Source organism: Moorella naiadis (nom. illeg.) (assembly GCF_051020825.1).
Lineage (GTDB): Bacteria > Bacillota > DSM-521 > Neomoorellales > Neomoorellaceae > Neomoorella > Neomoorella naiadis.
Genome location: NZ_JAXGFQ010000005.1, coordinates 112,162 through 160,700, shown reverse-complemented (window position 1 = coordinate 160,700; position 48,539 = coordinate 112,162). Strand labels below are relative to the sequence as shown.

The 48,539-nt window shown below is 58.0% G+C and carries 51 protein-coding genes and 1 pseudogene; all 52 read right to left on the bottom strand.

Annotation, left to right across the window (positions count from 1 at the left end):
* Positions 1-197 (bottom strand): annotated as a pseudogene (locus SDD30_RS05205) (3-isopropylmalate dehydratase large subunit); the annotation flags it as partial.
* A gap of 29 nt (positions 198-226) precedes the next feature.
* Positions 227-1,108: an isocitrate lyase/PEP mutase family protein gene (locus SDD30_RS05200; protein ID WP_434073874.1), complete on the bottom strand. Its 882-nt coding sequence runs from the start codon at positions 1,106-1,108 to the stop codon at positions 227-229.
* Positions 1,109-1,124: 16 nt separating this feature from the next.
* Positions 1,125-2,558, bottom strand: a complete 1,434-nt coding sequence (locus SDD30_RS05195) for a glutamate mutase L (protein ID WP_434073863.1) — start codon at positions 2,556-2,558, stop codon at positions 1,125-1,127.
* Between the two features lie 12 nt (positions 2,559-2,570).
* On the bottom strand, positions 2,571-3,725 hold the full coding sequence (locus SDD30_RS05190; RefSeq protein WP_434073862.1) for a 2-methylaconitate cis-trans isomerase PrpF family protein: 1,155 nt from the start codon (positions 3,723-3,725) through the stop codon (positions 2,571-2,573).
* 90 nt (positions 3,726-3,815) lie between these two features.
* On the bottom strand, positions 3,816-5,669 hold the full coding sequence (locus tag SDD30_RS05185) for a cobalamin-dependent protein (RefSeq protein ID WP_434073861.1): 1,854 nt from the start codon (positions 5,667-5,669) through the stop codon (positions 3,816-3,818).
* A gap of 22 nt (positions 5,670-5,691) precedes the next feature.
* On the bottom strand, positions 5,692-7,128 hold the full coding sequence (locus tag SDD30_RS05180) for an L-serine ammonia-lyase, iron-sulfur-dependent, subunit alpha (protein ID WP_434073860.1): 1,437 nt from the start codon (positions 7,126-7,128) through the stop codon (positions 5,692-5,694).
* Positions 7,112-8,011: an NAD(P)-dependent oxidoreductase gene (locus SDD30_RS05175; RefSeq protein WP_434073859.1), complete on the bottom strand. Its 900-nt coding sequence runs from the start codon at positions 8,009-8,011 to the stop codon at positions 7,112-7,114. Before SDD30_RS05175 ends, SDD30_RS05180 begins: the two co-directional genes overlap by 17 nt.
* 158 nt (positions 8,012-8,169) lie before the next feature.
* Positions 8,170-8,748: an amino acid synthesis family protein gene (locus SDD30_RS05170; RefSeq protein ID WP_434073858.1), complete on the bottom strand. Its 579-nt coding sequence runs from the start codon at positions 8,746-8,748 to the stop codon at positions 8,170-8,172.
* Positions 8,749-8,771: 23 nt separating this feature from the next.
* On the bottom strand, positions 8,772-9,608 hold the full coding sequence (locus tag SDD30_RS05165) for a UPF0280 family protein (protein ID WP_434073857.1): 837 nt from the start codon (positions 9,606-9,608) through the stop codon (positions 8,772-8,774).
* On the bottom strand, positions 9,608-11,116 hold the full coding sequence (locus SDD30_RS05160; protein ID WP_434073856.1) for a DUF362 domain-containing protein: 1,509 nt from the start codon (positions 11,114-11,116) through the stop codon (positions 9,608-9,610). The genes SDD30_RS05165 and SDD30_RS05160 overlap by 1 nt, the downstream gene beginning before the upstream one ends.
* A 16-nt stretch (positions 11,117-11,132) precedes the next feature.
* Positions 11,133-12,296: an amidohydrolase family protein gene (locus SDD30_RS05155; RefSeq protein WP_434073855.1), complete on the bottom strand. Its 1,164-nt coding sequence runs from the start codon at positions 12,294-12,296 to the stop codon at positions 11,133-11,135.
* On the bottom strand, positions 12,293-13,294 hold the full coding sequence (locus tag SDD30_RS05150) for a xanthine dehydrogenase family protein molybdopterin-binding subunit (protein ID WP_434073854.1): 1,002 nt from the start codon (positions 13,292-13,294) through the stop codon (positions 12,293-12,295). Before SDD30_RS05150 ends, SDD30_RS05155 begins: the two co-directional genes overlap by 4 nt.
* Positions 13,291-14,565 carry a xanthine dehydrogenase family protein molybdopterin-binding subunit gene (locus SDD30_RS05145; protein WP_434073853.1) on the bottom strand — a complete coding sequence of 425 codons (1,275 nt, stop codon included), beginning with the start codon at positions 14,563-14,565 and terminating at the stop codon, positions 13,291-13,293. Before SDD30_RS05145 ends, SDD30_RS05150 begins: the two co-directional genes overlap by 4 nt.
* A complete protein-coding gene (locus SDD30_RS05140) occupies positions 14,558-15,052 on the bottom strand; it encodes a (2Fe-2S)-binding protein (protein ID WP_434073852.1) in 495 nt (164 codons plus the stop codon). The genes SDD30_RS05145 and SDD30_RS05140 overlap by 8 nt, the downstream gene beginning before the upstream one ends.
* Complete coding sequence (locus SDD30_RS05135; protein WP_434073851.1) at positions 15,052-15,933, bottom strand: FAD binding domain-containing protein; 882 nt, start codon at positions 15,931-15,933, stop codon at positions 15,052-15,054. The genes SDD30_RS05140 and SDD30_RS05135 overlap by 1 nt, the downstream gene beginning before the upstream one ends.
* An 82-nt stretch (positions 15,934-16,015) precedes the next feature.
* Positions 16,016-17,356 carry an MFS transporter gene (locus tag SDD30_RS05130; protein WP_434073850.1) on the bottom strand — a complete coding sequence of 447 codons (1,341 nt, stop codon included), beginning with the start codon at positions 17,354-17,356 and terminating at the stop codon, positions 16,016-16,018.
* 235 nt (positions 17,357-17,591) lie between these two features.
* Complete coding sequence (locus SDD30_RS05125) at positions 17,592-19,538, bottom strand: sigma 54-interacting transcriptional regulator (protein WP_434073849.1); 1,947 nt, start codon at positions 19,536-19,538, stop codon at positions 17,592-17,594.
* Between the two features lie 208 nt (positions 19,539-19,746).
* Entirely contained in the window at positions 19,747-20,046 is a 300-nt protein-coding gene (locus SDD30_RS05120; protein WP_434073848.1) for a (2Fe-2S)-binding protein, read from the bottom strand.
* Complete coding sequence (locus SDD30_RS05115) at positions 20,033-21,238, bottom strand: NAD(P)/FAD-dependent oxidoreductase (RefSeq protein ID WP_434073847.1); 1,206 nt, start codon at positions 21,236-21,238, stop codon at positions 20,033-20,035. The genes SDD30_RS05120 and SDD30_RS05115 overlap by 14 nt, the downstream gene beginning before the upstream one ends.
* A complete protein-coding gene (locus SDD30_RS05110; protein ID WP_434073846.1) occupies positions 21,231-22,751 on the bottom strand; it encodes an FAD-dependent oxidoreductase in 1,521 nt (506 codons plus the stop codon). The genes SDD30_RS05115 and SDD30_RS05110 overlap by 8 nt, the downstream gene beginning before the upstream one ends.
* Before the next feature lie 12 nt (positions 22,752-22,763).
* The gene (locus tag SDD30_RS05105) at positions 22,764-23,057 is read right to left on the bottom strand and encodes a (2Fe-2S)-binding protein (protein ID WP_434073845.1); all 294 of its coding nucleotides are present in this window, start codon (positions 23,055-23,057) and stop codon (positions 22,764-22,766) included.
* A 91-nt stretch (positions 23,058-23,148) separates the two neighbouring features.
* Positions 23,149-24,213: a BMP family protein gene (locus tag SDD30_RS05100; RefSeq protein WP_109206980.1), complete on the bottom strand. Its 1,065-nt coding sequence runs from the start codon at positions 24,211-24,213 to the stop codon at positions 23,149-23,151.
* A gap of 145 nt (positions 24,214-24,358) precedes the next feature.
* Positions 24,359-25,081: a GntR family transcriptional regulator gene (locus SDD30_RS05095; protein ID WP_434073844.1), complete on the bottom strand. Its 723-nt coding sequence runs from the start codon at positions 25,079-25,081 to the stop codon at positions 24,359-24,361.
* Positions 25,069-26,226, bottom strand: coding sequence for an NAD(P)/FAD-dependent oxidoreductase (locus tag SDD30_RS05090; protein WP_434073843.1), 1,158 nt, complete (start codon positions 26,224-26,226; stop codon positions 25,069-25,071). Before SDD30_RS05090 ends, SDD30_RS05095 begins: the two co-directional genes overlap by 13 nt.
* Before the next feature lie 219 nt (positions 26,227-26,445).
* Positions 26,446-27,756 (bottom strand): putative manganese-dependent inorganic diphosphatase, encoded by a 1,311-nt coding sequence (locus SDD30_RS05085; RefSeq protein ID WP_434073842.1) that lies wholly within the window; start codon positions 27,754-27,756, stop codon positions 26,446-26,448.
* 85 nt (positions 27,757-27,841) lie between these two features.
* Positions 27,842-29,479 (bottom strand): ABC1 kinase family protein, encoded by a 1,638-nt coding sequence (locus tag SDD30_RS05080; RefSeq protein ID WP_434073841.1) that lies wholly within the window; start codon positions 29,477-29,479, stop codon positions 27,842-27,844.
* A 71-nt stretch (positions 29,480-29,550) separates the two neighbouring features.
* The gene (rlmH, locus tag SDD30_RS05075; protein WP_434073840.1) at positions 29,551-30,033 is read right to left on the bottom strand and encodes a 23S rRNA (pseudouridine(1915)-N(3))-methyltransferase RlmH; all 483 of its coding nucleotides are present in this window, start codon (positions 30,031-30,033) and stop codon (positions 29,551-29,553) included.
* A gap of 53 nt (positions 30,034-30,086) precedes the next feature.
* Positions 30,087-31,223 carry a S1C family serine protease gene (locus SDD30_RS05070; RefSeq protein ID WP_434073839.1) on the bottom strand — a complete coding sequence of 379 codons (1,137 nt, stop codon included), beginning with the start codon at positions 31,221-31,223 and terminating at the stop codon, positions 30,087-30,089.
* A gap of 481 nt (positions 31,224-31,704) precedes the next feature.
* Positions 31,705-32,613, bottom strand: a complete 909-nt coding sequence (locus SDD30_RS05065; protein ID WP_434073838.1) for a peptidase MA family metallohydrolase — start codon at positions 32,611-32,613, stop codon at positions 31,705-31,707.
* A 77-nt stretch (positions 32,614-32,690) separates the two neighbouring features.
* Positions 32,691-32,897 carry a copper ion binding protein gene (locus SDD30_RS05060; RefSeq protein WP_434073837.1) on the bottom strand — a complete coding sequence of 69 codons (207 nt, stop codon included), beginning with the start codon at positions 32,895-32,897 and terminating at the stop codon, positions 32,691-32,693.
* A 101-nt stretch (positions 32,898-32,998) separates the two neighbouring features.
* Positions 32,999-33,916 carry a thioredoxin-disulfide reductase gene (gene trxB / locus SDD30_RS05055; RefSeq protein WP_434073836.1) on the bottom strand — a complete coding sequence of 306 codons (918 nt, stop codon included), beginning with the start codon at positions 33,914-33,916 and terminating at the stop codon, positions 32,999-33,001.
* A 286-nt stretch (positions 33,917-34,202) separates the two neighbouring features.
* Positions 34,203-35,630, bottom strand: coding sequence for a peptidoglycan DD-metalloendopeptidase family protein (locus SDD30_RS05050; protein ID WP_434073835.1), 1,428 nt, complete (start codon positions 35,628-35,630; stop codon positions 34,203-34,205).
* A 54-nt stretch (positions 35,631-35,684) separates the two neighbouring features.
* Positions 35,685-37,130 carry a thioether cross-link-forming SCIFF peptide maturase gene (gene scfB / locus SDD30_RS05045; protein ID WP_434073834.1) on the bottom strand — a complete coding sequence of 482 codons (1,446 nt, stop codon included), beginning with the start codon at positions 37,128-37,130 and terminating at the stop codon, positions 35,685-35,687.
* Positions 37,131-37,548: 418 nt separating this feature from the next.
* A complete protein-coding gene (scfA, locus tag SDD30_RS05040) occupies positions 37,549-37,695 on the bottom strand; it encodes a six-cysteine ranthipeptide SCIFF (RefSeq protein ID WP_434073833.1) in 147 nt (48 codons plus the stop codon).
* Between the two features lie 15 nt (positions 37,696-37,710).
* On the bottom strand, positions 37,711-38,103 hold the full coding sequence (gene rpsI / locus SDD30_RS05035; RefSeq protein WP_434073832.1) for a 30S ribosomal protein S9: 393 nt from the start codon (positions 38,101-38,103) through the stop codon (positions 37,711-37,713).
* An 18-nt stretch (positions 38,104-38,121) separates the two neighbouring features.
* Positions 38,122-38,556 carry a 50S ribosomal protein L13 gene (gene rplM, locus SDD30_RS05030; RefSeq protein ID WP_434073831.1) on the bottom strand — a complete coding sequence of 145 codons (435 nt, stop codon included), beginning with the start codon at positions 38,554-38,556 and terminating at the stop codon, positions 38,122-38,124.
* Positions 38,557-38,619: 63 nt separating this feature from the next.
* Positions 38,620-39,360 carry a tRNA pseudouridine(38-40) synthase TruA gene (truA, locus tag SDD30_RS05025; protein ID WP_434073830.1) on the bottom strand — a complete coding sequence of 247 codons (741 nt, stop codon included), beginning with the start codon at positions 39,358-39,360 and terminating at the stop codon, positions 38,620-38,622.
* A gap of 33 nt (positions 39,361-39,393) precedes the next feature.
* Positions 39,394-40,182 carry an energy-coupling factor transporter transmembrane component T family protein gene (locus tag SDD30_RS05020; RefSeq protein WP_434073829.1) on the bottom strand — a complete coding sequence of 263 codons (789 nt, stop codon included), beginning with the start codon at positions 40,180-40,182 and terminating at the stop codon, positions 39,394-39,396.
* Positions 40,183-40,303: 121 nt separating this feature from the next.
* Positions 40,304-41,155: an ATP-binding cassette domain-containing protein gene (locus SDD30_RS05015; RefSeq protein ID WP_434073828.1), complete on the bottom strand. Its 852-nt coding sequence runs from the start codon at positions 41,153-41,155 to the stop codon at positions 40,304-40,306.
* A complete protein-coding gene (locus SDD30_RS05010; RefSeq protein ID WP_434073827.1) occupies positions 41,131-41,961 on the bottom strand; it encodes an energy-coupling factor transporter ATPase in 831 nt (276 codons plus the stop codon). The genes SDD30_RS05015 and SDD30_RS05010 overlap by 25 nt, the downstream gene beginning before the upstream one ends.
* Before the next feature lie 3 nt (positions 41,962-41,964).
* Positions 41,965-42,303 (bottom strand): 50S ribosomal protein L17, encoded by a 339-nt coding sequence (gene rplQ, locus SDD30_RS05005; RefSeq protein ID WP_434073826.1) that lies wholly within the window; start codon positions 42,301-42,303, stop codon positions 41,965-41,967.
* Positions 42,304-42,322: 19 nt separating this feature from the next.
* Positions 42,323-43,264 (bottom strand): DNA-directed RNA polymerase subunit alpha, encoded by a 942-nt coding sequence (locus SDD30_RS05000; protein WP_434073825.1) that lies wholly within the window; start codon positions 43,262-43,264, stop codon positions 42,323-42,325.
* A gap of 38 nt (positions 43,265-43,302) precedes the next feature.
* Entirely contained in the window at positions 43,303-43,929 is a 627-nt protein-coding gene (rpsD, locus tag SDD30_RS04995) for a 30S ribosomal protein S4 (protein WP_434073824.1), read from the bottom strand.
* Positions 43,930-43,945: 16 nt separating this feature from the next.
* Positions 43,946-44,338 carry a 30S ribosomal protein S11 gene (gene rpsK / locus SDD30_RS04990; protein WP_109206957.1) on the bottom strand — a complete coding sequence of 131 codons (393 nt, stop codon included), beginning with the start codon at positions 44,336-44,338 and terminating at the stop codon, positions 43,946-43,948.
* Between the two features lie 12 nt (positions 44,339-44,350).
* The gene (gene rpsM, locus SDD30_RS04985; protein ID WP_434073823.1) at positions 44,351-44,722 is read right to left on the bottom strand and encodes a 30S ribosomal protein S13; all 372 of its coding nucleotides are present in this window, start codon (positions 44,720-44,722) and stop codon (positions 44,351-44,353) included.
* 17 nt (positions 44,723-44,739) lie between these two features.
* The gene (rpmJ, locus tag SDD30_RS04980) at positions 44,740-44,853 is read right to left on the bottom strand and encodes a 50S ribosomal protein L36 (protein WP_011393912.1); all 114 of its coding nucleotides are present in this window, start codon (positions 44,851-44,853) and stop codon (positions 44,740-44,742) included.
* Between the two features lie 16 nt (positions 44,854-44,869).
* Positions 44,870-45,088 carry a translation initiation factor IF-1 gene (gene infA / locus SDD30_RS04975; protein ID WP_109206955.1) on the bottom strand — a complete coding sequence of 73 codons (219 nt, stop codon included), beginning with the start codon at positions 45,086-45,088 and terminating at the stop codon, positions 44,870-44,872.
* 13 nt (positions 45,089-45,101) lie between these two features.
* Positions 45,102-45,389 carry a KOW domain-containing RNA-binding protein gene (locus SDD30_RS04970; protein ID WP_434073822.1) on the bottom strand — a complete coding sequence of 96 codons (288 nt, stop codon included), beginning with the start codon at positions 45,387-45,389 and terminating at the stop codon, positions 45,102-45,104.
* A gap of 23 nt (positions 45,390-45,412) precedes the next feature.
* Positions 45,413-46,159, bottom strand: a complete 747-nt coding sequence (gene map / locus SDD30_RS04965; protein ID WP_434073821.1) for a type I methionyl aminopeptidase — start codon at positions 46,157-46,159, stop codon at positions 45,413-45,415.
* On the bottom strand, positions 46,156-46,809 hold the full coding sequence (locus tag SDD30_RS04960) for an adenylate kinase (RefSeq protein WP_434073820.1): 654 nt from the start codon (positions 46,807-46,809) through the stop codon (positions 46,156-46,158). Before SDD30_RS04960 ends, map begins: the two co-directional genes overlap by 4 nt.
* Before the next feature lie 20 nt (positions 46,810-46,829).
* Positions 46,830-48,092: a preprotein translocase subunit SecY gene (gene secY, locus SDD30_RS04955; RefSeq protein WP_434073819.1), complete on the bottom strand. Its 1,263-nt coding sequence runs from the start codon at positions 48,090-48,092 to the stop codon at positions 46,830-46,832.
* Complete coding sequence (rplO, locus tag SDD30_RS04950; RefSeq protein ID WP_434073818.1) at positions 48,093-48,533, bottom strand: 50S ribosomal protein L15; 441 nt, start codon at positions 48,531-48,533, stop codon at positions 48,093-48,095. It lies immediately after the preceding gene.
* Positions 48,534-48,539 lie beyond the last annotated feature (6 nt).

Here is a 48,539-nt window from a genome sequence, read left to right as displayed (position 1 = left end):
TGGTCCGGCACCAGGACCACCCGCTCCGGGTCGAAGACCTTCTTGACGCCGAGTTTTTTAAACTCCTGGATGGCCAGGGGGGCGGTGATGTCGTTCCCCAGGGCCAGGTCCATCCGGGCGTTGATGAGCTGGCCGGGCTCCACCGCCTCTAACCCGGCGTGGGCGGCCAGGATCTTTTCCGTTATGGTCATGCCCATCTGGTGTTATCCCTTCTTCCTACTATCTACTATTTACCGCAGCAACCGTTAGTGGCATAGAGCTTTTCGAGCTCCTTGATCTTCGGCAAACCAATCAATTGATTAAAGTCACTGAAGGGGAGCATCTGGTTCATAAAGTCCCTGGTCGTACCCCTGGCCTTCAGAGTTGCCATTAGTTCTATCAACGCCCTGGCCGCCGTATAAACCGAGGCCGTGGGGAAAATAACCAGGCTGTAACCCAATTGCTCCAGCTCTTTAACCGTGAGCAAAGGGGTACGGCCACCTTCGACCATATTGGCCAGGACCGGCACTTTAAAAGAAGAACAGATCTGCTTCATTTCTTCCACCGTTTCCGGCGATTCGATGAAGAGGACGTCAGCGCCGGCAGCTTCGTAAGCCTTACCCCGGGCGATGGCCTCTGCCAGGCCCCTGCTGGTCCGGGCGTCCGTCCGGGCGATGATTACTAGGTCGGGGTCGCGCCGGGCCGCCACGGCAGCCTTAATTTTGTTGACCATTTCTTCTACCGGCACCACCTGGCGGTCGAGCATATGGCCACACTTTTTCGGTGAAACCTGATCCTCCAGCTGGACAGCCGCCGCCCCGGCTTTCTCATATTCCTGGACCGTCCGGATGGTATTAACGGCATTGCCAAAGCCGGTATCAGCGTCGGCGATGACTGGAATGGTGACGGCCGCCGCCGTGTTGTTGAGCCTGGTGGCCATTTCCGTCATGGTGAGCAGTCCCACATCGGGCTGGCCCAGGTGGCTGGCTGCCTGGCCGTAGCCGGTAAAATAGACGGCCTCAAAACCAGCCTGCTCAATGATTTTAGCCGTCAGGACATCATGGGCCCCCGGTGCCACTAGAATTTGTTGCTGGTTCAACAGCTGCCGTAGCCTGGTTGTAGGTCGCATCATTGCTTCCTCTCCCTCAATTTCCATGTTGTGATGTAAAGTACTGCCTGGCAAAATGCAGGGTCGCATACGGGTAATAGGGAGCCAGCAGCCCCAGGGAATACAAAAGATAATGACGGTCAATGATGATCTCCGGGTTCTCGGGTAAAAGGGAGATTCCCCGGTTGGCCAGGGCCTCCCGGACAATCCCCCTGGCTTCCTCTTCGGGCAAGGCCGTAAAAATACCGCCAACCGTAATGATATATTGAACCCCGCGCAGGTCCCGGCCCGTAGGCGTTCCCGGGGCAAGCCCCAAAACCGGGTCATACTCCTGGCTCAAGCACCCGGCATGGCGCTTCAGGGCCGTTTCTACGGCCGCTATGGCCAGGCCGCGATCAAAGTGGCGCTCCTCATCGTTACCGGCCAGGGTTTCCGTTTGCTCTTCGGCCCGGCTGCAGTAGGCTAGTAGTCTCTTTTCCTGCTCGTCATTAATCGCCAGCCCGGCCCGAAGCAAAACCTGACGCGGTCCCACTGTCTCCACAACCCCCCGGCAGCTGACCCGCAAGCCTAGATTTCCTTCCACTGTCCGGTAGGCTACCTGTTTTTCATTAGTTAAAATTAGGCCCCGCTCTTCCAGGGGTAGTCCCTCTAGTTCCGGGATAATTGAATGGACATCGGTAGTTGCTCCGCCCAGATCTACAACAACCAGGCTTCCCAGGCCTTTTTCTTCATAATGGCCCCGGGCCAGGAGTTCGGCGCCCATGAGGACGGCTCCGGGGGTGGGTATAATTTTCCCCCCGGGTATTAAGCCTTCCAGGTAACGCAGGCCTGGCGCCCGGGTAATCTGGCGGATAAACTCTCCATGGATGGCTTCCCGGGCCGGCTGGACCCTTAACTCATGGATAGTGGGCATGACATTGGCCACCCGCCGGCACCGGATGCCGGCGGCCGCCAAAATCGCGTCTACCTCAGCCTGGCTCTGGCTGTTACCGGCGATAATCACCACCGCCGGCAACTTTAAAGCGGCCAGCAGGCGCGCATTTTGAATAATAGCTTCGGTGTCGCCGCCGTCGGTGCCGCCGGTAAGAAGCACAATATCCGGCTTGATCTCCAGCAGGACCTCCCGGCGGTAGGCCGGGGTGTCTTCTTCGGACAGGACCTCCAGGACCCTGGCGCCGGCGTTCATGGCCACTTCCAGGGCGGCTTTGGCCGTCACCCGCGGCATATAGCCGATGGCTACCATCCGCAGGCCCCCGGCGGCGCTACTGGAGGCCAGGACCTGTTGGCCGGCCAAGTCAGCCAGCCGGGGGGAGCCAGGTAAATTGCTTAATGCCGCCTCCAGGCCAACGCGAATATCCTTGACCGTCGTCGGCGCCTGGGCCCGCGCCTGCCATACTAAACGGCCCTGCATGAGCCGGTAAGCATTTACCTTGGTAAAGGTGCTGCCAACATCAAAGGCTTTAATCTCCATCGCCAACAACCCTCATGGTCGCAATTTTTCCGGTACCACATAAACATAGCCATCCATAATCCGCCTAGCGGTGCGGCCCACGGCGGCCCTTTCCAGGGTGACCTCGCCATCCCTGGTACTGGCCGCCACCTCAATGGTAATAACTCCTGCCGGATGGCCGATGCGGATTAAACCCGCGTGGCGCTGGGAAAACGCATTAACAATGGTCCCGGGAATAGCGGCGGCCGCACCGGTGCAGGTGGTGCCCGTACCGGCGTAGGTCTTATGCATGACCTGCATGTACATCAACCGGGAAACAAAGTCGACCTCTTCTGCTTTAATCAATCTCTGGTTGGTAAAGCTATGGTAATCCCGGGGTGGGGCGACAAAGGCCAGCATGGGGAAGGCGGGGATACGCCGGCTGGCTTCCTCCGGCGTAGCCGCCAGGCCCATGGCGCAGGCCCCCAGGGCACGAATCTTCTCCAGGAGTCCCAGGAGTTCCGGGTTGCCATCCACTTCGGCTGGGGTTTCGGTACCTGTTAGGCCCAGGTCGGCCGCCCGGACAAAAACCATGGGGTTGGCCGCATCGACCAGGGATACCTCCAGACGGCCGTGGCCGGGAACATCTAGGACATCAACAGGTCGTCCCGTAGGTAGAAGTTTACCCGTAGCCGCCCCAGCTGTGCCGGCAAAATTGAGCATAATCTGCGCCCCTGTACCCGGCACCCCGTCAATTTGATAATCCCCCGTCACTGCGGCTTTGCCGTCCTTGACCGGCACCTCAGCAATAATTATCTTACCGGTGTTGGTATTGTGAATCCGGACCCTGGTCACGGGTTCTTCGGCCCGTACTAGACCCTCGTCAATGGCGAAGGGGCCTACGGCCGCCGAGATATTGCCGCAGTTGCCGGAGTAGTCGATTAGTGGTTCTTTGATGCTAACCTGGCCGAAGGTATAATCGACGTCGGCGTCAGGCCGGGACGGCGGCCCGATGATGGCCATTTTGCTGGTCAGGGGATCAGCCCCGCCCAGGCCGTCAATCTGCCGTACATCCGGGCTGCCGAAAATGGCTAATACGACCCGGTCCCGCAGGGCCGGATCCCGGGGCAAATCGTTTTCGTGCAGGAATATACCCTTGCTGGTCCCACCCCTGAGGATGGCACATTTGATCCGTAACATCTCACTCAATGATCTCGACCTCCTTAAATGGCGACCGGCGACTAATGTCCAAAGGAAGGCTCCCCCATCGGCTAGCGACGGATATTAGCCAATACGAGTTTATTTGCTACTTTCGCTCTCCTGCAGGTGCTCCCGGACCCAGGCTACCGGTTCCTGGGGATCGGTCCCCGGGCCAAAAAAGGCATCAACGCCGATAAAGCCCGGTCCCTCAGTTTTGATTTTCCCTTCCAGTTCGGCGTGTTCTTCCTCTTTTTCCGCAATGCGCCCGCCAGCTATAACCAGGACTTTATCCCGCAAGCCGAGCTCCTTTAAGCGCTGATCCAGGCGAGGGAAGAGGGTGACCCCCAGGCCGAGGAGATTACTTACCCCGACTACCTGGGCCTTGCTCTCGGCGACCACTTCCGCCACCGTCTCCGGCAGGTTCATTCCCCGCATGTAGATTACCTCAAAGCCGGCCTGCTGGAAGGCTTCGCGGATCTGGTTGATGCCCACGACATGGGCATCGGCCCCTACAGTGGCCAGGACAACTTTGGCCTTTTCCGTAACCGGGGGTACTGGTGGAACTGAAACTTCCTCCTGGCTGAAATCTAAATATCCAGGATCAATCATAGCCGGGCCGTAACCCGGTACATAACGGCGAATGCCGTCCCGGTCACGATGGGTTTTAACCGCCCGTTTCAAATCCCAACCGCCGGCCCGGGGTGCATCCAAAATCCCCTGTTTGCCGGCAGCTACAATCTTCTCGATTAACTCCTCTTGCTCAAAACGCCGCCAGAAATCAGCCGTTATATCTTCAGGTGCCGGCAGGGATTTTAAGCCCAAGGTAGCCGCCAGGACGGCCATGGCTTCAGTCAGGATAATTTCTTCCCGCCGGTCGATGGCCGGGTCATTAATGGTAATGGGGGCCATATTCTCAAAAATGTTCTGGGTGGCCCAAATAGCGTGGCCCATGGATTCGCCGGTGGGAATACCAACGGTTTCGGCCGCCTTGGGCCGGTAGAAATTGGTCCCGCCAAGCCTGGCCGCCATGGCCATGCGGGCGAAGTGCCCCTGCTCGGCGATTAAATCCGGCGGCGGGCTCTGAAAGGTTTCCGGCACTACGATGAGGGCTTCGCTCCACATTACCCGGCGGAAGGCGCGAATAGCGGCCAGGTCGGCCAGGAGGTTGATGCCGGCGATATTCATTTGCAGGGCGCCCAGCTCCGGCGGCAGGCCAGCCAGTACGGCCAGGCCTTCGGCCAGGAGGCAACCAGCCAGGCCGGAGCCGTCGGTGCCGCCGATATTGTTCAGGTGTTTATGGGACTCGATCTGGACGTAGATATTGTTCTCGGCGCAAATCTCCAAGGCCTTAAAGCCATTCTCAACCTTGGTTTTATAATCGTGAATGCCCCGACCGCCAAAGTGGACATGGATCACCGGGCCGATATCAGTCCCATCAAAGCCGGCGATAAAGGCATTAAGGATGGAAAGGTGGGGCGTATCGCCGGTGGCGTTGATGCGCAGGGGATGGACGGCACCCCCGCCCAGCTGCACAAATTCCCGCTCGCCCCGGGGAGTAATGCCGCCTTTACCCCGGGATTGTTCAATCAGCTCTGCCCCGTCCAAGGGGTCGATATGGCGGGTGGCCTCGGAATGGACAAAGTGAAACAGTTTAATACCCAATTGTTCGGCAATGGCGTACATATCCCGGGACTGCTTCATGGTCTCGGCCGCGGTGTTACGGCCCAGGATAGGGTTCTGAACCGGTATCCCGCTCCGGGCGGCCTGGCGCGCCAGTTCAGTCAAACGATGCCCATCCCGGACCACGCCGGCCACCTCCCGCGGGTAGGGCGCCGGCAACCCCTTAACCGAGCCGCCGGGTCCTATATCCGGCATGGTAACGTCAAAGATCTTGGCATAAGCCCGCACCCGGTCAATGTCTTCGTTAATAATCCTGTGCGTCTTTTCCTGCATAATCCTCGCTCCTATACTTTCGCTAAGGTACGACTACGATGCCTAACCTTTGCGCTGCTTCCCGGGCTGCCTGCAGGGAAGGAACGGCCTCTACCAGGGCCAGGCGACCGCCGCCGCGATTACGGGCGTCAACCATAACCCGGCCGGCGCTGGTCTCTATTGTCACCCGCTGTAACTGCGGTTCATTGGCTTTTTTAATCTCCACCTGGATGCCCAGCCGGGGCAATTCGTCCATGATCCGGTGATAGCTCTGGCTGTCGGCCGTGCTGGCGCCATAAACAGCACCCATGAGAATACCGGGGATATTGATGGCCCGCCGGGCAAAAAGCTCCGGGTAGAGTTCGATCAGCACCTTTTTAATCATTGCCCCGCCAGCCAGGGTGTGGGCGATCCGGGCGGTATTGGTAGGTGAACCTACGGCCTGGCTGCTACCGCCTACTACCACTTCACCAAAGGGCGCCGTCAGGGGATTGGTCAGTTCCGCCAGCCGGGCGACTTCGGCACGGGCCTGACCGGCTATTGCCCTTCGTCTCTGTTCTTCTTCATCTTTAACCTGAGCCTCAATATAACGGTCCACCCGGGGGTCGCTTTTGAAATAGGCTTCCATGTAGCGAATAACTTCCGGTACAATCGTACGCGCCGAAACCTGGTGGGCCTTGGCAGCCAGGGCCAGCATGACATCGATCGGAACGTTGACGGGGATATCTGTTTTGGTGGCGAGCCGGGCCGCCAGCTGGCCAAGCATCAGAGCCCCCCCTATATGAGTAGCACACAGGCCGGGAACCATGACCCTGGGGGTACAGGGGACGCCGATGGTCGGCGAGAGGGCGAGAACCACGGCCCGTTCTACCTCCCGAGGACCGCCCCCGGCCAGCTCCACCAGGGCGGCCGCCGTGCCGCTGGCCCCGGCTCCCAGGCCCTCCATATTGCAACCGGTCGTGGTCTTGCCGGCGCGGAAGAAGCTGCCTACCTTAAGGAGCACGGCTACAGCCGGCCAGACCTCTTCCGCCGGGTATCTCTCCAGCAGGGCTGCCGTCAGACCGCTAAAAACGCAGGCGTCACCGGTCCCGGCGCAGGGCGCCAGCCCCACCAGGTGGTTGCCCACCTGGGCGGCCAGGGTAAGGCTGACGGCCCGGTCCAGCAAGGAATCGTCCGTAATCTGACCGGGCTGGCTGGTTAACTCGTAGCCCACCTGCCCCAGAAGAAAACTGCTGCTGCCCCTGGTCATTCCCAATTGCACAGCCTGGAGGTTGTGGTCGAAGGCGGCCGCCACTCCGGCCAGCACTTCCTCCGGCGCGAGGTCCTGGCGCGCGCAGGCTTCGGCCAGGGCCGCCTCGCTGACCCGGGCCGTAAATTGCCCTGCTAATTTTAAGATGGCGCCCAGGGTTAAAGGCTGAGGTGAGCCGGTTTTCCCGGCCAGGTATTGGGTTATTGCCTGAACTTTATCCTTGCGGATCATGGCGTACCTCCACCCCGGCTGCTTCTTCCCAAACTTTTATAACTGCGGCTATATCCTGGCTCCCCAATCCGCGAGCCCGGGCCAGGGCGTATACCTGGCGCGCCAGACCACCAAGCATCAGGGGAACGTCATTCTCCCGGGCGGTCTGCAGGGCCAGATCCAGGTCCTTGGCCTGCAGATCGATGGCAAACCCGGGTTCAAAACGCCCCGGCAGGACAAAATTAGGTACTTTGGCTTGAAAGGCGTAGCTCTGGCCGGAACTGCTGCCGATGATTTCCCACATAACTTCCGGTTTGAGGCCGGCTTTCGCTCCCAGCACCAGGGCTTCGGCTACGGCAGCCATATTAATCCCCAGCAACAAATTATTCACTACTTTGACGGCATCCCCGGCGCCGCTTTCACCGACGTGATAAATCTTTGCACCCAGGCACTCCAGCACCGGTTTAACCTGATTAAAAACCTCTTCCGGGCCGCCGACCATGATGGTCAATTTACCGGCCCTGGCCCCGCTTACGCCCCCGGAAACCGGGGCGTCCAGGTAAGCAATCTGCTTTTGGGCGGCCAGGGTCGCCATTTTACGACTGTCGCCAGGGCCGACGCTGCTCATGTCGATAACTACCAAACCGGGCCGGGCACCGGCAAAAACACCCTTTTCCCCCGCCATGACCCCGGCGACAATGGCGGCGTTAGGTAGCATGGTGATTAAAACATCGACCTGACCGGCTACCACCGCCGGTGTCTCCCCGGCCCGGGCCCCTGCCTTTACCAGTTCCTCGACAGCCACTGGGATGACGTCATTAACTACCAGTTCGTGTCCATTTTTTATCAGATTCAGGGCCATGGGGCGGCCCATGTTCCCCAGGCCGATAAAACCAATCAGCATCCGCCGTTCCTCCTCACAATCCGCCATTTAACGGGGGTGACAGGGGTAGCCTGCCATCGCCTCCCCGTCAGGTCATATCCCCCCTTATGACTTTATTAGTTATTGCCCACCGCAATGGGTGTAGAGGGGCGGCAGGTTGCCCTGCCGCCTGCTCCCAACTACCGCAAACCGTCTTCGCACTTAGCCTCTTCTTTCTTTAAGCCACCAATCCGTGGCAAGGGCCGGCCCCCTTCGGTGACGACGGCGCAGACGACAATTTCGTCGGCTTTGGGTGCGTCGGGGACCCGTACTTCCATGGCATCATAGTGGCTGCGGACAAAACAGGCATTCTTATAATGCAGGGGTACATCAATGGCCGTCCCCATACCGCCCCGTTTCTTGGCCGAAGGGATAATGGCCTTGCCTTCGTACACGGCCGCGCGGAAGGGTTTACCCATTTTGGGGTGTAAGATGGCCGCCCCGTGCTCCAGTTCACCGTTTTCACCGATAATAGCGGCTTTGCCGTAGCTGTCTACCTCTTGAGGATCAATGCCCAGGGCGTCGACTGCCTTTTTGCCCAGCAATCCGCCCAGTTCTTCCCCGGCATCCATTAGCTCGGCAAGGTCCTCAACATACCGGCCGGCAAAGGGGTTCTTGATGACTGCCATGGCTGCTGCCTTACGTACCGGTTTGGCCAGGGTCTTTTCCCCTTCGATCAAGGTCTCTTCAACGATGGTGACGATTTTCCTGATTTCCATAATTCCTGCCTCCTAATAAAATTTTATAGAATTGGATGGACCAGGTAATCAGGATACTGGCGCATTTTACCGTTAAGAAATACTACTGCTCCTCTAAGCACACCCGCTTCTACCAGCTGGCGGCCTTTCGCTATCCCCCGTTCCAGGGCCGTATCCTGTAGTTCTGCCGCCAGGGGACCGACGGCGGTGGTTACCAGGAGGTCCGGGATATCGGTAGCCGGGTCAAGCTCCCGCGCCGGGCGGCGCTGGATCAACGGAGAATCAACATTCACGGCGTTCCCCAGGACGGTGGCGCAGGCATCGGCGACCGCCGCGGTAGAAGCAACAGCTACGGCCGCGTCGGCAATCCCCAAGGTAAAGCTGCGCCCGCCCCGGCCGCTGGTGGCTATACCGCCAAGATGGTCCCCTGCCTTAACCTCCAGGTAGTGGGAGGGGGCTACACCCAGGCGCGGGGCGATGCCGACCCGGGTCTTCTCCCCCCGGCCGAGGTGGATGGCGATATCACCGCCGTTATTGACCAGAACTTTGGTTGCTCCCTGCTCGACCAGGTAGTCGCCAACCAGTTCCGCTATGGTACCGGCGACGGCTGCCATGGGCGTAAGCTCCGGTGCGCCAGTGGTTTTAACGGCAAGATACATCCGCTGCAGAACTCGCGGCCAACCTTCAGAACCGGCAAGCAGGGGCCAGGGTTGGCGGGCCAGGGGTAGGTAGCGTTGTAAATCCCCCAGCCACCCGCTTACCAGTTCTTCCAGCCGGCGCCATTCCCGCCCCAGGGGCCGGCCCCGGCGCTCGGCCGTGACGCTCATCTGCACCGGGCCGATATCCAGCAGGGCGCGAAAGGGGTCCAGTAATTTAAACATTAATCATTGACCCCGGCGACAACTTCTTCCACGGGGCGCAGGCGGTGAAGGTGGCCGCCGATGCGCTCATAGGTGCTCTTCAGCATGGTATATTCCACCGGGGCTACTGTGGCCGGTGTCGGTACCCAGTAAAAGGCCGCCGGGGCCGCCACCTTTTCGACATCCACCATGAAATTGATGCCGCCGCCGGGCAGGAGCATGGCCGGTGCCCCCCCGATGGTCAGTTTTATTTCACCCCGGTGGACGGCCCGGGTAAGCTCTACCGGTAATGTAGTTACCCCGGCCCGGGCCGAACCGCCGGTGCCGCCGACATAAAGGGCCGAGACCCTGGCTTCTTCGCAGTTGGCGGCGATAAGGTCCACCACCTTCTTGACTTCCGGCGTCAAGGGTATCTCCCGGACGTCACCATCAGCCAGGATTTCGAAGAGGGCCGCTTTACGGGCTGTGGTCTCGGTGACCAGGATACGCATCCCCGGCCGGGCGATCTGCATATTAATGGCTTTGATGGCCAGGCGGGGATCGGTAATGGTGGTACCTCCCCAGCCATTACCGGGGTCGCCGAAATAACGACCGCGGGTGCTCTTACGCCCGGCCGGGACGACGCCGCTATAAGTCATGCCGACCTCCTGGCCGGCCAGATGTTCGGAGAAGAGGCCGACAATATGGTGGTCGAGGATAATGGCCTCATCCACCACCCCCTTCAGGTCGCGGGCAAAGAGACCGATGGTGGCGCTGCCACACCCCACCCGCATGGTGGTATCCTCCTGGCCGTCGATTACCGGGCGGTGCCCTACCTGGAGTTCCAACTTGCCGCCATTTTCCACCTTTAAGGTCACCCGCCGGCCGTTGGCCAGGTCGACAATCGTCCGGGCGGCCATAAAGCCAAACTTGCCGGTTAAAAGGTTAGCGCCGCCGATATAGAGCATCTTCGAGCCATATTCCTCGGTATCGACCATGCCCACTACCTGGCCGTCGCGGCGGACCCTGGCGCCTTCCTCACCCAGGTGCAGGTTGGTATCAATCTTTACTTTGATACCGCTGTAGCTTAAGGGTGCCTCCGTTACGACGGTCACGACCTCAATATCGCCCCGCTTACCCTGGACAATATAAGGAGCCGGCCGCGGGCAGGGATACTCGGTCCCGGCGCCGATGGCCGTAATCAAGGGCCATTCTATTTCCGGCGGTGGCATTACCGGCCTGGGGGCGCTGGTAACCAGGGGGCGGTTACGGATTAGCTTACCATGGATATTGGTATAACGGCGGCAAGCGCCGGTAAAACCCTCCTGGACCTGGCATTGGACCGGGCAGTGGCTGCAGGTGACACTCCCGGCATAGGCTTCTTCTATCTTTTGTGCCGCACCCCGGTTGCAGACCCGGGTGCAGATGCCGCAGGAAGAACACCCGGCCCCGATGCTGGCCTTCTTTGCGGCTATGATTATGCATTCCAGGGGGCAATTCCGGGCGCAAAGGCCGCAGCCGTTACATAGTTCCAGGTCAATCTTGACCATCAAACAGGCCTCCAGCTTATTTTTTAATGCTTACCTTTCTGGTGGCCGGCGGCGTGTTCCGGCTCTTTTCAGCCTTAATCTCCCCATCGACCAGGACCAGGGCTACGCCGGGCAGGTCGCCGGCAGCCAGGGCACCCAGGGCATCCTGGCCTACTGAGCCCATGGGGGTGTCCATAAGGACCAGGTCGGCTTCTTTACCCGGCGCGATAACACCGGTGTTGAGTCCGAAGACCTTGGCTGTATTTCCCGTAGCCGCCGCTATTGCCGCCGCAGCGGGAATCCCGGATACCGAGGCCAGGAAGGCGATATTCCGGAGGATGCCCAGGGGAATGATGCCGGTGCCGGATGGGGAATCATTACCCATGATCAGGCGGTGCAACTCGTTACGTTCCTGTAACCTTTGCGCCATCAGGTCGGCGATACGGAAATTGCCGCACTGGACCATTTCGACGGCAAAGTCAGTCTCGTCGATGATTTTGATGACCTCTTCCTCCGGGATGGCTGTGGGGCCGCCGTTGAGGTGAGAAACAACGTCCGGTTTGGTGGCTATCACCTGGGCCGCGGTGACCGTCGAGCTGCCGGGGATGGAAGTACCGCCGGTGTGCATGGCTACTTTAAAGCCGTATTTATGAGCCCACGTCACCATAGGAGCGGCCTGCTCCGCCGTCTTGACGCTCCCCAGGCCGATCTCGCCTACCAACCAAACACCGGCCGCCGCCAATTCGGCGAAGTCGGCTTCCGTCAGCCCGGTTTCCAGGATCAGGGCGCCGCCGTGGAGTTTTACCCCCCCAGGCCGGGCGTTGGCAAAGGATTTATGGGCTAAAACAGCCAGGGCTTTGGTACCAGCAGGGTCCTTGGGGCGCCCCGGGGTATGGCACTCCCCGGCGGAGATCATGGTAGTCACGCCGCCGTGCAGGGAGCCGGAAATATAGTCGGCGGCTTTCTGCCGCGGCGTGTAATCCCCCAAAACCGGGTGGACGTGGGAGTCAATCAGTCCCGGGGTGACGGTCATCCCGCCGGCGTCGATTTCGACCTCGGGGCTTACTCCCTGCAGGACATCCCCGTTGCCTACGGCGGCTATCTTGCCGTCCTTTATGAGGATGGTGTCACCCGCCAGCAGAGGCTGCTGGATGTCACCACTGACAATGGTACCGATGTTTTTAACAACTACGGTGCTCATTTGGTATCCTTCCTTTCCTCTCCGGCTTTTTTTATCCCGGCTACAACCCTTTCGGGTGTTAGCGGCAAATCATAAAAGCGGAATCCCAAGGCGTCGGCAACAGCGTTGGCGATGGCCGCCGCCGTAGGCACCAGGGCTGGTTCCCCTACCCCCTTGGCACCATAAGGCCCGCTGGGCTCGAGTTCTTCAACAATAATCGGTATTACCTCCGGTACATCCATGGCCGTTGGCATCAGGTAGGTGGAAAAGGCCGGGTTTTGAATCTTGCCCTCCTTAACTACAACTTCTTCCATCAGGGCGTAGCCAATACCCATACAGCAACCACCCTCAATTTGTCCCTCAACATTCGGCGGGTTGACGGCTTTCCCTACGTCATGGGCGGCTACTATTTTCTTGACTTCGACAATCCCTGTTTCCGTATCCACTTCCACCTCGGCTATCTGGGTGGCGAAGGCATAGGTGGCATAGGGTATCCCCTGGCCGGTAGCTGGGTCCAGCCTGGTCGTAGCCGGGTTGAACCAGCCATGGCCCAGGGTTAAAATCCCCTCACCCCGGCATTTGGCGATAACCTCTTTGATGCTGATGCCAGCCCGCTCTTCACCATGCCAGACCTGGCCGTTTCCCAGGCTGATCTCTTCCGGCGCCACCCCTAAGATAGCCGCCGCCCTGGCGATTACCTCTTGTCGGGCCTTCCGGGCTGCCTCCAGAACGGCATTGCCCGATATATAGGTCTGGCGGGAGGCCGAAGTCGCCCCGGCGTCGGGGGTTACGCCGGTGTCGGCGGCAACGACAATCACGTCTTCAAAGGGAACCCCCAGGGTCTCAGCAGCGATTTGGGCCAGGGCAGTACTGGATCCCTGGCCGATGTCGGCACAGCCGGTCAGGACGATAACCGTGCCATCGTCGAGGAAATCGACGAAAGCGCCGGCCGGATTGGGGAGTCCGGTATTGCCAATGCCGTACCACATGCAGCCAATACCAAAACCTTGCTTTTTCACCTGCCGTCACCTCCCAAGCCGGGCATGACTTCCAGGGCCCTGGCCCAGGCTGCTTCCAGGGTTTTCCCGATGCCGACGCTATTAACTAATTGCTGGCCGGTGGCGGTAACCGAACCGGCCCGCAAAACATTTCGCCGACGGATCTCCAAGGAGCTTATTTGCAGCTCTTTGGCCAGTAAATCCATCTGGCTTTCATGGATAAAGGCTATCTGGGGCACCCCAAAACCTCTCATGGCGCCACTGAAAGGGTTATTGGTGTAAACGCACAAGGCCTCGAGATCAACGTTAGCTACCTCGTAGGGGCCGGTGGCATGCACCGCCGCCCGGGTCAAGGTCGCCGGGCCATAAGAAGCATAGGCTCCCGTATCGCCGATAATCCTGGCCTTAACCGCCAGAAGTTTACCGTCCCCGGCTGCGGCACTGGTACAATCGACGATGAAGGGATGCCTTTTAGCAGTGGCCACAAAGGATTCCTCGCGGTCATAAACCATCTTCACCGGCCGGCCCAGTTTCAAGGCAGCAAGGCCCAGGAAACACTGGACGGAGATATCCAGTTTGCCGCCAAAACCGCCACCGGTCGCCGTCTGGATGACCCGAATTTTGTTTAGCGGCAGCCCCAGGACACGGGCTACATCTTTACGGTCATAGTGGGGGTTCTGGGTGGCCACTTTGATGATCAGCGTATCATTATCTAGGTAGGCTACTCCAGCCTCGGTTTCAATATAGCCGTGCTCCACCCTTTGGGTGGTATACCGCCTGCTGACTACCACTGTTGCCTGCCCCAGGGCCGCTTCGACGTTACCCCTTTTGATTTTCGTTACCGTGAGGATATTACCACTATCATGAATGGCCGGGGCTCCTGCGGCCATGGCAGCCTGGACGTCATACAGGGGCGGCAATTCCTCGACTTCTACCTCAATGGCATCCAAAGCTGCCAGAGCGCTGGCTTCGTCCTCTGCGGCCACCAAAGCTACGGCGTCCCCTTTGAAACGGATCTTGGCGGTAAGGACCGGTTGATCTTTGACGATAATACCGTAACTATTGGTACCGGGAATATCGGCATGGGTAAATACAGCTATTACACCGGGTATCTTTAAGGCCCGGGAGGCGTCTATCTTCTTTACCAGGCCATGGGCCACTTTACTCCGCAGGACCTTCAGGTGCAGGGCACCCGGTATATCCAGGTCGCCAGCATACCTGGTCGCGCCCGTTACTTTCCCGAAACCGTCCACCCTTGGTACCGGCCGACCGACGATATTTTTTTCAAGCACCGGCAGCACCTGCTTCCGTTTTTAATTTAGATGCCGCCATCTCCACAGCTTTGATAATCTTGGCGTAGCCGGTACAACGGCAAAGGTTGCCGGAAATCGCCCGGGTTATTTCCTGGCGGCCGGGGTTAGGGTTACGATCCAGGAGCACCTTGGCCGCCAGGATCATTCCCGGGGTACAAAAGCCGCACTGGACGGCACCGGCCTCTATAAAGGCTTCCTGCAAAGGATGGAGCTTGCTTTCGGCAGCAACACCCTCAATGGTTACTACTTCTTTACCTTGAGCCTGGGGCGCCAGTACCAGGCAGGAATCCACCAATTCGCCATCAAGGATAACCGTGCAAGCACCGCACTCGCCCTCGCCGCACCCTTCTTTTGTTCCTGTAAGGTGTAAAACCTCACGTAAAACATCCAGTAAACGCATCCCGGGATCGATATCTACTGCCACCAGTTCACCGTTAACCTTCATTTCCAGATGAAACGCGGCCATTATGCCACCACCTGACCGTTAACAAAGAACAACCTGGTTAATAAATCGCGGGCTATACCCTTAATCGCTTCCCGTTTATAGGGTGCTGAAGGCCGCGGACCCAGCATCCTCGCTACTTCCCGCTCCGCTTCGCTGACAAAATTCTCGAGTAGCGAGGATGAAGGTCTTTGCCCTGCGAGGACTCCTTCCAGGGTTAGATTGCGGGAAGGATTAGGGCCTACCGCTCCCAGGGCTACCCTGGCCCTGGTGATAAAGTCGCCATCCAGGGTGATAATTACGGCCATATTCATCCTGGCTATAGCCAGGGCTTTGCGCCGGCCCAGTTTGATAAAACCGCTTCTATTTCCCGGGGGCAGGGCTGTAAAGAATACCTCCTGGATAATCTCCGACGGTTGAATACTGGTCTTTCCCACACCACATAGTAATTTAGCGACAGGTACTATCCTCGTCCCCTGGCTGGAAACCAGCCTGGCCTTTGCCTCCAGTGCTACCAGGGCCGTCACCGTATCGGCTGCCGGCGAGGCATTGGCGATATTACCACCGATAGTCCCCTGGTTTCTTATCTGCGGCGAGCCCACTGTAGAAGCTGCTTCAGCCAGCAGGGGCACCTGATTCTGGACTAACGGCGAAAATTCCAGCTGGCTAAAGGTTGTCAGGCTACCCAGATGGATCTCCCGGCCGTCATCCTTAATCCCCTTTAATTCCTCCAACCGGGAGAGATCTAGGAAACCCTTTATTCTTAATTCGCCCTGGCGAACAGCAGGTACAAGATCAGTACCTCCCGCCAGGGGACGTAATTGGCCCCCGGAATCCGCTAATATAGTGAGGGCTGCCTGCAGATTGTCCGGTTGATAAAAATCATTAAGCTTGAGCAAGGCCATCTCTTCCCTTATCCTTTTTGTACGGGCGCGGGCGGCCGTCCGGGCTACCCGCACCCGGCCTGATGCACATACCAGGCAGCCATCACATCCTGGCCAGTTCCTCCAGGGTCTTGCCTTTCGTCTCAATGCCCAGCAGCAGCATGCCCAGGGCCGTGGCGACGAAAACAGCCGTAAAGAGGATGAAAATCAGGGGGTAGGCCGCTGCCTGGCCCATGACCACAATCATCTGGCCGACAATCATCGGCGCCAGGATGGCGCCAATACGGCCGCAGAAGGAGGCCCACCCGGATCCCGTCGCCCGGATGGCCGTCGGGTACATCTCCGGGGTGTAGGCGTAGAGGACGCCCCAGGCCCCCAGATTGAAGAAGTAAACGGCCAGGCCCCACCAGATGATCTGGCTGGTGGTGACGCTTAAAGAGAACATGTAGGCCGCTACCCCGCTTAAAACAAGGTAGGACACCAGGGTGGCCTTGCGGCCGATCTTCTCCACCAGGTAGGCGGCGCTGAAGTAGCCCGGTACCTGGCCCAGGGTCATGATGAGGACGTATTCAAAACTCTTGATAATGGCGAAACCTTTACCCACCATCAGGGAGGGCAGCCAGGTAACAATGCCGTAATAGGAAAAATTAATGCCAAACCACAGGATCCACAGGCAGAGGGTGCGCCGGAAGTAGCGGGAGGACCAGAGGTCGGCAAAGGTGGCTTTGACGGCTGTTTCGCCCGTGGCCGCTACCGGGCTGGCCGTTACCTTGCTCGGGTCGACGCCGCAACTCCTCTCAATCCTTTCAACTATTTCCCGGGCTTCTTCTTCTTTCCCGGTCTTCTCCAGATAACGGGGCGATTCGGGTAAAGCCCGCCGCAGGACGGCGGCGTAGAGGGCCGGCAGGGCGCCGATAAAGAAGGCCAGGCGCCAGCCCCAGTGAGGTACGGCCAGGTAACCGATGAGGGCGGAGGCGATCCAGCCGAAGGCCCAGAAGCTCTCCAGCAATACCGACATTCTACCCCGGTACTGGGCGGGGGAAAACTCGCTGGCCAGGGTGAAGGCTACCGGCACCTCGGCTCCCAGGCCCAGGCCCACCAGGAAGCGCAGGGTCATGAGCATGGTGTAATTGACGGATAAACCCGCCAGGAAGGTGGCGATGCCGTAGAAGATCAGGGTGTAATTAAAGACCCGCTTCCGGCCCCAGAGGTCGCTCAAACTGCCACCGAAGACGGCGCCTAAACCCATCCCCAGCAGGCCGATGCTCCCCAGGGCTCCCATCTGGGTGGCCGTCAGGCTCCATTCCTTACCTACCGCCGGCAGGACAAAGGCTACCAACCCCACGTCCATGGCGTCGAAGAGCCAGCCGATGCCGCAGATAAAGAGCATCTTGTAATGAAAACTACTCAATGGCAGGCGTTCCAACCGCTCGGCAATACTCAAATACTTTACCTCCTCCTGTTGTGAAAATAATTTTCGCCCGCGGCATAAAACCTCATATTAGGCCTTTTTGGTAACCACCTCCCGCAAGTCCTACTAAAGAACCATCTGAAGAACCATTATTGCAAAAAGCATGCCAGGCGCCGGGCGTGCATTTGCTGATATTAGACAATTATAAACGTTTAATCCTCGTATCATAAATAAAACGTTTTCCGTTGCTGAAACAAGATGCGACACCTTAGGAAATATCCTCCCTCAACTTTCGCCACAGGGTGGAGCGACTCACCCCCAGTAATGCCGCCGCGCGAGTTTTATTCCCCCGGGTCTGGCGCAGGGCTTCCAGGATAACCTCCTTCTCCAGGTTGCCAATCTCCTTTTTCAGATCGTCTTTACGTTCGCCCGCCCGGAGACTTAAATCCCCGGCTTTAATCTTAACCGTCTCTTCATAAGCTCCTTGCTGAAGAACCATACCTATCAGTTCTTGCACCTGGTGCTCGCTCAAATTAGCCGTCAGGGCCAGGGCCATAATCCTTTCGGCAATGTTTTGTAGCTCCCGCACGTTACCGGGCCAGGAGTAGGCGGGCAGGTGCAATAATATCTCCCGGGCAATCACCGGCGCATAACGGGCCAGGGCCCGGTTGGCTTTAAAAAGCATGTCCCTTAAGAGAACCGGGATATCTTCTTTACGTTCCCGCAGGGGTGGCAAATGGAGGGGTAAGACATTCAAACGGTAATAGAGGTCAGCACGGAAGGTTCCCTCCCGGACTGCCGCCAGTAAATCGCGGTTGGTGGCGGCGATTACCCGGACATCCACAGGGATAGTGTACTGGCCGCCCACCCGCATAATCTCCTTTTGCTGGAGAAATCGCAGGAGTTTAATCTGGATAGCCTGGGAAATATCGCCAATTTCATCCAGGAACATGGTCCCCCCATGGGCCAGTTCAAAAAGCCCCAATTTACCGCTCTTCCTGGCCCCGGTGAAAGCCCCCTCCTCATAACCAAAAAGCTCACTCTCCAGGAGGTTCTCCGGCACAGCGGCGCAGTTGATGGCGACAAAAGGCTGGCCCTGTCTCTGGCTGGCGTTATGAATGGCCTGGGCAAAAAGCTCTTTGCCAGTGCCGGTTTCGCCCATAATGAGGATCGTGGCTTCGGAACGAGCGTACTGCCTGGCCTGGGCAATCGTCTGCTGGATGATCTGGGATTCACCGACGATCTCCGCAAAGGTCGTCTTGGCTTCCAGCCCCTCCCGGCGGGCCTTGAGGCGAATCTGGTGCTCGGCCTTCTGAATGGTGACGATATCATGCAAGGTAGCCACCGCACCCCGGGGCTCGCCGCGGACGATAACCGGCACTTTATTAACCATGACCTCTTTATCTTTGATTCGTTCCAGTTGGTTAAATAGACCACGGTCGCTGCTAATCACCGCTTCCAGCTTTAACGACGGTACGACCTCCCCCACCGGGCGGCCGGTAGCCCCCTGGGAACTGATGCCGGTAATCATCTCGGCAGCCGGGTTGAAGGCGGTAATAATTCCCTGCTGGTCGCAGGCGATTATGCCATCGCAGGCAAAATCAAGGATGGCCTGGACGCGCTGGGTCTTTTCCATCTCCTGGCGTCGCACCCGGGCCAGTTCCACTGCCCGCTCTAGGGCTTCCAGGACGGCTTTGGGCGTATATACATAAACCGCCTTCAGACCGTGGCGCCGGGCCAGGTCCCAGGCCAGGCTGGCGCCCACAATCACCACTGGTTGCTCCTGACGGCTGAGTTCATTAAAAAAAGCCTCTCCTTCAGCCGGGGTCTTCAGGGCCACTTGATTGACCGGGAAGGGGAGAACCTCCTTCAAGTCATTGAGTTCATGAATTATTTCACTAAAGTGGACAAAATAGACCGTTTCATCACCGGTACGGCTTTGCAGGATTGTCTTCAACATGTCATAACCGGAGACGGTAACCGCTACTACCGGGGTTTGTAAATTATGCCGGAGCATGCGGGCATTGCCGCCACCGCTGACAAAAACGTCCACCTGGCCGCTGGCTTCAATCTGGCGGGCCATCTCCAGGGTCGTCTGCTGGTCAAACAGTCCTTCTACCAGCTCGATTTGCGCCTCCCCGCTAAGCTGAGACTGCACTTCCCGAACAACGTTCGTTAATTGACCCCAGCTTACTACCACCACTTTTAGGGACATACCTGGTCTCCCTCCCGGGTGTCATGCCCTCTGTTGGACATATCTAATGTGTTCAGCTTTATCATTGATTTATTCGCCAGGGAAACGTTTTTTCCTGTATAAGCTGAAAGCAAGCTAAAAAGCCCCCGGTACCGCTACGGACCCAGGGGCTATTTTACCCTCAAACGCTGAATCGTTGTAAAGTAAGCCTTAAAATAAGAAGTAGCAGTCAACAGTCTCCTCGATTAATGGAAGAATCTATCTCAAGTGGCTTCAGTCTCTCCAGACTCAACACCCTGATGGGAGGTCGAGCGCGCGGGGGCTCAATTTCCCCGGCGTCGTCCTCCTCTTCCCTCAAAACCTGGCGGAGGAGTAAGGTGCAAGTCCGGCCCTGGCATAGACCCATACCCGCCCGGGTGTACCGTCGGATGGCCGCCAGAGAGTTGCATCCGGCCCGAACGGCTTCCCGTACCTCTCCGGCAGTAACCTCCTCACAGCGGCAAATAATAATGTCATCAGGAATCGGCAACTTGAAAACCCCCCCAGCGTTCAAGATAATAAGGTTCTAACGACGGTGACGTAGCTCCATCCACAATCAATTCGGCCAGGAGGCGGGTGATAATAGGAGTTACTACCAGCGTACTTTTAAAGCCGGAAGCTAGATAGAGATTGTCGATGGCCGGCACAGGCCCTACAAAGGGTTCATGATCGTAGGTGAAGGGCACCGGGGCAATCCAAGAACGCAGGCACGTCAAGCGGTTTAAAGCGGGCAGGTAGCCTTGGACACCTTTGATTATGAGCTGGATGCTGCCGGCATTCACTGTTTGGCGAAAGGCCGGATCAACAGTGCTGACCTGCCCTAAAATCAAATTACCCCGGGCCGTAGGATTCACAGCCGTCTCGACGGCCTTTAAGCCGTCTATTTTGTCCCATCCCCCGCCACCCAGGGCCCTCCGGGTGGCTTCCTCTTCCAAAGACGCCCTCTCTGAATGGACGGTTATAATAGTATGGCGTAAAAAGCCGGGCACCGGAGCTGTAACCAGGGCTTCGCCGTGGATATAAAACTGCGGTATGTCTAGGGAGAGCAACAGCCCTAAGGAGCGCGTCCATGCCCCTGCCGCCAAAACCACCATTCCGGGCTGGAACACGCCGTGATCCGTTTCCACCTCTGTAACTCGCCCCGCGGTAACTTTAAACCCGAGCACCTCATAGTCCATGCCAAGATTGGCCCCTTGTTCAGCCGCCCGGCGGCAATAACCGGCAACCAGTTGCAATGGGTTTACCCGCCCCTGCTCCATATACAGGGCGCCCTGTATCTTCGCGACATCTAAAGAGGGCGCCTGTTCCTTTACTTCCGCCGGCGTCAGGAGCGCTACGGGAAAATTGACCCTCTGCAGGTTGCCGAGGATTTCCCCGGCTTCTTGGCATTCAGCCTGGTTGCGAATCAGGGCTAATACCGGACAATTTTCGTATTCTAAATCCCATCCCAATTCTTCGTCTAAATGCCCAAATTCACGAAAACCGGCCAACGCCAACTCGAAACTAAAGCCCGGCTTGCAATCCGCCAGCAGCACCATTCCCAAGTTGGCACCCGAGGCGCCCCCCGCCAGCCCGTGTTTGCTCAACATCACCACCCTCAGGCCCCGCCGCGCCAGCTGCCAAGTCAGGGCCGCCCCTATCATCCCCCCGCCGATGACCAGGACATCCGGTTTTTTAACCAACCTCCACCACCTTTCTCTGCCGCGCTAACCTGCGGGCTGATGGTGCCATTTCCCTGGGCACTGCCACCGTAACCACGGCCGTACGGTCGTTTACCGAAGGATTGGTTACCCGCAATACGCGCCCGGTACAAACTTCGCGCCCTTCTCGATCAACCATCTTAACTATTTGGCCTTGCTCCGGCCAAGGTAACATTTCCCACGGCAATGATACCGTGGCCGTATCTTCGGCGTAGTTCAGGTTCACAACAAAACAGGCCTGGCCGGGACATGCTGCCACGCAACGCCCGCAGCCGTTACATTTATCCAAATCGACCGCCGGGATATTGGTAATCGGCCGGCCAACTTTAATGGCTCCCCGCGGGCAGGCCGTTTCACAAGGGTTGCAGGGTATGCCTTCCAGGCACTCAACAATGACTTTAGGGCCCCTCCCCCCTATTTTTTGCCATACTTGATCATTTTTCTCATGATTTATGCTAAAATTCCGCCCCCGCAACTCTGCCAGCCCGGCGGCAATAGCCTCAATTCTGCCGGCGGCGGCTGCCGGCGCTATAAGGCCCAGATACTTTGCCGCCGCCACAGCAGCCAGTTTGCCCTCTTCCATGGCGGTGGAGGCCTCCTCGACGCCGGAAGCATCCCCGGCCACAAAAACGCCCGGCACACCGGTCGCCAGGGTGGCGTCATACTCGGGGACCCACCCGCCGGCTTCCCGGCTGAAATGCAGCCGGCATCCGGCCATAGCAGCCAGCTCGTAAGCCGGCGTCAACCCTACCGCCAGGCAAATGGTATCCACCTCAAGCATCTTTTCACTGCCGGGCACCGGCAGGCCGGAGGATAAGGCCGCTATTACCGCCCCTTCGACGCTTTCACGCCCGACAGCCTTTAAAATTGTATGGCTGGTCAGTACCGGCACACCTAAACTTTTAATTTTAGTCGCATGGACCTCATAGCCCCCGATGTGGGGCTGGGCTTCGACTACGGCAACAACCTCGGCCCCCCCCTGGAGGAGTTGATAGCTGACAATTAAGCCGACATTGCCGGCTCCTACCATTAAAATCCTTTTGCCCGGCAAAACCCGGTGAATGTTGGCCAAGGTCTGGGCGGCGCCGGCCGTCATCACGCCGGGCAGCGTCCAACCGGGAAAGGCCAGGGCTTTTTCGTTGGCGCCGGTAGCCAAAATAATAGCCTTCGCCGCCACTGAAACTGAACCCTTGGGGGTAGCAATCCCCAAGACCTTGTCGGGGAAAATTCCATATGCTACTGCATCGGTCATTACTTGTATCCCGGCGGCCTGCACGGCCTCAACAAGGCGGGCGGCTATTTTATATCCGCGCACCCCCGCCCAATGCCCCCGCGAACCAAAAAATTTATGAATCTGTTTGGTCAGCTGGCCACCGAGGGCTTGGTTTTCATCAATCAGCAGGACCCCGGCGCCGAAGTCAGCCGCCTTAGCGGCGGCAACTAAACCGGCGGGGCCTCCCCCGACTACGGCAATGTCAACGATGCCTGGAAGCAACGCCCAGACCCCCTACCCTTGACTCTTGATCTCCATGCCTTCCCGGACCAAAGTAATACACGAGCGCACATTCTGCTCCCCGTCAACTGAGACGAGGCAGTCGGAGCAGCGGCCGATACAGCAAAAAATTCCCCGCGGCTCTCCCTTTTTATCGGTAAGACGCAGGGCCTTGACGCCGTTCGCCAGCAGGGCGACGGCGATGGGCTCCCCTTCGTACGCTTCAACAGGCCGGCCATTATAATAGATAGTCACCGTGCGTGGCTGGGGAGCTGGTCCCAGGACGGGATGCTCGTTAATACGCAGCACCGCAATCGCCTCCCATCAACATGCTGCCGGCGCAAAAAAGGATTGCCGGCCTGCTGGCGACCTCACCGGCCGGCAATCCCCCCAGCACCACTTATTTATTCTTACTCTTGGCGATTAGTTCATCGACATTGATCTTGCCGGCCTTTAAATCGGCCATAATCGCTTCGATTTTTTGCTTGGCCTCGGGTTTGACCACCTTGGAGGCCAGCTGCTCGTTCCAGTACAGGCCGGTGGCGCCTTCCTTTATGCCCACCAAGTAAGCCTTGGCCTGAAATTGCCCGTGGGCAATCAGATCCGTAATATAGGCGATCCCCACCGGCACGCTCTGTTTGCTGCTGACCACGACATTTTCCGGGGCCAGGTTGGACTGGTCCTTCCCATAGCCGATTACCAGAACTTTTTTGTCCTTGCCGGCCTGGATGACCCCCAGGCCCGCCTGGTCCGCATCCTGCATAACTATATCGGCGCCCTGGTTGATGAGGGCCACAGCCATCTCCCTGGCCTTGGCTGCATCGTCAAAGTTGCCGGTGAGGGAATCTAAAACCGTTACGCCGGGGTTGGCGTATTTAGCCCCCGCTATAAAACCGTCGCGGCAATTTATTATGGAAGGTATCGACATGCCGCCGACAAAGCCGACTTTATTGCTCTTGGTGATTAGGCCAGCCGCCACCCCGCCGAGGAAACCTACTTCTTTGTTGGCTATATCCAGCGAAGCGACATTGGGTTCCTGGGAAATGTCGCTACTAGTGACGACAAATTTCGTCTTCGGGAAGTCTTTAGCCACTTTCTTCGCGGCATCACCAAATTCAAAACCGTGGGCAAAGATGACATTGTAGCCCGAGGAGGCGTAGGCCCGGAAGGCCTCCTCCTGGTCGGACTGGCTGACGTTCTCCCGGTAGGCCACCTCAGCCCCCTCTTTTTCCTTAGCCAGCATCAGGCCTTCATAGGCCGAGGCATTCCAGCCGTTGTCGTTAATTGTTCCCGGCAGGAGCATGGCAATCTTTAGTTTCTTGGTTTCCGCCTGCTGGCCGGCGCCGGTTTCCTGCTTAGTCCCTTCTTTAGGCGGATTGGCAGCCTTGTTGCCGCAACCACCCAGGAAGGCTGCCGTAAAAACTGCCAGCGCCAGGATTATCCCCCAAATGTAAACCTTCCGCATTTTGTCTTTCCTCCTTTTTTCTAATAAATTCGCCTTCAACATTAACTCTGGCCCTTTGGCCTAAAACTACTTCAGCTCCGGCCCGCTTATTTCATTGTTATAGCCTCCTTTCCCGTTAAAAAACCGCTTTTATTAGCACTTTTATTTAGAGGTTGACAACCATGGCTAATTCAACCAGACCCGGCTTAAAATACACGTTAACATAGCAGGCCGGGTTGTCTTCCAGGGTGTACCATACCTCCTCCCACCAGGTTAAAGGGGCTGAAAAATCTTTTTGAAATATCCCGGCCGCTCTGCTATAGGTCCTTGATTTCATCCAGATAACCATCTTGGCCAATTCGCTTGCGCAATGCAGCTCATAATACTCTTTTAGGGTGCGGCTGGGCTTTTGCTGCCAGGCAGGGCTCAAAAAATATTTATGGGGAACTTCTATTTCGGCCAAAATCGCCGGCTGTTCGTTTTTGTAATATAACCAGTCGAAACTCCACACCTCATCTTCAGGTCCCAGGTGAAGCTTTGCCCTCGCGCCTGCAGAAGCCGCTGTTTTCACCGGTTGACTTTGTTCTACCCGTACTACTCCTCCTTGGCTTTCCAAGATTTCAATAAAATCAGTGGTGAGGTCCAGGCGCCCGCTCAGGGCGGCAATGTCGCGATGATAAAAGTTCCCTCTTCCCTGCTTTTTAGTTATAACACCTGTATTAACCAGGGAATGCAATGCCTCCCGGAGCGTGCCCCGGCTGATGCCCATCATCCCTGCCAGCTCTTCTTCGGAAGGCAAGCGGTTATCAATAAAGTATCCCTCTTTAATCATGCCCAGCAAAGCCTCAATAGCCTGGTTATGCAAGGTATTACGTTTCAGTTTAAACATTTGCTTCTTTCCCCTTGGAACTCGCTTAGATCAAGATTATATTTTCCTCGCGCTGCCAGCTCCGCGATAATTTCGCCGGCGATAGGCGTCATAATAGCCGAGCTTTTAAAACCGGCGGCAAGAATCATGTTTTCCGGACCCCAAAAGCCTAAGTAAGGTCTGTGGTTCCTGGTGCAGGCCACAGGCACCCTCCAGCTGCGTATAACCTTCAGGTGACTTAAGCCTGGAAAAAAGCGAGCTAACTCTCGCGCCAAAAACGGCAGATTTTCTTTCCGCGACAAATAACCCTTATTATCGGTCAGTTGATAAATGCTTCCCGGCATCATGGTTTCCCCTATAAGTAAATTGCCGGCATTGGTGCAGGTGCAACAGAGGGAAACGCATGGTTCAGTTTTGTTTAAATGTTCACTTTCGAAAAAGGAGGCCAATGAAAAATAGTTCTTCAGCAGCGGACCTACTTTTTCCGTTACCAAAGCCTCTCCCCAAACGAAATCCACGGGGATATCCAGCCCTATCTCCCTGCCCAACATTTTTGTCCAGGCACCAGTTGTGACGACGACTATATCAGTGGAAATTTTACCCCTAGAGGTAATGACTTCCTTTATTTTACCGTTGACAACCTGAAATCCTGTCACCGGCGTGTTTTCAAGTACTTTACATTCCAAAACAGAAGCTTTATGGAGAAAGGCGTAGATTAGTTTAAAAGGGTTTAACTGTCCTTCCAAGCAATAGCTTGCTCCCTTAATAAGCTCCGTGTTCAGATGAGGTTCTATTTCCTTAACTTCTTGTTTCTCAAGTAGTTTAATTTCTAGCCCCGCCCCCATTTTTCTTTGTTGAAATTCCTGCAATTCTTCCCATTCTTGAGGGTTGGTGGCGACTATTAACGCGCCCGATCGTCGAAATTCTATATCCATATCTAATTCTTTCTGCAAACTTAATATGCGCTGCCAACTTAACAAACTCAGATCAAGGCTTAAACCTAATTCTGCATCCTGTAACTGCACGCGACCAAAATTGCCGCCTGAGGCTCCACTGGCAACTTCTCTGCGATCCACGAGGATGATTTTAAAACCCCTTAAGGCCAGGTGGTATGCTGCTGATGCGCCAAAATAACCTCCTCCGATAATCACAATGTCAGCTAACATTATTTATCACCACCTTTAGACCTAATACGTATATACGTTGTACATCACATCGGTTTAATATATTCGACAAGGCTTTTGTTTTTCCTTCTTCATTTTTTAAAAAATTTTTTCTGGGAAAGTGTTGCCCAACCCTCTACTTTTCCGGTATTTAATCCAGAAACTAAAAATAATGGTAACTACTCAACCAGCCTGGCCGTTCCCTTGGGGCTACGACAGAACCTATTCCTGCAGCATCCGCCGCAGGGGTGGGACGACCTGCTTTTTCCGGGACATGACCCCGGGCAGGAAGACCCGCCCCGCCCCCGGGGTAACGTTAAAGGCCAGCTCTACCGCCCGGCCCTGGGGACCGGCGTAGAGCAATTCCGTACCGTTACGCAACAAATCGGTGACCATCAGGACCACCAGGTCGTAATGCTTTTCCGCCTGGAGTTGCGCCAGTTCTTCCTGGAGTTCTTCCCGCCCGACGGGCAGGGTGTCCGGGTCGATGATTTCTATCTGGCCGATACCCACCGCCGTGCTGCCGAAGTGGAAGTTTTTAAAGTCCTCAAGGATAATTTCCCGGCCGGTCCGGCCGGCCAGGGAAGAGCCGGCACGGAACATCTCGCGGCCAAAATTGGTAACATCTATGCCGGCGGTTTGAGCCAGCCAGGTAGCCATCTCTCTATCGACCGGGGTGGTTGTCGGCGATTTAAAAAGCAGGGTATCCGAAAGGACGGCCGCGCACAGGACGCCAGCCACAGCCGGAGCCGGTTGGACGCCCCGTTCTTTATACATCCTGGTGATAATGGTGGCCGTGCTCCCCACCGGTTCATTACGGACCATGATAGGTTCGGCCGTCTCAATATCGGCTACCCGGTGGTGGTCGATTATCTCGATGGTCTCGGCTTCTTCAATGCCGGGTACGGCCTGGCTTTTTTCATTATGATCTACCAGGATTATCCTTTTACCCCGCATGGCCAGCAGGTGGTACCTGGCAATGAGCCCGACCAGGCAGTGGTTGTCATCAACCACCGGGTAGTTGCGGTAACGGGTTTCCAGCATGGTACGGCGCACCTCGGTAATCAGGTCGTCCTGGTTAAAAACGACCAGGTTATCCCGTTGCATGAACTTGCCCAGGGGCTCATCCATGGGCACGTTGCCTGTATCCCAGGCCTCCAGGAGCAGCCGGGCGAGATCGCCGACGGTAAAAAGTCCCAGGAGGTGCCGCTCCGCGTCAACCACCGCCATGGTCTTTACCCCGTGCTGGCGCATAAAGATCCCCGCCTGGCGCACAGTGGCCTCCGGCTGGATAAAGAGCAGCCCCCCATCCAGGACATCCTTCACACGGGCACGGACGTCCTTTACCAGGGGCGGTACAGGTATATCAAAATGAGAGAGGATGAATTCCGTCTCCCCGTTGATCTTGCCACACCGGGCCGCCTGGAAGCCGCCCCCATCCGTCTCGTTGCGCAGGGCGGCGTAGCCGATGGCCGCGGCGATGGAATCCGTATCGGGCCGCTGGTGACCGATGACCAGAATCTCTTTACCCATGATCTATTCCCTCTCCCGTCAGTAGCGATAATATAATTCTATGGTCAGCGGCGGCAAAAGGCAAGGGTCCCGACTGAAGGAGGCCCTAGCCCTTCTGGCCGACCCTCAGGAGCAGGGCCCAGAGCCCCCACAGGATCAAGGAGCCAAAGAGAACCCCCAGTCCCAGGAGGGACAGGCCTCTAACCCGGGGACCGGCTCCCGCGTGGATAATTAAAGCCCCGGCGCCGATGAGGGCGGCCGTGATCAGGGCGGCGCCCAGCCGGGCCGAGACCAGATCCAGCTTTAAGTAAAGGTTCTCCAGCCCCCGGTGGACGAAGATGGTGGTTAATTGGCCCCGGGCGAGCTTATCTAGGCTGCGGGAGATATCTTGCGGTAAATCCAGCAGTTCCTGGAGGGTGGAGGCCGCCCGGTGGTAGGTCCGCCCGGGAGTGAGGTTGGGCCGCAGGCGGCTGCGCAGGTAGCCGGCAGCCAGGGGGCCAGTCACCTTTACCAAATCCAGGGATGGGTCCAGGCGCCGGGCCAGGCTTTCTCCCTCCATGATCGTTCGCCCGAGGACAAAAAAGGTCCCCGGCATGTGGATGTTATGCCGGCGGGCGAGTTCCACCATCCCTTGAAGCAGGCCGGCCAGGTTAAGCTCCCCTTTGCCCGTGCCTGTCGCCCGGTCCACCAGTTCCGCCGTGTCTTCGTAAAGGGCCTGGTAGTCCACCGCCGCTTGGGGCCGGCCGAGTTTCAGGGTGACCTCGATCACGGCCTGCAAGTCGCGTTCCTGGAGGCCCAAAATCAGCCTGGCGGCCTGGTAACGAAATTCCTCATCCAGGCGGCCGATAATGCCGAAATCAATCAATCCCAGGCAGTCATCAGGCAGGAAGAGAATATTGCCCGGGTGGGGGTCGCCATGAAAGATACCCTCCTGGAAAAAGGGCATCAAAAGGGCTTTAATGAGCAGGGTCGCCCGCTGGCCGTCCACCCCTTTCCCGGCCCACTCAGCCAGCCGTTTCCCGGCCAGGTAATCCATGGTCAGGATACCCCTGGTGGTAAAGTCCCAGTAAACCTGGGGGACGATCACCTGGGGTAGTTCGCGATACAGGCGGCGGAAATTCTCCATTGCCAGGGCTTCGGTGGTGAAGTCGAGCTCGCGTTCAATCTGGCGGCGAAAGGTGGCCAGGATCTCCTCCAGGGCGCAGATACGGCCGATGGCTGTTCCCTTGATCTTGCGGCCCAGGTTCTCCAGGACGGCCAGGTCGGTAGCCACCACCCCCTCGAGGTGGGGACGCTGGACCTTAACGGCCACTACCTGGCCCCCCGACAGCCGGGCTTGATGGACCTGGGCAATAGAGGCTGCCGCCAAGGGCTGGTAATCAAAGTGGGCAAAGACCTCTTCCGGGGCTGCCCCCAGTTCCCGGAAGACCTGCTGGCGAATGACCCCTGCCGGCAGGGAGCGGACCCGGTCCTGGAGGTAGCTGAATTCCGCCGCCATTGCCGCCGGTACCAGGTCCGGCCTGGTGCTGAGGAGCTGGCCCAGTTTAATAAATACCGGCCCCAGTTCCTCAAAGGCCAGGCGCAGGTGCCGGTAGGCGGGCACGCCGGACCCCCGGCCGGCAACCAGGGGCCGGCGGGCCGGATAACGGTAGGAACCGGCCTCACGGTAAGCCTGCCAGCCGTGGCGCGCCAGGACGGCGGCTACTTCGATATAGCGCTTTAGATAATGGTACTGTCTGGGCAAAGAGTCCCCCACCTCCCTGGTAATGATACCCAGAGAGTATTATGACCAGAAAAGCCGCTGGCATGTACAGTTTACCGGTGATAGGTCTCTCCGCGCTGGATTTTGAAGGCGCGGTACAACTGCTCCAGGAGGAGCAGGCGCATGAGCTGGTGGGGAAAGGTCAAGCGGGAGAAGGAGAGGCGCAGGTCGGATTGCCGCAGGATAAAGGGCGCCAGGCCCAGGGTACCGCCGATAATCAAAGTTATTTCATTCCTGCCGGCCAGGGCGAGCTCTCCCAGCTGGCCGGCCAGTTCCTCGGAAGATAGCATGGCCCCCTCCCGGTCCAGGGCAATGATAAAGCTGTTCCGGGGCAGCAGCCTGGCGATTCCCCGGCCTTCCAAATCCAAGATATGTTCGGCCCCGGCGGGCGAAGTTTTAGCGGGTATCTTTTCCTCAGGGGCCTCCAGGATGCATACCCGGGCATAGGGCTGCAAGCGCTTCAGGTATTCCCCCACACCGGCGGTCAGGTAGCGCTCCCGCAACCTGCCGACGACAATGATCGTAATGTGAAGCATGGTTTCCTCCGGAAATTCCCCCGTAATTAGCTTCGGCAAAATTGCCCTTGGTCCTAGGCGGGTAATTCGCCCAGGGTGATGGTATGGTTAACCGGCTGCGGCGATTTGAGGCGGACGATGGTTACCACCACCTGCTCGCCAGGGGATTTCTTGTTGATCAGGCGCTGGATCTCATCGTAGGTGCTTACCTTCTGGTTATCCACGGCGGTAATGACATCCCCTTCCCGCAGGCCAGCTTTAGCCGCCGGGCCATCTTTAAAGACGCCGCCGATATATACTCCCACCGGAATATTATACCACTGGCTCATCTCCGGCGTAATCTCCTGCAGGTTATAAACCCCCAGGAAGGGATGGGTGACATGGCCGCGGGTAATTATCTGGTCAATGATGGGCCGCACGTCGTTAATGGGGATGGCGAAACCCATGCCCTCGACGCCACTGGCAGCTATCTTAACGCTGTTGATGCCGATGATCTCACCCCGCAAGTTGACCAGGGCGCCGCCGCTATTACCCGGATTGATGGGGGCATCAGTCTGCAGGACCCGCAGGGTGATTTCCACTCCCCTGGGTCCGGGAACAGTTACCTCCCGGTTTAAAGCACTAACCACCCCCACCGTCACTGAGCGGGCAAACTCCCGTCCCAGGGGGTTGCCGATGGCCACTACCGTTTCCCCCACCTGCAAAGCGCTGGAATCCCCCAGGCGGGCCTGGGGGAGGTTAGGAACCTGGACCCGCAGGACCGCCAGATCGCTCCGTTCATCAGCGCCCACCAGGGTAGCCGGGTAGGTCTGGGATCGATCCAGGCTGACGGTTATGCGCCCAGCACCGGCAATAACGTGATTATTGGTGACAATATAGCCATTGGTCGTATCAAAGATTACCCCCGAACCCTGCTTTACCACGCCGTTACCGGTAAAACTGGTACCGGACATAGCTTGCACCCCAACTACACTGGGGCCTACCTGCCGGGCAATGGCGACTACCGGCGAATCAGCCGTAAATTGCGCCGGTATCCCCACTGGCGGGGCGACCTGACCCGCCGGAGAGGGTGCCGGCGGTAGGGGTCGCAGCAGTAATTGGGGGGCAAAATAAAGGGCGACGCCAGCACCCAGGATCGCACTCAAGAAAACCATGGCAATTAATAAGGCCAGACGATAACGCTTAAAGCCACCGGATAGAAAATAGCGCAAGCAAGCAACCCCCTTACCTTTTAAGGGGGGCGGCAGCCAGTGCGGCCCACGCCCCGCCTGATGGTTTCCTTTACTACTAGTTCTAATATTGCCTGACGTTACCTTCTTTATAAGAGATTATAAGAGATTATAAGAGAACAGCTAAAAATCCGGCCAGACAGGGCGAAATTGAGAGCCTGCATCTGCTACAGGGCCCGCCAACAAAAAACTTCCGGGGGTCTCCCGGAAGTTTTTGAAAATACGAATTGCCTGCCTCCCTTATGGAGGCTGTCGTCTCCACCACCAAACCACAAAAATGCTGGCTGAAAGGCTGACAGGTACAGGCGGAAGGCGACCTGGTCCGAGGCGTAGGGCAAACTAAACGGGGCCGCAGCGCGGCAACGGTGAACAGGATGGGGAGCGGTTGAGCGCCGCGTTTGCTTGCCGAGAACCATCAGAGCCTGGAGCCTGCACTGCTAGCCCACACTAGGTTTTGTAAAGGTTATAGCTCCAGATATAGCCCGGCCGGCCCCCTGGCAGGTAAGGCGGCCCGGGACCACTCCAGGGGCACCGCCCGCTGGAAGCCGGCAGCAAAGCCGGCTAAATCCGTCCCCAGCACCTGCTGGAAGGCCTGGTCCAGGGTGGCCCCCTGCCCCAGGCAGTCCAGAATCTGCTGCAGGCCTGCCAGGCCCCGCTTCTGAAGCAAATAATCAACCATCAGCAGAGATTGGCGATAGGCCAGGGACTGGTCAGGCAAATTGTCAAAGCCCCGGTCCATATCCGCCAGGGAATACCAGGACGTCGCCCGTTCCGACCCCGGCATAGTAAAGCCCGTCAGCCGGCGTTCAACCTCCTGGGCGATGCCTTCTGTCAGCCAGCGGGGGTAATTGCCCCGGGCCTTCATATCCACCAGAAGGTGGGTAAACTCGTGGGCCATGGGTCCGGAGGCCGTGAAAACAGCGGCTACCTCCCCGGGGTCCCGGCTGTCAACCCAGTCGTAGGGTGAGAGGACACGAATAACGCCGCCCCAGTAGACCCCCATGGCGCTCTCACTGGCCGGCCAACCAAACTGCCGCGCCAGGCTGGCGCGATCCGGGTACAGGAGGATTAAGCTCTTGCCCCCGGGCCGGCAGGCCAAAAGCCTGGCGGCCGGCTGGTAGGCCGCTTCAGCAGTCTTTAAGACCAGGGGGGCCATAGCGGCATCCCCCGGCTGGTAACGCACAATGAAATGATCACCGCTAAGGACCAGCCAATCCCTGGTCTGCCAGGCAGTCAAGCCGGCGACCAGCTGGCGTACCAGGTCATAGGTCCAGATGCGCGGTAATGCTGTAAGCTGAAAATATAAACTACCGGTAATAAGCAAAAAAACAAGGCAGATAACAAGAAAAAACTGCCACCAGCCTTGGAACATGTTTCTCCCCTCCCTGGGAGCTCTCCCGTTCCGATTATACTACAGGCTGGTGACAGTAGCACTGGTAATGGTTGGATCTATTTCACTTCATAACCGGCGTCGCTGACGGCCTTTCTCATGGCTTCGATATCTACCTTACCGGCATCATAAGTAACCCGGGCCGTTTTCGCCCCCAGGTCGACGGTGGCGCCGGTGACACCGGCCAGGTTCTTCAGGGCCTTTTCGACACTCATTTTGCAGTGGTTACAGGACATGCCTTCTACATGCAGGGTTACCTCAGCCATTTCCCTTACCTCCATCTACCCCCGAAGGGTATATTTGCCTTCATTATATTCCCTGGGGCTATCCCGGTCAAGCTGGTCGTGCCTTCGCCGGGCGGCCAGGGCTAATCCAGGCCGGCCAGGTAACGCTCCGCGGCCATGGCCGCTACGGCGCCATCGCCCACGGCCGTACTTACCTGGCGGAAGTTTTTAGCGCGGACATCGCCGGCGGCAAAGACGCCGGGAACGGAGGTGGCCAGGTCTTCCCGGGTGACGATATACCCCCCCTGGTCCAGGGCCAGGGCGTTACCCAGGAAACCGGTGTTGGCTTCCAGCCCGATAAAGATAAAAACCCCCTCGAAGGGTTCCTCCCGGGTGGCCCCGCTCTTAACATCCTTCAGTTCCAGGCTAGTAACCTTGTCTTTACCCCGGACAGCGGTCACCACAGTATTCCAGGCAAAAGAAATCTTCGGGTTATCCCGGGCCCGGTCCTGGATCACCCTGGCAGCCCGTAGGGCGTCGCGGCGGTGGATAATAGTGACCTGGCTGGCAAAACGGGTTAAGAACATAGCCTCCTCGACCGCCGAGTCGCCACCGCCGACTACGGCCACTTTTTTATCGCGGAAAAAGGCACCGTCGCAGGTGGCGCAGTAAGAAACGCCGCGGCCGCGCAATTCAGCCTCCCCCGGCACCCCCAGGGGCCGGGGATGGGCCCCGCTGGCGATAATGACCGCCCGGGCTGCATACTCGCCGTTACTGGTAATGGCTTTTTTCTCCTTACCGGAAAAATCAACCCCTCGGACGGCGGTCATCTCTACCCGGGCGCCGAAACGCTGGGCCTGCTCGGCGAACTTCATGGCCAGGTCGATGCCGGAAATCCCCTCAGGAAACCCCGGATAGTTTTCAATCCTGTCGGTCTGGCCGGCCTGCCCGCCAGGGGCCCCCATTTCCAGCAGGATTGTGTTCAAACCACCCCGAGCACCGTACAGGGCTGCCGTCAGCCCGGCCGGCCCGCCGCCGATAATCATAAGATCGTAGACCAAAGGTATAGCCCTCCTTCAAAAAATGTTTTAGACAAAAAACACTTCCATCGCTTGGCGCTTGCTATATTATGTGCGTATGCGCGACGGCAATTCTTAAGGCGGTTCATTTTTTATATACTATTGTTAGTATACGCCTGCACTTTAGATAATGCAAGAAAAATCCCCATGGATTACTCATAGGGATTAGTTGCTCTGCCTTGAAAGGGCTATGCCGCCTGCTTGTTTGTCTTCCAGTGCCTGTCCTCAATGGGTCTAAACTACCACGTACCAGACCATGGAAACCCGTTCAGCGGAGATAGTTACGCGGATTCTGAAAGCTACCGTCGATTAAGACCTCAAAATGCAAGTGGGGCCCGGTGGTGTTCCCAGTCAGGCCGACATAGCCGATGGTCTGGCCCCGTTCTACCTGCTGGCCCGGCCGCACATTATAGCCGGATAAATGAGCGTACCTGGTCACTAAGCCACCGCCGTGGTCAATAACAATCATCTTACCATAGCCGCCGTCGTAGCCGGTACTGATAACTACCCCGGCTTCAGCAGCACCTACCGGTTCGCCTATGTTCCCGGAGATGTCTATGCCGGTATGAAATCCCCGCCCCCGGTACCCGAAGGGCGAAGTTATAGCTCCACTAATCGGCCAGGCCAGGCGGCCGGAGCCCCCGCTCCGGGAAGCTAGGGCCAGCCGCGTCCCGCGCTCAACGACCCTGGTGACGGGTTCTTTAAGAACCTGCTGCTGCAGTACCTTCTTATCTACCACTGCCCCGTTCTGCATAACTACCTGGTAGGTGACCAGTTGCTCGCCTGCAGAGCCCTCTTGGGCTACTTTTTCCTGTCCCCGTAATAGACCAGTCGTTTCCTCTACTTTAGTAGCAAAGGGTATGGGTTCTTTGACCTCCTGGTTATAAACTACCCTTACCTGAAGTAATGGTTTCTCTACGGCCAGTTTTAACTGCTGGCCGATATCCAGGCGTTCCCCCTGGAGGTCCGGGTTGGCCTTTTGAATATCGGCAACCAGCAGGTTATGTTCCCGGGCAATGCTCCAGAGGGAGTCGCCCTCCTTGACGGTATAGTTGCTGCTGGCAGTTGCCGTTCCTTGCAACGCGGCCAGGGCCGCCTCCGGGCTTAAAATCTCCGCCGGGCTGGCCGGGCGATGATCGTAGGCTACCTGCTCCAGGAAGGCGACTTCCTGGACCTGCCCTGTGCCTGCTGGCGGCAGATAAGCCTGTTTAAAAGCGGCCAGGACGGCATCAGCGGTAGTATCGTCTTTCACAAGCAGCCGCGGTTGACCATCGATGGTAATGACCGTGGCTGCCGCTACCAGGTGCAGCCGCCCGGACAGGAGGTTCTTTAATTCCTCACCCGTTATAATCTCCCGCGGGTCGACGCGCACTTCCCGGTAATCTACCTTATCGCTAATGCGAACCCCCTGGTAACTGCCGGGGCTGCCTTCCCTGATAATCTCCTGGAGGGTGTGATCAATCTCCGCCCGGCTGGCAACTACAGCCACCTGCTGGCCGTTGACCATTAACGCCCAGGCATTCGGGGCGGTAAACTGGTGCCAGCCCGCCAGGAGCAGGCCACCCGCTAGAATCCCGCTTATTAACAATGTTTGTTTTTTCTTGCTAGTCTTTATCTCTGCCCACCATACGGGCACCTTCTGCAGGAAGCGCCCGACGCTGGTCGCTACCGCCGGTAGCTTAATTGACGGTGGCATTGCATTCCTCCTTTCCCCCAAATTACATATTCTATCTTCCGGCCAAGAATCCTGCTATCTCAGCAAACTTTTCCCTTTTTCTTTTGTTTCTTTTGTTTCTTTTACCTGGACATAGAGGGCGGCTTCCAAACGCATTTTTTGTAAAGCGCAGGCTATGGGTGCCGGTTGACGCAAATCGCCGGTAGCAGCCAGGTTGGCGGCGTGGCAGCCGCCACTGCAGTAAAAACGCGCCCAGCAACGGCGGCAGTTCGGCTGGTTATAAACATAGGCCTGGCGGAAAGCCTCGCGCAGGTCCGGCCGCAGCAGGCCCTGCCGGACGTTACCCAGACAATAATCCCGGCGGCCGACCAGCTGGTGGCAAGGGTAGAGTTCGCCGGAGGGGGTTACGGCCAAATAGCTGGTGCCGGCGCCGCAACCAGTAAGCCGTTTAACCAGGCAGGGCCCGGCGGCCGCGTCAATATTGAAATGGAAAAAGGAGAAGCCTTGTCCCGCAGCGGCTTTTTCCAGGTAGGCCCGGGCCAGGCGCCGGTACTCGGTGGCCAACCGAGGTAGATCTTCCTCCTTAATAGCATATTCGGCCGCGGGTGCGGCTACCACCGGTTCCAGGGACAGGTAACGAAATCCTAACTCTACCATATGCAGGATGTCCCTGGTAAAATCGAGGTTCTGGTGGGTATAGGTACCCCGCACCCAGTAGTCCCGGTGATCCTGGCGGGCAACGAAGTGTTGCTCCCGCTCGACGACACGATCGTAGGTGCCCCGGCCGGCTGCGTCGGGCCGGTTAAAGTCATGGACCTCCCGGCGGCCATCGAGGCTTAAAATGACGCTTAAGCCCTCGGCGATTAAATACTTCTCTACCTCCTCCGTCAGGCCCAAGCCGTTGGTCGTCAGGGTGAAACTGATTCTCTTACCGCTGGCGGCCGCCTTTTGTCGGCCGTAGGCCACCAGGTCCTGGACCACCCCGAAGTTTAACAGGGGCTCACCGCCGAAAAAGTCTACCTCCACCCGGGGGCGGCTACCGGCTTCCTGGAAAAGGAGGTCCAGGGCGGCATAGCCGGTCTCCCGGTCCATCAAGCCGCGCTCGCCGCCGAAGGGACCGCCGTCGGCAAAACAGTAGCGGCAGCGCATGTTACAGTCATGGGCAACATGCAGGCAGAGGGCCTGGAGGGTAGGCCGGGGCGGCCGATAGTTGCGGCCGGCCTCGTCCTGGGTAAAAAGGGTGCCGGCGGCCTGCTTAGCCGCCATTTCCCGGCAAACCGCCGTAATAGTTTCTTCCCCCCAGGTCCTCGTTGACCGGGGCAGGGCCGCCAGCCAGTTGGCCGGCGTCAGGAGCCCCCGTTCCTCCCGCTCCTTGAGTTCTTCCAGGACGTCCCGGGCCGGGGCGTCCAGCAGGTGGACGGCGCCGCTGTTGACGTCCAATAGGAGAATGAGATCCTCATAGGGAAACCAGTGCAGGTCCCCCTGCCAGTCAACGTCTGTCAAATCTAAGCTTGTAGCCAAAGGAATCCCCCCGAAGATAATCTACTACCAAAAGTAGTTATGGCTTACAGCTCTGCTGGGCTGGCGGTACAGGCTGCAGGCTCCGGTGGTTCTCGGCTAGCAAACTTGGCGCTCAGCCTTGCTCGGCGGCGGGGGTGGCTGGACTATAACTTTTTGATCAATGATAACGGGGTGTGCTACTTCACATTTCTGAAACTACGCTACGATCCCCATCCCGTTCACCGCCGCCTCGCTACGGCTTCGCTTAGTTTGCTTTCGCCGCGAACCAAGTCGCCTTCCGCCTGTAACCGCCAGCACCTATCCCTGCCCGCATTTTTATATTTCATGGTGAAGGGGCTTAGCCCCCTATGGAGTGATCCTCCAAAACACGCCCCTCCAAGTAAAGTAAAGGCCCGACAGTCGGCGTCGGGCCCGGGGGTTATTTCTTTGCTTTACGCTCGCAGGGCTGGTTACTGACGGTAATGGAAGTTTTACAGGCCGACTGGCAGGAGACGTGGCAGTTACCGCAGCCGCCCTGCTTGACGCTGTCCTGGAGGCGGGGAGTAAAGACCGTCTGGATGTGCATAATAAAAACCTCCCTTTAGCGCTTCGAGAATTGCGGTGCTTTACGGGCTTTCTTCAAACCGTACTTTCTTCTCTCTTTCATCCGCGGGTCGCGGGTGAGGAAACCGCTGCGCTTTAAAACCGGCCGCAACTCACCGTCGGCCTGTAAAAGGGCGCGGGCAATCCCCATGCGGATGGCTCCGGCCTGGCCGGCAATGCCACCACCCTCAACTTTCGCCAGAACATCAAAACGCCCTGCCATCTCGGTTGCTTCCAGGGGCTGGCGGACCAGCATTTCCAGGATCTTTTGACCAAAATAGGTATCCAGGGGACGATCATTCACCAGGACTCGCCCCTCACCGGGTACCAGGCGCACCCGGGCAATGGCGTTCTTCCGCCGCCCGGTACCGTAGAACTGTACTTGGGCCAAAGGGGTCGCCTCCTTCCGTCAGTCTTTAATCTCCCATACTTCCGGCTTCTGAGCCGTGTGGGGATGGTTATTACCCCGGTAGACCTTCAGCTTTTTAACCATTTTCCGGCCCAGGCTGTTGTGGGGGATCATGCCCTTGACAGCCTTTTCAATGGCCCGCTCGGGGAAGGTCTTTAACAGGGTGGCATAATTCATGACTTTTAAACCGCCGGGATAACCCGTGTAGCGGATATACTGTTTCTTTTGGAGTTTGTTGCCCGTAAGGCGGATTTTCTCGGCATTGATAATGATCACGTGGTCGCCGGTGTCCACGTGGGGGGTAAAGGTTGGTTTATGTTTACCCCGCAGGAGGCGGGCGGCTTCCGTGGCAACCCGGCCCAGGGTTTTACCGTCCGCGTTGATCACGTACCACTTGCGCTCAACCTCTTGGGGTTTGGCCATAAAGGTGGACATTTTTTCCCTCCTGTTCCTATGAACAGTCCTATTTTAAGCAATAACCCTATATAAGTCAAGAAATTAGTAGCCCACACGTTCCAAACAAAGCCCCTGGGCCGGGGCCGTCGGTCCGGCCTGCTCCCGGGAGTGGGCCGCCAGGATAACCGGGATCGCCTCCGGAGCCAGACGCCCGCGGCCACACTCGACCAGGGTGCCGACCATAATCCGGACCATATGGTAAAGAAAACCGTTGGCGACGACGTCAAAGTAGATGCGCGGGCCCTCCCGGGTGACCCGGACCCTTTCTACCCGGCGGACAAAGTGCCGCACCGGGCTGCCGGCAGCGCAAAAGGAACGAAAATCGTGCTCCCCCTCCAGGGAGGCTGCTCCCTGGATCATAGCTGCTACCTCCAGAGGTTGCCGCACGTGCCAGCTGTAATGGCGGCTAAAAACATCCGGCACCTTGTGGTTATAGATAGTATAGCGGTACCACTTCCAGCGTGCCTGGTAGCGGGCGTGAAATCCGGGTGCCGTTTCTTCTGCTGCCAGGGCGACGATAGTAGCGGGCAGGACGCTGTTCAGGGCCAGGGGCCAGCGCTCGATGGGAATACGGCTGCCGGTGCTAAAACTAATTACCTGTCCCCGGGCATGGACCCCGGCGTCTGTCCGGCCGGCGGCTACCGGGGTTATATCCTCTCCCGTCAACCGCTTGATAGCCGCCACAACTTTCCCCTGAACCGTCGGGCCGTGGGCCGCCGGTTGAATCTGCCAGCCGGCATAGTTGGTACCGTCGTAGGCCAGGGTAATCTTCAGATGGGGCACAGGCCGGACTTCCTCCCTCCTTAAACCTCCCGGTTAGGAAACAAATTTCAGCCGGTAATAAAGGGACCCGGCTGCCAGGGCACCGGCCAACAACAGGAAAAAAAGATCGGCCGTCTTCATTCTTAATTCCCGCATCCTCGTCCGCCCTGACCCGCCCTGGTAGGCCCGGGCTTCCATAGCCTCGGCCAGGCCCTCCGCCCGGCGGAAGGCGCTGACAAAGAGGGGGATCACCAGGGGCATCAGGTTTTTGACCTGCAGGCCCCGGAAGGAGGCGCCCCGGGCCATCTGGGCGCGCCTGATCCTTTCTGCCTCCTCCAGGAGGGTGGGGACAAAACGCAGGGCCAGGGTCAACATCAGGGCCAGTTCCTGGGCCGGCAGGCCGATCCTTTGCCCCGGCGCCAGGAGGCGTTCCAGCCCGTCGGCCAGGGCCAGGGGATCGGTTGTTGCCGTCAAAAGGGCAGCGGCCAGGACCAGAAAGAAGACCCGGGCCAGGGCCAGGAGTCCCAGGTTGAGCCCTTCCCTGGTCACTGTAAGGGGACCCAGGTAATATAGGGCTGTTCCCGGCGTGGTGACCACCTGGAAGATAAAAATCAAGATCAGGAAAATCACCAGGGGCCGTAACTGCCGCCAGATAAAGGCCGGGGTCAGACCGGCCGCCAGGACTACCGGCAGGGCGATACAGCCCACCAGCCAGGCCGACCGGCCATCAGGAGCAGTCAGGAGGGCCAGGCCATAAAGGAGCAGGCCCAGGAGCTTGGCCCGGGGATCGAGGTGGTGGATGCTGCTGTTGCCCGGAATATACTGCCCCAGTTCGAAAGCCACCGCCCTCACCTCTCCGAAATGAGATGTGGGAAGTGGGAGGTGAGAGGTGGGAAGCTTGCCTACCTCTTATATCTCCCGTTCGTTAGTGGCGGACCGCCGCCATGGGTGAGGTCCAACCCCGTTACCCCCTCAACCAGCGTATGATAGCCGCCCGGGCCTCGTCCAGGGTGAGGATATCCAGGGGTACTGGGGCTCCCTGTTGGCGCAGGTTATGCATTAAGCGCGTCAGGGGCGGCGGCAGGAGGCCATAGGCCCGCAGGGCTTCGCCCTGGCGAAAAATCTCCCGCGGTGTTCCCTGGAGGACCACCCGGCCCTGGTACAGGACCAGGATCTGGCCGGCCAGGGTGGCCACCTCGGCCATATTATGGGAGACCAGGACCACACCTTTGCCCGGCTGCCGGGCAAAACTCCTGATTAAAGCCAGGATCTGCTCCTGGCCGGCCGGGTCCAGGCCGGCCGTAGGCTCATCCAGGATCAGGACCTCCGGCGCCATGGCCAAGATCCCCGCCAGGGCTACCCGCCGCTGCTGGCCGCCGCTCAGGTTAAAAGGGGAACGAGGCCCCAGGACTTCAGGATCCAGTCCTACAGCCCGCAGTGCATCCTGGGCCCGGGCTTCTGCGGCCGCCGGGTCGAGGCCCTGGTTGCGCGGCCCAAAGGAGACATCGGCCAGGACTGTTTCAGCAAAAAGCTGCTGTTCCGGCGCCTGGAAGGCCATGCCCACCCGGGACCAGGGAGATAGGCCCCGGATCTTCCCCCGGGCCGGCACGGCCCGGCCGTCCAGGCTGACTCTCCCCCCTGTAGGTTCCAGCAAGCCGGCCATAAGCTGGGCCAGGGTCGATTTACCGGAGCCCCCGGCGCCGGTAATGGCCAGGGTATCCCCCGGCCGGAGACACAGGGTTATATTATGAAGAACAGGTAGCTGCCGACCGGCTACCTGGTAGGCAAAATCTACCTCCTGGAGGCTAATTTCCATAGGACCCGGGCCAGCTCCTCCCCATTGAGCGGATTTTCTCCCAGCTGGAAGCCCCGGCGGCGCAGGCTCTGGCCCAGGGCTACTACGGCCGGCAGGCGTAACCCGGCCGCCGCCAGGACCCTGTCCTGGTGAACAATTTCCCGGGGTTGGCCGGTCCAGGTAATCTTGCCAGCCTGCATAACCAGCATCCTGTCGGCCAGCAGGGCCTCTTCCATCAGGTGGGAAATAAGGATCACGGCTATCCCTTGCTCCCGTCGCTGTTTGAGGACCTGTTGCAGGATCTCCTCCCGGGCTACCGGATCGAGCATGGCCGTGGCTTCGTCCAGGACCAGGTACCGGGGCTCCATGGCCAGGACACCGGCCAGGGCCAAACGCTGTTTCTGGCCGCCCGAGAGCTGGTGGGGCGGCCGGTCAGCCAGGTCATCCAGGCCTACGGTCTTCAGTGCCCAGTCGACCCGTGCCCGGATCTCTGCCGGTGGCAGGCCCAGGTTTTCCAGGCCAAAGGCCACATCATCGGCTGCCGTGGCGGCCACCAGCTGGTTATCAGGATCCTGAAAGACCATGCCCACCCGGCGCCGGATGGCAACCAGGGAAGCTGGCTCCCCGGTGTCCAGTCCGTCCACCCGCACCCGGCCCTCCCCGGGTCGCAGCAGGCCGTTCAGCAGCCGCGCCAGGGTCGATTTGCCGGAACCGTTAGGACCGGTCACGGCCAGGAATTCCCCCGGTTGAATCCCCAGGTTGATTTTTTCCAGGGCCGGCGTAGTAGCACCGGGGTAGTAAAAGGTTACGCCCTGGAGTACAATCATGGCCTATACCAGTTCTATTTGAACCATTGGGGCGCCGTCACCCTGGCGGTACCCGGTCTTGACAATCCGGGTGTAACCACCATTTTTCTTGGCGTAGCGCGGGCCGATCTCCTTAAAGAGTTTGGTGACGACATCCTCGTCCAGGAGATAGGCCAGGGCCTGGCGGCGGGAATGGAGATCCCCCCGTTTACCCAGGGTAATCATCTTCTCGGCCAGGCTCTTGAGTTCTTTAGCCCGTAGTTCCGTCGTCTCTATACGGCCGTGTTTTAATAAGGAAGTCACGATATTCCGCAGTAACATTTTACGATGGCCGGCCAGGCGGCCCAGCTTGCGGTAACCCATAACCTCAAAGCTCCCCCCTTTACTCTTCGCTTGAGCGCAGGCCCAGGCCCAGTTCTTCTAGTTTCTGGGTAACCTCTTCCAGGGATTTTTTTCCCAGGTTACGGACCTTCATCATATCTTCTTCAGAACGCTGTAACAGCTCGGCTACGGTATTAATGCCGGCCCGTTTCAGGCAGTTATAAGAGCGGACCGACAGATCGAGTTCCTCAATGGACATATCCATGAGGCGATCCTTGGTATCTTCTTCCTTCTCGACCATGGTGACTTCATCACTAACTCGCTCCGTCAACCCTAAAAAAAGGCGCATATGCTCGATAAGAATCTTAGCCGCCGAGCTCACAGCCTCATCGGGGGCAATACTGCCATCGGTCCACACTTCCAGGGTCAGCTTGTCATAGTCGGTGATCTTCCCCACCCGGGTATTTTCAACTTTATAATTCACCCGGTGAATCGGGGAAAAGAGGGAGTCCACAGGGATAATCCCGATGGGCTGGTCCTCGCTTTTATTTTTATCGGCGCTGGCGTACCCCCGGCCTTTTTCCACCGTCATTTCCATGAAAAGGCGCCCGCCCTTTTCAACGGTGGCAATAACCAGTTCCGGGTTTAAAACCTCCACATCAGCACCGGTAATAATGTCACCGGCAGTGACTACCCCTTCGTCATCCACTTCAATCCGGATTACCCTGGGTTCTTCGCTATGGAGTTTCAGAGCCAGGGATTTAATGTTCAGGATAATGTCGGTCGTATCCTCAACTACCCCGGGGATAGTGGAAAACTCATGGAGAACCCCCTCGATCTTCACTGACGTTACCGCTGCCCCCGGCAGGGATGACAGGAGCATCCGCCGCAAGGAGTTACCCAGGGTAATCCCATAACCACGTTCCAGGGGTTCAACAACAAACCGGCCGTATTTGTCGTTTATTTCCTGACACTCGATCCGGGGCTTTTCAATTTCCAGCATTGTTCCCCTCCTTCTCGTGAGCTCAACTGACTCCAGCTTTAGCGGGAGTACAGCTCAACGATGAGGTGTTCCTGTACCGGCGTGTCTATCTGTTCCCGCGTCGGCAGGGCCAAGATATGACCTTCCAGGGCATTGCCATCGGCGCTCAACCAGGCCGGTACAGTCCGGTGGGCTGCTGCTGCGGCAATTTCCTTAAACCTGGGGCTGGCTTTGCTCTTCTCCCGGACCTTGATGCTATCACCCGCTCGGACCAGGTACGAGGGAATATTGACCTTGCGGCCATTAACCAGAAAATGGCCATGGCGGATCAGGGTCCTGGCCTCAGCCCGGGAATCAGCAAATCCCAGGCGGTAAACAATATTGTCCAGGCGCCTCTCCAGGGTAACCAGCAGGTTTTCACCGGTAACGCCCTTCTGGCGCTCCGCCTTCTCAAAGTAATTACGGAACTGGCGTTCCATGACACCGTAAATACGGCGCACCTTCTGCTTCTCCCGCAGCTGCAGGCCGTATTCCGATACTTTCTTCCGGCCCTGGCCGTGCTGGCCGGGAGCGTAGGAGCGCCGGGCGACGGCGCACTTATCGGAGTAGCAACGGTCGCCTTTCAAAAAGAGCTTGGCTCCTTCCCGCCGGCACAGGCGGCAGGTAGAATCGGTATATCTTGCCAAGGTACCTCCTCCTCTTCTATACCCGGCGCCGTTTGGGCGGACGGCAGCCGTTATGGGGAATGGGCGTTACGTCCTTAATGACGCTGACTTCCAGCCCGGCAGCCTGGAGGGAGCGAATAGCTGCTTCCCGGCCGGCCCCGGGGCCCTTTACGTAGCACTCGACCTCCCGCAGGCCATGCTCCATGGCCTGTTTGGCGGCAGCCTCCGCTGCCATCTGGGCCGCGAAGGGTGTACTCTTGCGGGAACCTTTAAAGCCAACGGTCCCGGCACTGGCCCAGGAAATGGCGTTCCCGTTTTTATCGGTAATGGTCACCTGGGTGTTGTTAAAAGTTGATTTAATATGGGCGATGCCGTTTTCAATATGCTTGCGATCCCGCCGTCGCGGCCGGGCGGTTTTACGTGGTGGCATAATCCTTCCCCCTTACTTTTTGCGCCGCACGCCTACTGTCCGGCGCGGTCCCTTACGCGTACGGGCATTGGTCTTAGTACGCTGGCCGCGCACCGGCAAGCCCCGCCGGTGCCGCAGGCCCCGGTAGCAGCCGATTTCCATCAGGCGCTTGATATTTAAAGAAACCTCACGCCGCAAATCGCCTTCGACGACTACATTTTTATCGATATATTCCCGTAAGCGGTTGACTTCTTCTTCCGTCAGGTCCCGCACCCTGGTATCGGGATTGACTCCCGTCACCGCCAGGATTTTGTTAGCTTGGGGCCGGCCAATGCCATAGATATAGGTCAGGGCAACCTCGGTCCGTTTATCACGGGGCAGGTCCACCCCGGCAATCCTCGCCATTTCGCCTTACCTCCCGTCTACCCCTGTTTTTGCTTATGCTTGGGATTCTCGCAAATAACCATGACCTTGCCCTTGCGCTTGATCACTTTACATTTTTCGCAGATCGGTTTTACCGAAGGCTTGACTTTCAACTGTAACCCTCCCGGCTTATTTATAGCGGTAAACAATCCGGCCCCGATTTAAATCATAGGGTGATAATTCCACCGTCACCCGGTCCCCGGGTAGAATGCGGATAAAGTTCATCCGGATTTTACCGGAAACATGGGCCAGTACCCGGTGCCCATTGGCCAGCTCCACCCGGAACATGGCATTGGGCAGGGGTTCTATTACCTTACCTTCAACTTCAATGACATCATCCCTGGCCAAATAAACCCCTCCTTCAAGAAGCCCCTCCCGTCCCTAAGAGCTGGGCAATCGCCTGGCGTATCTCGGCGTCAGTAATCATTTCCTTCCGGCTTAAGCGTTCCTGGATTATTGTGGCCGTCTGGTTTACCGGCTGCACGTGGAGGACGTTTTTAATTTTAGGTTTAGCAACGCGCCGCAGTTTCCCGTCCACCAGATAAACCCTATCCGGTCCAGCCATCCCCAGGACCAGAAAAGGGCGGCCCTGGTCCCGGCCGGCCCGGGAAAAAACCAGTTGCCCGGCATGCAATGACCCTGCAGGCATAACCTTCGCCTCCATCTGCCAACCTATAGTAGCGTTAGGATCTCCGGTCCGTTTTCAGTTATCGCTACTGTATGCTCAAAATGAGCCGAAGGTTGCCCATCCCTGGTGACTACTGTCCAGCGGTTGGGCAGGGTATAGACCTCAAAGGTGCCGGCATTGACCATGGGTTCAATTGCCAGAACCATCCCCACCCGGAGGCGGGGCCCGTAGCCCGGCGGGCCGAAGTTGGGAATCTGGGGGTCTTCATGCATGGAACGGCCAATGCCGTGGCCCACATATTCGCGTACTACTGCAAAGCCCCGATCCTCAACAAAGGTTTGGATGGCATGGGAGATATCGGAGAGGCGATTCCCGGCTACCGCCTTCTTGATCCCTTCCGCTAGGGCCGCCCTGGTGACCGCCAGAAGTTGCTCCTTCCCGGCATCAATGTCACCTACTGGAAAAGTTATGGTTGCATCGCCAACGTAACCATTTTTTACCGCACCGATGTCAATACTAATAATATCTCCCGCTGCCAGCTTCTTTAAACCCGGGATGCCATGGACTACCTCTTCGTTAACCGAGGTACAGATGCTGGCCGGAAAACCCCGGTAACCCTTAAAGGCGGGTATGGCGTCGTGGCGGCGCAGGTACTCCTCGGCAATGCGGTCCAACTCTCCGGTGGTCACCCCTGGAGCGATGTGGGCCCCCAGCTCCGCCAGGGCGCCGGCGACCAGGCGGCCGGCGGCCCGCATCAAGTCGATCTCCCGGCGTGATTTAAGAATAATCATCGCCAGTCTCTGCCCAGGGCCTTACCGACAGCAAGGGTTACCGCCGGGATGGCCTGGCTGCCGTCAATCTCCTGCAAAAGCCCCCGTTGCCGGTAATAGGTGATTAGCGGCGCGGTCTGCTGGGTGTAGACATCCAGGCGCTTGCTGACAGTCGCTTCCGTATCATCAGCCCGCTGGATCAGTTCCCCGCCGCAGTTGTCACACTTGCCCGCTACCGCCGGGGGATTATAACGTACATGATAGGTCGCCCCGCACCGGGGACAGACCCGCCGTCCCGTCAGGCGCTCCAACAGGTCATCCCGGGGCACCTCGATGTCGATAACAGCATCCAGCTTTTCAACCCGGCTGGCCAGCCAGGCATCCAGGGCCTCCGCCTGGACCACCGTCCGGGGAAAACCATCCAGGAGGAAACCCGCCCGGCAATCCTGTTGCTCCAGGCGTTCCTGGACCAACCCTATAGTTACCTCGTCGGGTACCAGGCTTCCTGCCTGCAGATAGGCCTCCGCCCGGCGGCCCAGAGGGGTCCCTTCCTTGATGGCTGCCCGAAACATATCCCCGGTCGAGATGTGGAGTATATTAAGACGCTGGCTGATCGCCGCGGCCTGGGTGCCCTTGCCGGCACCTGGTGGTCCCAATAATACCAAGCGCATCCTTTTTCCCCCCCGATTTATTACTTCATAAAGCCCTGGTAATGGCGCAGCAGCAGGTGGGATTCCATCTGCTTCATGGTTTCCAGGGCCACGCCAACGACAATCAGCAGGGAGGTACCGCCGAAATAGACATTAATCCCGGTGATGGCCATGAGGATATTGGGCAAAACCGCGATAAAGGCCAGGAAGATGGCCCCGGCCAGGGTTACCCGGGCGAGAATCCGTTCAATATACTCGGCTGTTGGCCGGCCCGGCCTTAAACCCGGAATAAAGCCGCCGTATTTCTTCATGTTATCGGCCACGTCCTGGGGGTTAAAGGTTACGGCTGTATAAAAATAGGTAAAAAAGATGATCAACAACGCGTACAGGATCATATAGAAAGCCGACCGCGGGTCGAAGAAGCGCACGACGCTTTGGGCCAGGCTGCTCTGGGGAAACCAGGACGCCAGGGTGCTGGGGAAGAGCAGGATGGACATGGCAAAGATCACGGGGATAACCCCGGCCTGGTTGACCTTTAAGGGTATATGGGTGCTCTGGCCGCCATAGACCCGCCGGCCTACCACCCGCTTGGCGTACTGAACGGCAATCCGGCGCTCCCCCTCCTGGACGGCGACCACAGCAGCGATAATCAGCACGGCGAGGAGGGCAAAGGCCACCAAAGAGAGGATATTTACTGTACCTGCCGTAATATACTGGTAGAGACTGGCTGCCCCTGCCGGCAGGCGCGACACTATCCCGGCAAAGATGATCAGGGAGATACCGTTGCCAATGCCCTTTTCGGTGATTAATTCGCCCATCCACATCAGGAAAGCCGTGCCCGCCGTCAGCATGATAGCGACCACCAGGTAGTTAAAAACACCCGGATGCAGGAAGGCGTTGGAACGGGCCAGGTACAGGCCCATGCCCAGGGCCTGGAGCAGTCCTAAAACGACGGTGCCGTAACGGGTATACTGGACGATTTTCTTGCGGCCTTCAATATCTTCTTTGGCCAGGCGCTCCAGGGTAGGGATCACCACCGTCAGGAGTTGCATGATAATCGAGGCGTTAATGTAGGGCATAATGCCCATGGCAAAGATGGTAAACCTTTTAAAAGCCCCGCCGGAAATAACATCAAAAAACCCAAAGATGGTCCCGGTGCCAATAAGCTCCTTTAAAATAGCATTATTGATGCCCGGTACCGGTATATGGGCTCCCAGGCGGAAGACAATAAACATGATCAGGGTAAAAAAGATCTTTTTCCGTAGATCCTCCAGTTTCCAAGCACTGGCCAGGGTTTCAAGCACCTACATCACCTCGACTTTGCCGCCGGCAGCCTCGATCTTCGCGATGGCCTGGCGACTGGCCGCTTGAACCTTGACAGTGAGCTTCCGGGTCAGTTCGCCATCACCAAGGAGCTTTACTCCATCCCGGGCCTGTTTAACCAAGCCGGCTTCATGGAGCAGCTCTGGGGTGACGACTGTATCCGGTTCAAAACGTTCCAGTTCACCCACATTGATGGCTACCAGTTTGCGGGCAAAGATATTGGTAAAGCCCCGTTTGGGCAGGCGCCGGGTCAGGGGCATCTGGCCGCCTTCAAAGCCCCGGCGAACGCCGCCGCCGGAACGGGCCTTCTGGCCCTTATGACCGCGACCGGAGGTCTTCCCCAGGCCGGAACCAATCCCCCGGCCCACGCGGGTGGCCCCTGAGCGGGAACCTGCCGCCGGATGTAATTCATGAAGACGCAACTGGGT

What these genes read in the sequence shown, in the direction of transcription:
- SDD30_RS04960 (WP_434073820.1), bottom strand. Translation starts at nt 46,809, where the DNA reads ATGCGCTTGGTATTATTGGGACCACCAGGTGCCGGCAAGGGCACCCAG.
- rlmH (WP_434073840.1), bottom strand. Translation starts at nt 30,033, where the DNA reads ATGCTTCACATTACGATCATTGTCGTCGGCAGGTTGCGGGAGCGCTAC.
- SDD30_RS05175 (WP_434073859.1), bottom strand. Translation starts at nt 8,011, where the DNA reads ATGCTGATTGGTTTTATCGGCCTGGGGAACATGGGCCGCCCCATGGCC.
- SDD30_RS05155 (WP_434073855.1), bottom strand. Translation starts at nt 12,296, where the DNA reads ATGAGCACCGTAGTTGTTAAAAACATCGGTACCATTGTCAGTGGTGAC.
- SDD30_RS05095 (WP_434073844.1), bottom strand. Translation starts at nt 25,081, where the DNA reads ATGTTTAAACTGAAACGTAATACCTTGCATAACCAGGCTATTGAGGCT.
- SDD30_RS05135 (WP_434073851.1), bottom strand. Translation starts at nt 15,933, where the DNA reads ATGGCCTTGCTCAAGCTTAATGATTTTTATCAACCGGACAATCTGCAG.
- SDD30_RS05140 (WP_434073852.1), bottom strand. Translation starts at nt 15,052, where the DNA reads ATGGCCGCGTTTCATCTGGAAATGAAGGTTAACGGTGAACTGGTGGCA.
- map (WP_434073821.1), bottom strand. Translation starts at nt 46,159, where the DNA reads ATGATTATTCTTAAATCACGCCGGGAGATCGACTTGATGCGGGCCGCC.
- SDD30_RS05195 (WP_434073863.1), bottom strand. Translation starts at nt 2,558, where the DNA reads ATGGAGATTAAAGCCTTTGATGTTGGCAGCACCTTTACCAAGGTAAAT.
- SDD30_RS05010 (WP_434073827.1), bottom strand. Translation starts at nt 41,961, where the DNA reads ATGATTGTACTCCAGGGCGTAACCTTTTACTACCCCGGTGCTACTACG.
- scfA (WP_434073833.1), bottom strand. Translation starts at nt 37,695, where the DNA reads ATGCACATCCAGACGGTCTTTACTCCCCGCCTCCAGGACAGCGTCAAG.
- SDD30_RS05180 (WP_434073860.1), bottom strand. Translation starts at nt 7,128, where the DNA reads ATGATCCGCAAGGATAAAGTTCAGGCAATAACCCAATACCTGGCCGGG.
- SDD30_RS05015 (WP_434073828.1), bottom strand. Translation starts at nt 41,155, where the DNA reads ATGGAAATTAGCCTCCAGGAGGTAGATTTTGCCTACCAGGTAGCCGGT.
- rplQ (WP_434073826.1), bottom strand. Translation starts at nt 42,303, where the DNA reads ATGGGTTACCGCAAGCTGGGCCGCCTGGCCGGCCATCGTAAAATGTTA.
- SDD30_RS05165 (WP_434073857.1), bottom strand. Translation starts at nt 9,608, where the DNA reads ATGTTTAAATTACTGGACCCCTTTCGCGCCCTGCTGGATATCGGCCCG.
- rplM (WP_434073831.1), bottom strand. Translation starts at nt 38,556, where the DNA reads ATGTCCACCTTTATGGCCAAACCCCAAGAGGTTGAGCGCAAGTGGTAC.
- SDD30_RS05100 (WP_109206980.1), bottom strand. Translation starts at nt 24,213, where the DNA reads ATGCGGAAGGTTTACATTTGGGGGATAATCCTGGCGCTGGCAGTTTTT.
- SDD30_RS05160 (WP_434073856.1), bottom strand. Translation starts at nt 11,116, where the DNA reads ATGGTCAAGATTGACCTGGAACTATGTAACGGCTGCGGCCTTTGCGCC.
- SDD30_RS05170 (WP_434073858.1), bottom strand. Translation starts at nt 8,748, where the DNA reads ATGGAAATCAGGAAAATCGTCACCATCGTTGAAGAGACCTTGATCGAA.
- SDD30_RS05085 (WP_434073842.1), bottom strand. Translation starts at nt 27,756, where the DNA reads ATGGGTAAAGAGATTCTGGTCATCGGTCACCAGCGGCCCGATACGGAT.
- SDD30_RS05185 (WP_434073861.1), bottom strand. Translation starts at nt 5,669, where the DNA reads ATGCAGGAAAAGACGCACAGGATTATTAACGAAGACATTGACCGGGTG.
- SDD30_RS05125 (WP_434073849.1), bottom strand. Translation starts at nt 19,538, where the DNA reads ATGTCCCTAAAAGTGGTGGTAGTAAGCTGGGGTCAATTAACGAACGTT.
- SDD30_RS05200 (WP_434073874.1), bottom strand. Translation starts at nt 1,108, where the DNA reads ATGCGACCTACAACCAGGCTACGGCAGCTGTTGAACCAGCAACAAATT.
- rpsM (WP_434073823.1), bottom strand. Translation starts at nt 44,722, where the DNA reads ATGGCGAGGATTGCCGGGGTGGACCTGCCCCGTGATAAACGGACCGAG.
- SDD30_RS05090 (WP_434073843.1), bottom strand. Translation starts at nt 26,226, where the DNA reads ATGTTAGCTGACATTGTGATTATCGGAGGAGGTTATTTTGGCGCATCA.
- SDD30_RS05060 (WP_434073837.1), bottom strand. Translation starts at nt 32,897, where the DNA reads ATGGCTGAGGTAACCCTGCATGTAGAAGGCATGTCCTGTAACCACTGC.
- SDD30_RS05000 (WP_434073825.1), bottom strand. Translation starts at nt 43,264, where the DNA reads ATGCTGGAAATTGAAAAGCCCCGGATCGAGTGTCAGGAAATAAACGAC.
- SDD30_RS05050 (WP_434073835.1), bottom strand. Translation starts at nt 35,630, where the DNA reads ATGCCACCGTCAATTAAGCTACCGGCGGTAGCGACCAGCGTCGGGCGC.
- SDD30_RS04970 (WP_434073822.1), bottom strand. Translation starts at nt 45,389, where the DNA reads ATGCCTGCAGGGTCATTGCATGCCGGGCAACTGGTTTTTTCCCGGGCC.
- rpsK (WP_109206957.1), bottom strand. Translation starts at nt 44,338, where the DNA reads ATGCCACCACGTAAAACCGCCCGGCCGCGACGGCGGGATCGCAAGCAT.
- SDD30_RS05065 (WP_434073838.1), bottom strand. Translation starts at nt 32,613, where the DNA reads ATGTTCCAAGGCTGGTGGCAGTTTTTTCTTGTTATCTGCCTTGTTTTT.